Origin of the sequence: Rhodoplanes sp., from assembly GCF_013377085.1 — a bacterium.
In the GTDB taxonomy this organism is placed as follows: domain Bacteria; phylum Pseudomonadota; class Alphaproteobacteria; order Rhizobiales; family Xanthobacteraceae; genus Rhodoplanes.
The window spans coordinates 56385-97843 of the sequence record NZ_JACAAX010000021.1 but is presented as its reverse complement, the minus strand read 5'-3'; the positions used below and the strand labels follow the sequence as shown (position 1 = coordinate 97843).

The 41459-nt window shown below is 69.4% G+C and carries 36 protein-coding genes and 1 pseudogene (1 of these 37 only partly in view); 16 read left to right on the top strand and 21 right to left on the bottom strand.

Annotation, left to right across the window (positions count from 1 at the left end; translation table 11 throughout):
• A pseudogene (locus HXX10_RS16085) lies at positions 1–212 on the top strand (acetyl-CoA C-acetyltransferase); the annotation flags it as partial.
• 243 nt (positions 213–455) lie between these two features.
• On the opposite strand, the gene HXX10_RS16080 reads toward HXX10_RS16085, so the two are convergent.
• Both HXX10_RS16080 and HXX10_RS16075 read right to left on the bottom strand, forming a co-directional pair.
• The gene (locus HXX10_RS16080) at positions 456–2561 is read right to left on the bottom strand and encodes a hydantoinase/oxoprolinase family protein (RefSeq protein ID WP_296523769.1); all 2106 of its coding nucleotides are present in this window, start codon (positions 2559–2561) and stop codon (positions 456–458) included.
• Between the two features lie 5 nt (positions 2562–2566).
• Positions 2567–4267, bottom strand: coding sequence for a hydantoinase B/oxoprolinase family protein (locus tag HXX10_RS16075; protein WP_296523768.1), 1701 nt, complete (start codon positions 4265–4267; stop codon positions 2567–2569).
• A gap of 255 nt (positions 4268–4522) precedes the next feature.
• On the opposite strand from HXX10_RS16075, the gene HXX10_RS16070 reads away from it, so the two are divergent.
• On the top strand, positions 4523–5464 hold the full coding sequence (locus HXX10_RS16070) for a LysR family transcriptional regulator (RefSeq protein ID WP_296523767.1): 942 nt from the start codon (positions 4523–4525) through the stop codon (positions 5462–5464).
• Here the strand turns inward: HXX10_RS16070 and HXX10_RS16065 are convergent.
• The 6 genes from HXX10_RS16065 to HXX10_RS16040 form a co-directional block, all read right to left on the bottom strand.
• The gene (locus HXX10_RS16065) at positions 5451–6194 is read right to left on the bottom strand and encodes an amino acid ABC transporter ATP-binding protein (RefSeq protein WP_296523766.1); all 744 of its coding nucleotides are present in this window, start codon (positions 6192–6194) and stop codon (positions 5451–5453) included. The genes HXX10_RS16070 and HXX10_RS16065 overlap by 14 nt on opposite strands.
• A gap of 8 nt (positions 6195–6202) precedes the next feature.
• Positions 6203–6883 (bottom strand): amino acid ABC transporter permease, encoded by a 681-nt coding sequence (locus HXX10_RS16060; protein ID WP_296523765.1) that lies wholly within the window; start codon positions 6881–6883, stop codon positions 6203–6205.
• Complete coding sequence (locus HXX10_RS16055) at positions 6876–7553, bottom strand: amino acid ABC transporter permease (RefSeq protein ID WP_296523764.1); 678 nt, start codon at positions 7551–7553, stop codon at positions 6876–6878. Before HXX10_RS16055 ends, HXX10_RS16060 begins: the two co-directional genes overlap by 8 nt.
• A 202-nt stretch (positions 7554–7755) precedes the next feature.
• Positions 7756–8562 carry a transporter substrate-binding domain-containing protein gene (locus HXX10_RS16050; protein ID WP_296523763.1) on the bottom strand — a complete coding sequence of 269 codons (807 nt, stop codon included), beginning with the start codon at positions 8560–8562 and terminating at the stop codon, positions 7756–7758.
• Positions 8563–8589: 27 nt separating this feature from the next.
• A complete protein-coding gene (locus tag HXX10_RS16045; RefSeq protein WP_296523762.1) occupies positions 8590–9744 on the bottom strand; it encodes an aminotransferase class I/II-fold pyridoxal phosphate-dependent enzyme in 1155 nt (384 codons plus the stop codon).
• Complete coding sequence (locus tag HXX10_RS16040) at positions 9741–10412, bottom strand: TetR/AcrR family transcriptional regulator (protein ID WP_296523761.1); 672 nt, start codon at positions 10410–10412, stop codon at positions 9741–9743. The genes HXX10_RS16045 and HXX10_RS16040 overlap by 4 nt, the downstream gene beginning before the upstream one ends.
• Before the next feature lie 277 nt (positions 10413–10689).
• On the opposite strand from HXX10_RS16040, the gene HXX10_RS16035 reads away from it, so the two are divergent.
• Together HXX10_RS16035 and HXX10_RS16030 are read left to right on the top strand one after the other, a co-directional pair.
• Positions 10690–11679 carry a tripartite tricarboxylate transporter substrate binding protein gene (locus HXX10_RS16035; RefSeq protein ID WP_296523760.1) on the top strand — a complete coding sequence of 330 codons (990 nt, stop codon included), beginning with the start codon at positions 10690–10692 and terminating at the stop codon, positions 11677–11679.
• A 219-nt stretch (positions 11680–11898) separates the two neighbouring features.
• Positions 11899–12315, top strand: coding sequence for a hypothetical protein (locus HXX10_RS16030; protein ID WP_296523759.1), 417 nt, complete (start codon positions 11899–11901; stop codon positions 12313–12315).
• Positions 12316–12486: 171 nt separating this feature from the next.
• Here the strand turns inward: HXX10_RS16030 and cysN are convergent, their stop codons facing one another.
• The 10 genes from cysN to HXX10_RS15980 all read right to left on the bottom strand — a co-directional run bounded on the left by cysN (position 12487) and on the right by HXX10_RS15980 (position 22453).
• On the bottom strand, positions 12487–14445 hold the full coding sequence (gene cysN, locus HXX10_RS16025; RefSeq protein WP_296523758.1) for a sulfate adenylyltransferase subunit CysN: 1959 nt from the start codon (positions 14443–14445) through the stop codon (positions 12487–12489).
• Positions 14445–15449 (bottom strand): sulfate adenylyltransferase subunit CysD, encoded by a 1005-nt coding sequence (gene cysD, locus HXX10_RS16020; protein ID WP_296523757.1) that lies wholly within the window; start codon positions 15447–15449, stop codon positions 14445–14447. Before cysD ends, cysN begins: the two co-directional genes overlap by 1 nt.
• A gap of 8 nt (positions 15450–15457) precedes the next feature.
• The gene (locus HXX10_RS16015) at positions 15458–15976 is read right to left on the bottom strand and encodes a DUF934 domain-containing protein (RefSeq protein WP_296523756.1); all 519 of its coding nucleotides are present in this window, start codon (positions 15974–15976) and stop codon (positions 15458–15460) included.
• A 1-nt stretch (position 15977) separates the two neighbouring features.
• Entirely contained in the window at positions 15978–16682 is a 705-nt protein-coding gene (locus tag HXX10_RS16010) for a phosphoadenylyl-sulfate reductase (protein WP_296523755.1), read from the bottom strand.
• 148 nt (positions 16683–16830) lie between these two features.
• On the bottom strand, positions 16831–18492 hold the full coding sequence (locus HXX10_RS16005) for a nitrite/sulfite reductase (RefSeq protein WP_296523754.1): 1662 nt from the start codon (positions 18490–18492) through the stop codon (positions 16831–16833).
• Positions 18493–18506: 14 nt separating this feature from the next.
• Complete coding sequence (locus tag HXX10_RS16000) at positions 18507–18848, bottom strand: DUF2849 domain-containing protein (protein ID WP_296523753.1); 342 nt, start codon at positions 18846–18848, stop codon at positions 18507–18509.
• 8 nt (positions 18849–18856) lie between these two features.
• Entirely contained in the window at positions 18857–20287 is a 1431-nt protein-coding gene (cysG, locus tag HXX10_RS15995) for a siroheme synthase CysG (protein WP_296523752.1), read from the bottom strand.
• 28 nt (positions 20288–20315) lie between these two features.
• Complete coding sequence (locus tag HXX10_RS15990) at positions 20316–20474, bottom strand: hypothetical protein (RefSeq protein ID WP_296523751.1); 159 nt, start codon at positions 20472–20474, stop codon at positions 20316–20318.
• 256 nt (positions 20475–20730) lie between these two features.
• Positions 20731–21645 (bottom strand): glycine reductase, encoded by a 915-nt coding sequence (locus HXX10_RS15985; RefSeq protein ID WP_296523750.1) that lies wholly within the window; start codon positions 21643–21645, stop codon positions 20731–20733.
• A gap of 4 nt (positions 21646–21649) precedes the next feature.
• The gene (locus tag HXX10_RS15980) at positions 21650–22453 is read right to left on the bottom strand and encodes a helix-turn-helix transcriptional regulator (protein ID WP_296523749.1); all 804 of its coding nucleotides are present in this window, start codon (positions 22451–22453) and stop codon (positions 21650–21652) included.
• Between the two features lie 386 nt (positions 22454–22839).
• On the opposite strand from HXX10_RS15980, the gene HXX10_RS15975 reads away from it, so the two are divergent.
• From HXX10_RS15975 to HXX10_RS15960, 4 genes are all read left to right on the top strand, one after another.
• Complete coding sequence (locus HXX10_RS15975) at positions 22840–24204, top strand: MFS transporter (protein ID WP_296523748.1); 1365 nt, start codon at positions 22840–22842, stop codon at positions 24202–24204.
• 66 nt (positions 24205–24270) lie between these two features.
• Positions 24271–25488 (top strand): mandelate racemase/muconate lactonizing enzyme family protein, encoded by a 1218-nt coding sequence (locus HXX10_RS15970; protein ID WP_296523747.1) that lies wholly within the window; start codon positions 24271–24273, stop codon positions 25486–25488.
• Positions 25489–25608: 120 nt separating this feature from the next.
• Positions 25609–26904: an MFS transporter gene (locus tag HXX10_RS15965; protein ID WP_296523746.1), complete on the top strand. Its 1296-nt coding sequence runs from the start codon at positions 25609–25611 to the stop codon at positions 26902–26904.
• Positions 26905–27475: 571 nt separating this feature from the next.
• Complete coding sequence (locus HXX10_RS15960; RefSeq protein WP_296523745.1) at positions 27476–28426, top strand: catechol 2,3-dioxygenase; 951 nt, start codon at positions 27476–27478, stop codon at positions 28424–28426.
• A 32-nt stretch (positions 28427–28458) separates the two neighbouring features.
• On the opposite strand, the gene HXX10_RS15955 is transcribed toward HXX10_RS15960, so the two are convergent.
• Positions 28459–29118, bottom strand: coding sequence for a GntR family transcriptional regulator (locus HXX10_RS15955; RefSeq protein ID WP_296523744.1), 660 nt, complete (start codon positions 29116–29118; stop codon positions 28459–28461).
• 113 nt (positions 29119–29231) lie between these two features.
• Here HXX10_RS15955 and HXX10_RS15950 point away from each other — a divergent pair, with 113 nt between their 5' ends.
• The 7 genes from HXX10_RS15950 to HXX10_RS15920 all read left to right on the top strand — a co-directional run bounded on the left by HXX10_RS15950 (position 29232) and on the right by HXX10_RS15920 (position 38008).
• Entirely contained in the window at positions 29232–30587 is a 1356-nt protein-coding gene (locus HXX10_RS15950; protein ID WP_296523743.1) for an FAD-dependent oxidoreductase, read from the top strand.
• Positions 30584–31327, top strand: a complete 744-nt coding sequence (locus HXX10_RS15945; RefSeq protein ID WP_296523742.1) for an enoyl-CoA hydratase/isomerase family protein — start codon at positions 30584–30586, stop codon at positions 31325–31327. The genes HXX10_RS15950 and HXX10_RS15945 overlap by 4 nt, the downstream gene beginning before the upstream one ends.
• Entirely contained in the window at positions 31324–32919 is a 1596-nt protein-coding gene (locus tag HXX10_RS15940; RefSeq protein ID WP_296523741.1) for a CoA-transferase, read from the top strand. Before HXX10_RS15945 ends, HXX10_RS15940 begins: the two co-directional genes overlap by 4 nt.
• 11 nt (positions 32920–32930) lie before the next feature.
• On the top strand, positions 32931–34028 hold the full coding sequence (locus tag HXX10_RS15935; protein ID WP_296523740.1) for a dihydrodipicolinate synthase family protein: 1098 nt from the start codon (positions 32931–32933) through the stop codon (positions 34026–34028).
• A 25-nt stretch (positions 34029–34053) separates the two neighbouring features.
• Complete coding sequence (locus HXX10_RS15930) at positions 34054–35118, top strand: NAD(P)-dependent oxidoreductase (RefSeq protein WP_296523739.1); 1065 nt, start codon at positions 34054–34056, stop codon at positions 35116–35118.
• Between the two features lie 182 nt (positions 35119–35300).
• Positions 35301–36701 (top strand): MFS transporter, encoded by a 1401-nt coding sequence (locus HXX10_RS15925; protein ID WP_296523738.1) that lies wholly within the window; start codon positions 35301–35303, stop codon positions 36699–36701.
• On the top strand, positions 36698–38008 hold the full coding sequence (locus HXX10_RS15920) for a hypothetical protein (RefSeq protein WP_296523737.1): 1311 nt from the start codon (positions 36698–36700) through the stop codon (positions 38006–38008). Before HXX10_RS15925 ends, HXX10_RS15920 begins: the two co-directional genes overlap by 4 nt.
• Before the next feature lie 64 nt (positions 38009–38072).
• Here the strand turns inward: HXX10_RS15920 and ilvD are convergent, their stop codons facing one another.
• Both ilvD and HXX10_RS15910 read right to left on the bottom strand, forming a co-directional pair.
• Entirely contained in the window at positions 38073–39923 is a 1851-nt protein-coding gene (ilvD, locus tag HXX10_RS15915; protein ID WP_296523736.1) for a dihydroxy-acid dehydratase, read from the bottom strand.
• Positions 39924–40078: 155 nt separating this feature from the next.
• Positions 40079–40762, bottom strand: a complete 684-nt coding sequence (locus HXX10_RS15910; protein WP_296523735.1) for an isoprenylcysteine carboxylmethyltransferase family protein — start codon at positions 40760–40762, stop codon at positions 40079–40081.
• Positions 40763–40956: 194 nt separating this feature from the next.
• Between HXX10_RS15910 and HXX10_RS15905 the strand changes: the two genes are divergently transcribed.
• Positions 40957–41459: the 5' portion of an SPFH domain-containing protein gene (locus HXX10_RS15905; protein ID WP_296523734.1), read on the top strand. Its footprint extends 283 nt past the window's final position; the window shows 503 of its 786 coding nt (coding positions 1–503); it begins with the start codon at positions 40957–40959; the stop codon falls past the right edge of the window.

Genomic DNA, 41459 nt, shown 5'->3' with positions numbered 1-41459 from the left:
CCGTGGCGGTCGGCCGCGAGATGGGCTTCGACCCGGCCAAGCTCAACGTCAACGGCGGCGCCATCGCGCTCGGCCACCCGATCGGCGCCTCCGGGGCGCGCGTCCTCGTCACGCTGCTCTACGAGATGAAGCGCCGCAGCGCCCGGAGGGGCCTCGCCACGCTGTGCATCGGCGGCGGCATGGGCATCGCCATGTGCGTCGAGCGCGCCTAACGGCACGCCGGGCGGGCCTTTAGCATCCGCCCGACGCGGAGTTGCGCGCCAACCAGGTAACCGCGCCGCGACGGCGCTTCAGTGTGTGGAATTAGGGTGATCGTGTCGAAGAACTCGAAGCGATACTTACTCGAAATCAGGTGGTAGCAAGACTGCGCTGGTTCGAATCCGGCCAGGGCACCACGCCCGATCGATCTGTGGCGACGGCGGCGGCCCCGCCCCGCCCCGCCCCGTCCCGCTCGCTCACCCGAGCTCGATCACGAGGTTGAGGAAGTCGTCGACCCGCACCGTGCTGCCGGGGCCGATGCAGCAGGTCGATTCCCGCTCCTCCACCAGGGCCGGGCCGTCGAAGGTGGTGCCGGGCTGCAGGGCGTAGCGGTCGTAGACGGCGCAGGGCAGGGCGCCGATCCCCTCGAACACCACGTCCCGCGTCCCGCGTCGCGCCGCCGCGACGGTCTTCATGGTCGGCTTGCCCGCCGGCGCCGCCTTGCCCATGCGGATGTCCTGTCCGGGCGCGACGCAGGCGAGCCGCCAGCTCAGGCACTCGATCGGCGCCTCCTCGACGGCGCGGCCGAACCGCTCGCGATAGGCCGAGAAGAACGCCTCGCGGATCGCCGGCAGATCGTCGTCGCCGAGTTCGGTCGACGGCAGCGGCACCGGGATCTCGAAGCCCTGCCCGACATGGCGCATCTCGGCGGTCGGCCGCATCGTGATGGCGGCCGGGTCGGCGCCGGCATCACGCAGCAGGCGGGTGCCCTGCTCGGCCATGGTGGCGAACAGCGCGTTGACGTGCGCCCAGTCGAGCCGCTCGAGCCGGGCGACATAGCTGCGCACCATGTCGGTGGCCGGCGGCGCCACCAGGAAGCCCAGCGCCGAGGCGACGCCGGCGCCGAGCGGCACCACCAGGCGGCGCATCTTCAACAGGCGCGCCAGATTGAAGGCATGCACCGGCCCGGCGCCGCCGAAGGCGATCAGCGTGTAGCGGCGCGGATCGCGGCCCTTCTCGGCGAGGTGAATGCGGGTGGCCGACGCCATCGTCTCGTCGACGATGCGCTGCACCCCGAGCGCCGCGTCGAGGCCGGCGAGGCCGAGCTCGCGGGCGACGCCGGTCTCGAAGGCGTCGCGCACGCGCGCCACGTCGAGCGGCATCTCGCCGCCCAAAAAGTATTCGGGATCGAGACGGCCCAGCACCAGGTCGGCATCCGTCACGGTCGGCTCGGTGCCGCCGAGCCCGTAGCAGACCGGCCCGGGCTTGCTGCCCGCGCTGCGCGGCCCGACCTTCATCAGGCCCGACGCGTCGTCGGCGCGGGCGATCGAGCCGCCGCCGGCGCCGATCTCGATCATGTCCACGACCGACACCTTCAGGGGCAGGCCCGAGCCCTTGACGAAGCGGCGCACGCGGCCGGCCTCGAAATCGAACTTGTGGTCGGGTGCGCCGTCCTCGACCAGGCACATCTTGGCCGTGGTGCCGCCCATGTCGAAGGAGACGACCCGGTCGAGGCCGGCATGGCGGGCGATGAACGAGGCCGCCATGGCGCCCGCCGCCGGGCCGGACTCGATCAGCCGGATCGGGAACTCGCGCGCCTCCTTGACCGAGGCGATGCCGCCGCCCGACAGCATCACGTACAGCCGGCCGGTGAAGCCGATGGCCGCGAGCCGCGCCTCCAGCCGGTCGAGATAGCGGCGCATCAGCGGCTGCACATAGGCGTTGGCGCAGGCCGTGCTGGTGCGCTCGAATTCGCGGATCTCCGGCGCGACGCGCGACGAGAGGGTCAGCGGAAGATCGGGAAAGACGACCCGGATGATCTCGGCGGCGCGCTCCTCGTGCGCCGGATTGCGGTAGGCGTGCAGGAACGAGATCGCGATCGCCTCGGCGCCGTCCCGCTCGACGAGCTCGCGCGTCGTGTTGATGACGGCCAGCTCGTCGAGCGGCACCAGGACCTCGCCGTCGACGTCGATGCGCTCGCGGATCTCGCGGCGGCGATGGCGCGGCACCAGGGTCGGGGGCGCCTCGAGAAACAGGTCGTAGAGGTCGTAGCGAGTCTCCCGCCCGACCTCGATGACGTCGCGGAACCCTTCCGTCGTGATCAGGCCGACGACAGCGCCGGTCCGCTCGATCACGGTGTTGGTGACGAGCGTCGTGCCGTTGACGATGCTGTGCAGGTCGGCCGGCGTCAGGCCGGTCTCCGCCAGCATCCGCTTGATGCCGTTGATGATGGCGACGCTCGGATCGTCCGGCGTGGTGAGCAGCTTGCCGGTGTGGACGAGGTCGCGGCGGGCGTCGTGCAGCACGAGGTCCGTGAAGGTGCCGCCGACGTCGACGCCGATGCGGGTGGTGCGCTCGCTCATGGCTTTCACTCCGCCCCGTAGTCGGTGCGTGCGGCTTCGTCGGTGACGTAGCCGTCGCGCAGATCGCTCGCCAGCGCGGCCGGGTCGCGTGTCTTCGGATCGCCGTAGCCGCCGCCGCCCGCATAGATCATGTGCAGCCGCGTGCCCGGTGGAATCGTGGTGCGCGATTTCGGATGCGGCATCGTGCCGTCGGCGAACCGGATCACCGAGGGCGCACCGGGCGCGCCGCCCTGCACGCCGAGCGGGGGATGATCGCGGCGGTCCGACAGGAGCGACAGGCGCACCGGCGCCGACGAACGCACCTCGATCACGGCCTCCTGGCCGAGGCCGCCGCGGAACTTCCCGGCGCCGCCCGAATCCGGGCGGAGCTGCTTGCGCCACACGACCAGTGGCGACGCGCTCTCCAGCGCCTCTATGCTGCCGGCGCCGACATTGGTCGGGAACGACGTGGTGGTGAGGCCGTCGCAGTGCGGTGCCGCGCCCATGCCGCCGGTGGCGAACAGCACTTGGCTGAAGCGGTCGCCGTTGCGGTCGATGCCGCTGAAGATGGCGCGCATCGACGGTGCCGCGCCCGACTGTGCGATGACACGCTCCGGAACGACCTCGGCGAGCGCCGCATAGATGGCGTCGGCGAGCAGATGCCCGGTGAGCTGGCGGGCACCGACCGGCGCCGGGAAGCGCGGATTGAGGATCGAGCCCTCCGGCGCCGACACCGAGATGGGCCAGTACGACCCCTCGTTGCGCGGCGTGAAGGGGTCGAGCGCGCATTTCACCGGGTACACCGAATAGGCGTGCGTGTAGTTGAGCACGCAGTTGATGCCGCGGTCGATCTGCGGCGAGGTGCCGGCATAATCGATATGCATGGTCTCGCCCGCGACCGTGACGGCGCAGGCGATGCGGGTGATCTGGTCGTCGAAGCCGTCCGCCTCGAGCACCGAACGATAGGTGCCGTCCGGAACCGCAGCGATCGCCCGGCGCATGGCGGCCTCCGCCTTGGCGTGCACGGCGTCGGCGAGGCCGGTGAGGTCGTCGAGGCCGACATCGTCCAGAAACTCCTCGACCCGACGGACGCTGACGTCGTTGGCCGTCACCTGCGCCTCGAGGTCGCCGAGCACCTGGCGGGGTACCCGCACATTGGCGAGCAGCACCTCGAGCAGCTCCTCGTTGCGTCGGCCTTCGCGCAGATAGCGAGCCGGTGGGATGCGGATGCCCTCCTCGAACAGCTCGCGGCAATCGGCCGACCACAGCGCGCCGCCGACGTCCGGCGAGTGGGCGATGCAGCCGGCGAAGCCGACCAGCTTCTCGCGCTTGAAGATCGGGCTGACGAAGGTGAAGTCCGGCAGATGGCCGGTGGCGAGCCAGGGATCGTTGGTGAAGACGCAGTCGCCGGGCCGCCAGGTTTCGGCCGGAAAGCGCCGCAGGAAGGCCTTGGTGGTGCGCGGCAGGATGCAGGAGAACGAGGCGATGCCGCCGGTGTTCTCCGAGATCGAGTTGCCGGCCAGATCCATCAGCACGGTGCCGTAGTCGTTCGACTCCCGCACGATGGTCGAGAAGGCGGTGCGCACCAGGCCCGCGGCCGCCTCGTCGGCGATCGACACCAGGCGGCTCCAGTAGATCTCCAGCGAGATCGGATCGAAGGCGTCGCGGTTTTCGCGCGCCTTCGCGGCACGGGGCGGGGCTGGAGCCTGGGCCTTCTTGGGGGGCATGGCGCGGCGTCTCCGGAGGTCTCGATAAGATGGCGGCAAAACCGTAGGAGACAGATCCATCAGCGTCCAATATGATTTGCGACGGTATTGAGAGGATAGACGACTGATAGCACATTCGGAATCCCGACTCGTCATGGCCGCGCTCGTCGCGGCCATCCACGTGTTGAAAGCCTTTCCGAAGGAAATTCTTGGATGGCCGGGACAAGCCCGGCCATGACCAGGGGGTGAGTGGGCGAATATGAAGGTCGGTCCGATATGATGGAGCTCCGGCATCTGCGCTATTTCGTGGCCCTGGCCGAGGAGCTGCATTTCGGCCGCGCGGCGCGGCGCATCGGCATCTCGCAGCCGCCGCTCAGCCAGCAGATCCGGCTGCTCGAGGCGGATCTCGGCGTCCGGCTGTTCGAGCGCACCAACCGGCGCGTCGAGCTGACCGCGGCGGGCGGCGTGTTCCTGGTCGAGGCGCGGGCGACCTTGGCGCAGGCCGAGCGTGCGGCCGCGATGGCGGGGCGGGCCGAGCGCGGCGAGGTCGGCGAGCTCAGGATCGGCTTCGCCTCCTCGGGCGCCCTCAACGCGCCGTTCACCCGCACCATCCGGGCATTCCGCAAGGCGGTGCCGGGCGTCCGCCTGGTGCTGGAGGAGCAGGTGACGGCGAACCAGATCGAGGCGCTGATCGAGCGGCGGCTGCAGATCGGCTTCATCCGCAGTCCGGTCGCGCCCGATCTGCCGGAGGGGCTGGTCGCGGTCGAGCTGTGCCGCGAGCCGCTTCTCGCCTTCCTGCGCGCCGACCACCCGCTCGCGGTGGCCCATCGCGGCCGCGCCGTGCCGCTCGCCGCGCTCGCCGACGAGCCCTTCGTGTTCTTTCCGTCCGGAGCCGGAACCAGCCTCTACGACCAGGTGATGGCGCTGTGCCGCAAGGCGGGGTTCCGGCCGCGGGTCGAGCAGGAGGCGCGGGCGAACGCCACCATTCTGGGCCTGGTGGCGGCGGGCCTCGGCGTGTCGATCCTGCCGGCCTCGCTCGCCGGCTTCGCGGTCGCCTCGGTGGTCGGCCTGCGGCTGTCGCCGGCCGGGACGCCGACGGCGCTGTGGCTGGTGCACCGTCGAGACGATCCGGCGCCCGCGGCCGCGGCTTTCGTGGCGCTCGCCAGCGCCCAGCGGCCGTCGCCGCCGTCGCGGCGCAAGGCCGTCAGTGGGCGATGATCTTCGACAGGAAGACGCGGGCCCGCTCGGTCACGGGCGCGCCGAAGAAGGCCTCGCTCGGGCGGTCCTCGACGATCCGGCCCTCGTCCATGAAGACCACGCGGTTGGCCACCTTGCGGGCGAAGCCCATCTCGTGGGTGACGACCACCATGGTCATGCCGTCGCGGGCCAGGCCCGTCATCACGTCCAAGACCTCGTTGATCATCTCCGGATCGAGGGCCGAGGTCGGCTCGTCGAACAGCATGGCGATCGGATCCAGCGCCAGCGCGCGGGCGATGGCGACGCGCTGCTGCTGGCCACCGGAGAGATCGGCCGGATAGGCCTCGGCGCGGTCGGCGAGGCCTACACGCGCCAGAAGATCGAGGCTGCGGGCGCGCGCCTCGGCCCGCGGCCGCTTGAGCGCATGGACCTGCGCCAGCATCACGTTCCGCAGCGCCGTCATGTGCGGATAGAGCTCGAAGCTCTGGAACACCATGCCGATGCGCGAACGCAGCCGCGGCAGATCGGTGGTGCGCGCTCCGACCTCCTCGCCGTCGAAGCGCACCGAGCCCGACTGGTAGGGCTCGAGTCCGTTGATGCACTTGATCAGCGTGCTCTTGCCGGAGCCGGACGGGCCGCAGACGACGACGATCTCGCCGCGCGCGACCGTCAGGCTGCAGTCGCGCAGTACCGGCGTCGTGCCGTACTGCTTGCACACGCGGTCGAGCACGATCAGCGGGGTTTCGGACATGACATGACTCAGGTTCTGACCGACAGCCGCGCATAGAGCAGCCGGCCGACCAGCGACAGGGTGGAACAGAGGACCAGATAGGTGAGGGCGACGGTCGCCAGGATGACGACGGGCTGGAACTCGCGCGCATTGACGAGGAGCGCGCTGCCGGTCAGCTCGCGCACGCCGATCACCGAGGCGACCGAGGTGAACTTGAACAGCCGCACATACTGGCTGAACACCGGCGGGATGATCCGCCGCAGCGCCTGCGGCAGCACGATCAGGCGGAACACCTGGACGGTGGAGAGGCCGGTCGCCAGCCCGGCGCGGGCGAGGCCCGGCGGCACCGAGCGCAATCCGCTGCGGACGTCCTCGGCCAGGTAGGCGGCGATGAACAGCACGAAGCCGAGCGCGGCGGCGTTCACGGCCGAGGTCCGGTAGCCGAGCAGCGCGGGAATCGCGAAGTAGCAGATGAACAGCACCACCAGCAGCGGCGTGCCGCGGACGATCTCGACATAGAGGGCGGCGAGGGGAGAGAGCACCGGCACGCGGGCATACCGGATCACGCCGACCAGCAGGCCGAGCAGGGTTCCGCCGACGATGCCGATCGCGGCGAGGCGCACCGTCATGGCGAGGCCGGCGAGCAGGAAGGGCAGATTCTGCCGGATCACCTCGGGCAGAAGCGCTTCGGGGAGCAACGCTTCAAGCATCGGCGATCCTCCCGACCGAGGGGGCGTCGCGCAGTCCGGGGATGCGGTCGATGGCGAAGCTCACCAGGAGCACCAGCGCGAGATAGAGCACCGCGATGGTGATATAGACCTCGAAGGTGCGGAACGTCTGCCCCTCGATCGCGCCGGCCTGGTAGCTCAGCTCGGCGACGGCGATCACGGAGGCGAGTGAGGAATCCTTGATGAGCTGCGAGGCGAGGCTCGCCAGCGACGGCGCGATGATGCGCAGCGCCTGCGGATAGACGACCAGCAGCAGCGCCTGCCAGGGCCGCAGGCCCGAGGCGGCGGCCGCCCTGGCCTGGCCGCGCGGAACGGCGCCGATGCCGGAGCGCACCAGCTCGGCCACATAGGCGCTCGAGTAGAGCGTGAGGCCGAGCACCGCGCAGGCGAACGGCGGCAGCCTGAGGAAGGCCAGCGCCATGTACCACACATACATGTGGATCAGCAGCGGGACGTTGCGCATGCCCTCGACATAGAGGCCGGCGGCCGTGCGCGCCGCCCTGGAGCCGGAGGCCCCGAGCGTGCCGATCAGCATGCCGATGATCAACGTCGGCACCAGCGAGGCGACCGACAGCGCGACCGTGACCAGGAGCCCGTCGAAGATCAGATCCCGGTGCTGCCAGACCTGCGACCAGTCGAACTGATAATGCATGCGAAATCCGCTCCCCCGGTGCTGCGCCTAGAGCGTTGTTCGCGGCGCTCGACCCACCCTCCGTTCATTCCCGCGAAAGCGGGAATCCAGGCGCCACACGTCGAGCGGCTCCTGGGTCCCCGCCTTCGCGGGGACGAGCGGACATCGGGTTCGATTCATCGCCACTGAACCATGCTCCGGGACGTGTTCAGGGCTGGATCTTTCAGGGCCAGGTCTCGATCGCGATCCGCGGCTCCTCGCCGAACCATTTCAGATAAAGCGTGCGGTACTCGCCCGAGGTCCACAGGTCCTGCAGCGTCTCGTTGATCACGTCGCGCAGGCCCGAGTCGCCCTGGCGCACGCCGATGCCGAACGGCTCGACGCTGAACAGGTCGCCGACGATCTTGAAGGCCCGGTTGCTCTTGGCGAAGCCCTGGAGGATGTTGAGGCTTCCGGTCAGCGCATCGACGCGGCCCTGGGCGAGCGCCAGCCAGGCGCTGTTGTAGTCCTTGAAGCCGGAGATCTTCGCCTTGGGCGCCATCGCCGCGATGGTCTTCTCCAGCGTCGTGCCCTGCTGGACTGCGACGGCGCGGTCGCCGAGATCGCCGACCGAGGTCACGGGGCTCGCGGCCGGCACCAGCAGCGACTGGCCGCCGGTGTAATAGGTGATCGAGAAGTCGATGGTGCGGTCGCGCTCGCGCGTGTGCGTCATCGACGCCGCGACCAGGTCGACATTGCCGCTGACCAGCATCGGGATGCGGGTCGTCGAGGTGACGCTGACCAGCTCGATCGGCACGCCGATCTTCTCAGCGACCTTGGTGACGAGATCGATGTCGAAGCCGACCGGATTGTTGCTCTGGTCGAGAAAGCCGAACGGCGGCGTGTCGAATTTCACGCCGGCCAGGAGCTTGCCGCGGCTCTTGATCGCCGCGACGGTGTTGGGGGCCGGCTGGGCGGCGCCCGGATCGGGCATCAGGACGGCGAGCACCGCGGCGCAGAGGCAACCGAGGAGCAGCGAACGTTTGGTCATGGCGGTCCTCTCGTGCGTGTTCATGGGTCAGGCGGCCTTCGGCAGGCCGAGGCGCGCGATGCGGTCGAGCGCCTCGTCGAGGTCGGCATCCGAGCAGGTGACGGACAGGCGCAGATGGCCGGCCCCCATGCCGCCGAAGGACGAGCCCGGCATCGCCGCGACGTCGATCGTGTCGAGCCAGTGGCGTGCCACCTCGGTGTCGGGAGCATCGACCGCGGGGAACAGATAGAAGGCCGCATCCGGCACCGTGCAGGCGATGCCCGGAATGGCGTCGAGCCGCGCCGCGGCCCGCTCCAGGCGCGCCCGGAACAGCGCCCGATAGGTCGGCGCCAGCTCGTCGTACAGAGAAAGCGCCTCGACGCCGGCGGCCTGGACGAAGCCCGGCAGACAGTAGATCGAGTGCTGGATGAACTTCAGCACCGGCTTGGCGAGGCCGGGCGGCAGCGCCAGATAACCGAGCCGCCAGCCCGTCATGCCGAAGGTCTTGGACAGGCTGTCGACGACGAAGACGCGGTCGCGCACCGCCGCGATGCTCTGCATGCGGTGGAACGGTCCGTCATGGACGAGATCGCCATAGACCTGGTCGAAGACGATCCAGAAATCGTGGCGGCGGGCGAGGTCGGCGACCATCTCGAGCTCGGCTTGCGGGATCACCCGACCGGTCGGGTTGGCGGGCGAGTTGAGGATGATGGCTTTTGTGCGCGGCGTCACGGCGGCGGCGATCTTGTCGGGGTCGATGCGGTCGAGCATGTCGAGCCGCACCGGCGTGCCGCCACATAGGCGCACGCACGGCTCGTAGCTCACCCAGCCCGGCACCGGCACCAAGACCTCGTCGCCGGGCTCGACCTGCGCCATCAAGGAGGTGAGCAGCGCGAATTTTCCGCCCGGCGTGATGATGATGTCGGCCGGATCGTAGGTTGCGCCCGACAGCCGTGCCTCGCGCGCCGCCACGGCCTCGCGCAGCGCCGCGGTGCCGGCCGGCGGTCCGTAATGGGTGTCGCCGTCGCGCAGCGCGCGCTCGGCCGCGGCGACGATGCGGGCGTCCGTGGTGATGTTCGGATCGCCGCTCGACAGGCCGATCACTCGGCGTCCGGCGGCGCGCGCGGCGCGCACCTTCTCGGTCATCTCGACGGTGGCGGAGGGCTTCAGCCCGAGCACGCGGTCGGCCAGCTTCAGGGTCATGACAGGACGGTTCCGAGGATGAGAGCGTGGTGGTCGGCGGGAGGAGCGCGGAATCCGGCCGCCGTGAAGGCGACCAGCTCGGCCAGCGCCGCGTCCGCGTCGGCGGGATCGCAGGCCCCCTCCGACAGGATCTGGATGCGGCCGGGATCGGCGAGCGTGAAGTACTGGGCGCCGAGCAGGAAGTGGAACCGCCAGTAGACGCCGCGTGCCGGCAGGTGATCGAGCTCCTTCATCAGGGCGCCGATGAAGGTGCCGCTGACGTGATTGAAGTGCTTCGAGATGAGGCCCTTCGACAGGGTCGCGTGCTCGTGCGCCAGGATGGCCCGAAGCCGCATGAAGCGCCGCGCCCCCACGTCGCCGTTCGGCAGCACCAGCGAGGGGCGCAGATACGCCTCGAGGATCTGCTCGAGCATCGGCGGCCGTTCGGGGCCGGGGCGACAGGCCTCGAGCAGCCTGAACCGCGCGTTGTTGATGGCGGCCGAGCGCTTGGCGAAGATCTGCTTGAGCAGCGCCTCCTTCGATCCGAAATGATAGTGGATCGCGGCGATGTTGACGCCGCAGGCGCGCGTGATCGAGCGCACCGAGACGGCGCGGTATCCCGATTCCGCGAACATCGCCTCGGCGAGGTCGAGGATCTTGTCCGGGGTCGTGGGGGCGCGATCGCTCATCCGAAACGTTTCAAACACTCGTTTGAAAGATTGGTTAGCCAACTTCCGGCGCGAGGTCAATACGGCACGACAGATCGCTGGGAGCATAGAGAAAAGTCCTGTGCTGCAGGAATATTTTGCAGTTGCACACAGTATGTGCAGCGCAAAATCGCTGTCTAATATTGGCGCATAACCTCCGGCATGATATTAAACGACTGTTTGAAAGTGATGTGGTCGGCGCGTGGGCCACGGCCTGCTCGCGCTCGGTTCGGCTGCCTGCCCCCGAAGGAGAAGCCTCATGCATGCCCTGTCTCGCCGCTCTGTCCTGTCCTCGCTCGGGGCCGTCGCAGCCGTGGCGGCCGGGGGCCGGCCGGCGGCGGCGCAGCCCTATCCGTCGCGACCGATCAAGATGATCGTGCCGTGGCCGCCGGGTGGCGTGACGGACGTGACCGGGCGGATTCTGGCGCAGCGTCTCGGCGTCGAGCTGGGTCAGGCGGTGGTCGTCGAGAACCGGCCCGGCGCGGCCGGAACCATCGGGCACGCGGTGGCGGCCCAGGCGGAGCCGGACGGCTACACGCTGCTGCTGGCGACCAACAGCACCTATGCGATGGCGCCGCATCTGTTCGAGCGCCTCGCTTATGACAGTGCCAAGGCCTTCGATCCGATCGGCCTGGTGATCCGCAGCCCGCAGGTCTTCTGCGCGCATCCGGATGTACCGGCCAAGACGTTCGCGGATTTCCTGCCCTATGTGCGGGCGCGGCAGCCCGATGGCGTGCTGTTCGAGTCCTCGGGTCCGGGAAGCTCCAGCCATCTCGCCACCGAGCTGTTGATGGCGATGGCGAGCTTCCGGATGCTGCACGTCCCCTACAGGGGCGGCGGGCCGGCCGTGCAGGCGCTGGTCTCCGGCGAGGTCAGTGTCGGGTTCGTCGATGCCGTGGTGGCGTTGCCGATCGCCGAGGGCGGAAAGATCAGGATGCTCGGCGTCAGCACGGCCGAGCGGCTTCCCTTGGCACCGAATGTGCCGACCATCGCCGAGTCGGGGGTGCCGGGGTTCGAGTCGTCCACCGATGTCGCCCTGATGGTGCCGGCCGGCACCTCGGCCGCGGTCGTCCAACAGGTCAGTGCGGCGCTGCTGTCGACCCTGAAGGACTCTCATGTCCGCGATCTGCTGACCAAGCAGGGCGCGATCATCGCGGGCGGCTCGCCTGCGCAGTTCGCCACCTATGTGACGCGAGAGTCGGACAAGTGGGGCGGCATCATCCGGGCCCGCGGGATCAAGACGCAGTAATTTCCGCTTCGAGCTCCGCCGCCGCCGCCGTCTGTTCCGGCAAGCCGAGTGCTGCGCGTGCGTCAAGTCGGGCGCTGCGATCACGCGCGGCAGCCGACGAGCTCGTCGTGCTCCAGCATCGCGAACGCTCGGTCGACATCTTTCGGGGCACGTCCGGGCGCCGTCGAGCCGTCATCCGAGCCCTTGACGCTTGCATGAGGTGGATGTTCTCCGAACCCGATGCGGACGACCACCGTGTTCTCCTGCGGGGCCGAAAAGAACGACGTCCTTCGCCTTGAGCGTGCGGGTCTCGCGGCGCAGTCTCGCCGCATGGCGACGACACGGCTTTCCCCTGCGGTTCTTCCCGGTCTTGCGGCCCGCGTGGCGGCGACCGTGCGTGCGCTCTTGGCGCGCGATGCCGAGGAGGGCGTCTTTCTGGTGACGCTCGGTGGCCGCGTTCACGGCGTCCTGCGGCGCGGGCAGGGCGGCTGGCGGCTCGGTTGGCTCGACTGCGCCGACCCGCGCCTCGCCGCGATCGGCGACGTGGTCGCGGGCGATGTCGCGGAGGTGCCCGAGGCACTCGAAGCAGTGCTCCGCCGTCGTCTCGACGATGGCGACGAGACCAGCCTGCGCGTCACGCCCGTGCTGGCGTTCTGATCAGATCCGCGACGACGGCGATTCCTTCACCCGCTGCTGTTGACACCAGCCTCGTCATGCCCGCGCTCGTCGCGGGCATCCACGTCTTCCGAGCTCGGTCGAAACAAACACGTGGATGGCCGGGACACGCCCGGCCATGACGACGAAGAGCTCCTTGCCAGAGTCACGGTCTCACAACTGCGCGCTGTCGAGCGGGTCTGGCTCGACGTTGCGGATGCGCGCCAGGATCGCCTCGACGAGCCGCTCGGCCGCCTGCGCGGGGGCGAGCTCGTCGGTCGTCAGCACCAGCGACGGCGACAGCGGCGGTTCGTAGGGCTGGTCGCGGCCGGTGAAATTGACGATGCGGCCCTGCTCGGCCTTGGCATAGAGGCCCTTGGGGTCGCGGGTCCGGCAGGTCTCCGGGCTCGCATGGACCAGCACCTCCATGAAGCGGTCGGACGGGAACAGCGCCGCGGCCCGGTCGCGATCGGCCCGGAACGGCGACACCAGCGCCACCAGCACGATCAGGCCGGCGTCGGTCATCAGCCGCGCCACCTCGCCGACCCGGCGGACGTTCTCGGCCCGCGACGGCGCGTCGAAGCCGAGATCGGCATTGAGACCCTGCCGGACATTGTCGCCGTCGAGCAGCATGGTGTGATGGCCGAGCGCGACCAGGCGGCGCTCCGCCAGGCTCGCGATGGTCGACTTGCCGGAGCCCGGCATGCCGGTGAGCCACACGGCGAGCGGCCGCTGGCCCTTCAGCCAGGCCCGCACCGGCGGATCGACGTCGCTGGCTTGGGCATGCACGTCGCGCGCCGCGTCGAGTCCGGCGATCACCAGGCCGGCCGCGCTGGTCGCCTGCGTCGCCCGGTCGATCAGGATGAAGGCGCCGGTGGCGCGGTTCTGCGCATAGGGATCGAAGGCGACCGGCACGGCGGTCTCGACATGGACGCGGCCGATGGCGTTGAGGGCGAGCCGGTCGGCCGGCACGCGGTCGAGACTGGCGAGATCGAGCCGGTCGGCGATGCGCGTCACCGTGGCCGGCACCGTGGCGGTGCCGATCTTCAGGAGATAGCGGGAGCCGGCCTCGACCTCCTCGTCGGTCATCCACACGAGATCGGCCGAGAAGCGGCGCGACACGACGGCGCGCTCGCGCGGCGGCACCAGCACGTCGCCGCGGCCGGCGTCGATCTCGTCGGCGAAGGTCAGCGTCACGGCCTGGCCGGCGACGGCCTCGGGCAGGTCGCGGTCCATGGTGACGATGCGGGCGACCGTCGTCATGCGCCCGGAGGCGGCGGCGACGACGGTGTCGCCGACGGCGACGCGGCCGCTCGCCAGCGTGCCGGCGGCGCCGCGAAAATCGGCGTGCGGGCGGCTCACCCACTGCACCGGGAAGCGGAACGGGCTGTCGACCTCGTCGGCGACGTCGATCGTCTCCAGATGGTCGAGCAGGGTCGGCCCGCCGTACCACGGCGTGTTCGGGCTGGCGGCCGCGATGTTGTCGCCGCGGCGCGCTGACAGCGGGATCGCCATGACGGAGCGGAAGGCGAGCGGGGCGGAAAAGTCGCGGAACGCTGCCGTCACCTCGCCGAAGCGCTCGTGCGACCAGCCGACCAGATCCATCTTGTTGACGGCCAGCACGACGTGGCGGATGCCGAGCAGCGACACGATGGCGGCATGCCGGCGGGTCTGCTCCAGGAGGCCCTTGCGGGCGTCGACCAGCAGGATCGCCAGCTCGGAGGTCGAGGCGCCGGTCGCCATGTTGCGGGTGTACTGCTCGTGGCCGGGCGTGTCGGCGACGATGAAGGCGCGCTTCGGCGTCGAGAAGAACCGGTAGGCGACGTCGATGGTGATGCCCTGCTCGCGCTCGGCCTCCAGCCCGTCGAGCAGCAGCGCGAGGTCGACCTCCTCGCCGGTGGTGCCGAAGCGCCGGCTCTCGCGCGTCACCGCGGCGAGCTGGTCGTCGAGCACGCCCTGGGTCTCGTGCAGCAGGCGGCCGATCAGCGTCGACTTGCCGTCGTCGACCGAGCCGCAAGCGAGCAGGCGCAGCGCTCCGCGCGCCCGCACGGGCAGCAGGGAGACGGCGGCAGGCGGCGCGAGCAGGGCCGGGGCAGCGGCCGCCGGCGTGGCGGAGAGCAGAGCGGTCGGCATCAGAAATAGCCCTCGCGCTTCTTGGCTTCCATCGAGGCCTGGACGGCGCCGTCGACCAGGCGCCCGTTGCGCTCGGAGACGCGCGACGTGACGATCTCGGTGATGATGCCGTCGAGATCGGTCGCCTGCGACTCGACCGCGCCGGTGAGAGGCCAGCAGCCGAGGGTGCGGAACCGCACCATTCGGCGCTCCATCACCTCGGCCGGCCGCCAGCGCATCCGCTCGTCGTCGACCACCAGCAGATTGTCGTCACGCACCAGCACGCTGCGCTCGGCGGCGAGATAGAGCGGCACGATCGGGATGGCCTCGGCGCGGATGTAGTCCCACACGTCGAGCTCGGTCCAGTTGGACAGCGGGAACACGCGCATCGAGTCGCCGGGCGCGATGCGCGTATTGAACAGCCGCCACAGCTCGGGACGCTGGTTGCGCGGGTCCCAGACATGGCCGCGGCGGTGCGAGAAGATCCGTTCCTTGGCGCGCGCCTTCTCCTCGTCGCGCCGCGCGCCGCCGAAGGCGGCGTCGAAGCCGTGCTGTTCGAGTGCGCTCTTGAGCGCCTCGGTGAGCATCAGGCGGGAGTACTCGCCCGTCTCGGTGTCGAACGGGTTGACGCCGGCGCGCGCCGCCTCGGCGTTGGTGTGGACCAGGAGATCGAGTCCGTAGGTCGCCGCCATGCGGTCGCGATGCGTGATCACGTCGCGAAAATCCCAGCCGGTCGCGATGTGCAGGCAGGGGAAGGGCGGCCGGCCGGGGAAGAACGCCTTTCGGGCGATGTGGAGCATCACCGAAGAATCTTTGCCGACCGAGTAGAGCATCACCGGATTGCGGAACTCGGCCGCCACCTCGCGCATGATGAAGATCGCCTCGGCCTCCAGGCGGGCGAGATGCGGCGACAGGCGCGGCTCCGCAGCCTGCTCCGGCGCGGCGTCCGGGGCAGGCACTGCCGGCGCGACCGCCGCTGGCAGGCGTTCGACGGGCCGTTCGACGAGGCTTTCGGCGGCACGCATGGGCGACCTCAGGAGAGCGCGGCGGAGACCCGGCGCCAGGGGCGCGGTCCGGGCCGGGTTTCGGACGCCTCGGCGGAGGCGGGCTGGTAATGGTGACGCACCGCGACGATGTTGTTCTGGCGCAATGCCGCGATCGTCCCGGGGTGCGTCACCTCGAGCGCATCGAAACCGGCGCGCAGCATCAGCGCGACCTGGTCGCGCAGCACGTCGCCGGTGGCCCGCACCTCGCCGGCAAAGCCGTGGCGGTCGCGCAGCAGACGGGCGAGCGAGTAGGGCCGCCCGTCGGAGTATTTTGGAAACCTGATCGCGACGAGGGCGAGGTTGGGGAGATCGTCGACGAGGCCGTCGAGTGTGTCGCCTGCCACCAGCACCACGCCGACCGGGGCGGTGCGATCGCGCAACGCATCGCGCTCGGCGAGGAAACGCGCCTTGGTCAGGGCGACCGCGCCGGCGGCGGGCAGCGGCGCGTTGTCGGGCGGAAAGGACCAGGCGTCCGTCACGAAGGTGCCGTTGCGATAGAGCGCCATGTCACGATCCCTTCGGTACGGCGGCGGGCCGGTGGATGCCACATTCGGTCTTGGCGGAACCGCGCCAGCGGCCGGCGCGCGGGTTTTCGCTCGGGGCCACCGGGGAGGTGCAGGGCCAGCAGCCGATCGACGGAAAGCCGAGCGCGGCGAGCGGATGCTCGGGCAGGTCGTGGGCGCGCCGGTAGGTGGCGACGTGCTCGTCGGTCCACGCCGCGAGCGGATTGATCTTCACCCGCGTGCCGTCCCACTCGGCGGCCGGGAGGTCGGCGCGGGTCTCCGCCTGGGTCCGCCGCCGGCCGGTGATCCAGGCGTCGAAGGGCGACAGTGCGTCGTCGAGCGGCGTCACCTTGCGGAACGCGCAGCAGGCGTCCGGGTCGGTCTCGGCCAGCGTCGCGGCCGGATCGTGACGCGCCACCGCCTCGGCGCCCGGGCCGACGGTCTGTACGTTGGAGAGACGGAGATGCGTGATCAGCCGGTCGCGATAGGCCAGCGTCTCCGGAAACAGCCGCAGCGTGTCGACGAACAGTACCGGCGCCGCCTTGTCGACGGCCGCCACCATGTGCAGCAGCACGGCGGAGTCGGCCCCGAAGGACGACACCAACGCGATGTGTCCGGCGAAGCGTGCCAGGGATTCGCGCACGATGTCGGGCGCATCGGCATTGGCCCACGCAACCGCGCGTTCCTCGGCAGCGCTGCTGCCCCCCACCCCCGACCCCTCCCCGCCACGCGCTTCGCGCGCGGGAGGAGGGGAGTCGAGGCGCTGTGGCTCCCCTCCTCCCATTCGCGTCAGCGAATGGTGGGGAGGGGGCGGGGGTGGGGGGAAGAGCGCTTCCCCGACCTCGGGTCTCGGAGAGTCATCCCGCTGCGGCATAGAGCGCCTCCCGGAACGGCGCTTCGCCGACGCGGCGATAGGCGGCGAGAAAATTCTCCTGCGGCGAGGTGCGCAGGCCCAGATAGGTGTCGATCACGGTCTCGACCGCGTCGACGATCTCGCCCGACGAGAAGCCGCGGCCGACGATCTCGCCGATCGTGCAGATCTCGTCGCCCGAGCCGCCGAGCGTGATCTGATAGAACTCCTCGCCTCTTCGCTCGAGGCCCAGAATTCCAATATGGCCGACGTGATGATGGCCGCAGGCATTGATGCAGCCGGAGATCTTGATCTTCAGGTCGCCGATGTCGTGCTGGCGGTCGAGATCGGCGAAGCGCTCGGTGAGGCGCTCGGCGATCGGGATCGAGCGCGCGGTGGCGAGCGCGCAGTAGTCGAGCCCCGGGCAGGAGATAATGTCGGTGACGAGCCCGGCGTTCGGGGTCGCCAAGCCGGCGTTGCGCAGCGCCGCGAACACGGCCGGCACGTCGTCGAGCCGCACATGCGGCAGCACCAGGTTCTGCTCGTGGCTGACCCGGATCTCGTCGAACGAATAGTGCGCCGCGATGTCGGCGACCGCGTCCATCTGGGCGGCCGTAGCATCGCCCGGCGGCGTACCGACGGGCTTCAGCGACACCGTGACGATGCCGTAGCCCGTCGCCTTGTGCGGATGCAGGTTGCGCGACGCGAAGCGGGCGAAGTCCGGATCGTTCGCCACGGCGCGGTCGAGCACGTCGGAGCGCCCCGGCAGCGAGGCGAAGGCGGGCGAGGCGAAATAGGCCCCGATGCGGTCGACCTCGTCGGCCGGCAGGGTCAGCGTCTTGCCCTTCAGCGCGGCGAACTCCGCCTCGACGGCCTGCGCGAACGCCTGCTCGCCCGTCTCGTGCACCAGGATCTTGATGCGCGCCTTGTACTTGTTGTCGCGCCGGCCCTCGAGATTGTAGACGCGCAGCACCGCCTCGCAGTAGGCGAGCAGATCCTCCTCCGGCAGGAAATCGCGGATCTGCTTCGCCACCATCGGGGTGCGGCCCTGGCCGCCGCCGACAAAAACGGCGAAGCCGAGCGCGCCCGTCTCGTCGCGCTTCACCTGCAGGCCGATGTCGTGGGTTTGAATCGCGGCGCGGTCGTGCGCCGCGCCCGTCACGGCGAGCTTGAACTTGCGCGGCAGGAACGTGAACTCGGGATGCAGCGACGACCACTGCCGCAGGATCTCGGCATAGGGACGCGGGTCCGCCACCTCGTCGGCGGCGGCGCCGGCGAAATGATCGGCCGTGACGTTGCGGATGCAGTTGCCCGAGGTCTGGATCGCGTGCATCTCGACGCTCGCCAGCTTGTCGAGAATGTCCGGCACCTCCCTCAGCGCGATCCAGTTGAACTGCAGGTTCTGCCGCGTCGTGAAGTGGCCGTAGCCCTTGTCGTGGTCGCGGGCGATCGACGCCAGCAGGCGGAGCTGGCGCGACGACAGCGTGCCGTACGGAATGGCGATGCGCAGCATGTAGGCGTGGAGCTGCAGATAGACGCCGTTCATCAGCCGCAGCGGCTTGAACTGGTCCTCGGTCAGCTCGCCCGAGAGGCGCCGCGCCACCTGGTCGCGGAACTCGGCGACGCGCTCCTGCACGAAGGTTTGGTCGAACTCGTCGTAGCGATACATCAGGGGCCCGTCTGTCAGAGGCCGGACGCGGGCGGGGCGCCGCGCGGCGAGGAATCCTGCGGCAGCGCGATGGTCGGGCCGCTGGTGCGGATCAGCTCGCGCAACAGCAGAGGCCGCACGAAGGCGCCCTCGCGCACCACGTCGATGACGGCGACGTCGACCACCAGATTGCCGGGCCCCTGGTCGGCCTGCGCCCGCGCCAGCAGCGCGTCCGCCGCCTCCGGCGAGGTCGCGATCTCGGCGCGGGCGATGTCGCCCGACCAGCCTCCGTCGGCTCCGCGAAACACCACCGTGCCAGTCGCGAGATCGTTGGCGGTGGCGACCACCGGCTGGAACCTCTTCGGGCGCTTCGACATGACGGACCTCAGGCGGCGGCGGAAACGGCGTTGGGGGTAGCGGCACGGTACGGCGCGGCGCGGGACAAATCGCCATGCGCCACCGCCGGGCCGATCAGGATCAGCACCGGGCCGTCGACGTCGCTGCGTGCGGCGAGCGCCGGCAGTTCGGCGAGCGCCCCGGCGAAGACGCGCTGGTCGAGCCGTCCGGCATTTTCTATCGCGGCGGTGGGTGTCGCCGGTGCGAGGCCGGCCTCCATCAGTCGCGTCGCGACACGGTCGGCGACGCTGCGGCCCATATGGATTGCCACCGTGCCGCCGCCGGCGGCGATCGCGGCAAAACCTTCCGGCTCGGTGTCGCCGGCGGCGTGACCGGAGGCGAACACCAGATGCGAGGCGACGCCGCGCAGCGTCAGCGGGATCTTGGCGTCGGCCGCCGCGGCGAGCGTCGACGTCACGCCGGGCACCACCTCGTGCTCGATGCCCGCCTCGCGCAGCGCGATCATCTCCTCGCCGGCGCGGCCGAACACCAGCGGATCGCCGGCCTTCAGCCGCACCACCTGGCGCCCCTCGCGGCCGAGCCGCACCAAGAGCGCGTCGATCTCGCTCTGCGGCACCGAATGGCAGCCCTTGCGCTTGCCGACCGAAATGCGCTCGGCATCGCGCCGCCCCATGGCGACGACGGCGTCCGGCACCAGCGCGTCGTGGACGATCACGTCGGCGGCGAGCAGCAGGCGGTGCGCCCGCAATGTGAGCAGATCCTCGACGCCCGGCCCGGCCCCGACTAAAAAGACCTTTCCGGCCGGCGCCGTCGCGGCGCTTTCCTCGTTCAGTGTCTTGAGGGCGATCACCCGGGCCCGCTCGTCCTCGCCGGCGAGCGCCGCCGTGGCCGCCCGCCCGGCGAACAGCTTTGTCCAGAAGCGCCGGCGGGCGGCGTTGTCGGGCAGGTGCTCGAGCACGGTCTCGCGAAGGCTTTCGGCGAGCACGCCGAGCCGGCCAAAGCCGGGCGGCAGCAGCGCCTCGATTTTTGCGCGGACGATCTGCGCCAGCACGGGCGCCGCGCCGTCGGTGGCGATGGCGATCGAGATCGGCGCGCGATCGACGATCGCAGGCGTGGCGAAGTCGCACAGATGGGGGCGGTCGACGACGTTGACGGGCACGCCATGCGCCCGCACGACTGCCGCCAGCGTCGCGTCGCGCATCTCGTCCCCGGTGGCGACGAAGGCGAGGGCGGCGGCGTGCAGCAGGTCCGTGGTCGGCTCGCCGAGCCTGATGTCGATGCCGTGTTGTTCCGCGAAGCGCACCAGCGCCGCCTCCGGCGCGTCGGCGCACAGCACCGGCCGGGCCTGCGTGCGCGCCAGCAGGCGCAACTTCTGCAGCGCCGCCTCGCCATCGCCGATCACCAGCACGGTCTTGTCGGCGACGTCGTAGGAAACCGGGAAGTAACGCAGGCGCGGCATGGCGAGGCTTTCGTGCGGCGTTGTCAGGTCAGGTCGGGCCGAGCGCAAAGCTGTGCGCCGACCGGCGGGCGTCCTCGATTCGTGACGCATCGCTGCGCGCCAGCAGGGTTGTGCCGAGCACCACCGCGAAGGCGAGTGCCAGCGCGACGATGTCGCGAACGCGTCTGAGGCTCTCTCGGTCGGTCATGGCGGGCTCCGTCGCGGCAAACACTCGTCGCCCCCGGCCCAAAATCTCGTCTGGGCCAGGACCTTCGAGCTGATAAGGCGGGACTCGCCGGAGCGAACTCAAGACCTCGCCGGAAAAGACGACATTCGGGTCGTCGACCGTGCCGGGACAGGGATTTCCTTCTCCCGCGGCGCACAAGAGAGAACACTATTCCCGTTCCTTGCAAAGTGAGGATGGCCCGAAATCGGGCACTCCGGGTCCGGCGTCGCCAGGGCCGTCAGCGGCCGTCCAGCGTGACGGTCCGCAGATCTTTCGCCGTGATGCGCGCCGCCTCTGCCTCGGCGCGCAGCCGGGCGAGCTCTGCCGGGGCGAGGAGGTCCGGGTTGGCGTAGTCGGCTTTCCACGACGCGTCGTCGCTCCAGGAGAGTGGCGAGCGCACGGTGGTGCGGGGCGCCGTGGCGGTCGCCAGCAGGTCGAGGGCGAGGTCGAGCGTCAGGCGCTGCGACTCCGGATCGTGCGGGCGGCCGGCGGCATTGCCGAGCGGAAAGTCGCTGAACAGGAAGCGCGGCACGCCGCAGTATGTGACGATGTCGCGGGCGCAGCCCATCACCACGGTGGGGATGCCGTTCTCCTCCAGCAGGCGTGCGGCGAGCGACAGGCTCTGGTGGCAGACCGGACAGTTGGCGACCAGGACGGCGGCGTCGGTGCGATCGGCGAAACAGCGCTCGAACAGCTCGGCCGCGTCCACCTCGACGGTGTGGCGATGGCTGCGGTTGGTCGGAAAACCGTGGAAGCGCGGCGCCAGCTTCAGCCGCCCCTCGGCCGCAGCGCGGCGCAGCAGCGGCAGCGGGAACCAAGTGCCGGAATCCTCCATGCTGGTGTGCCGGCGGTCGATGCCGACATGGGCGATGCGGACGTCGTGGTCGATGGCGGTGTCGCCCGAATAGACCGTGTAGAACTTCGCCGCTGCGTTGTAGGGCGCGCCCGGCCCCTGCGGGCCCTTGTCGGGCTGGTAGGGCGCCGCCGTGGTCACCAGGGTGACGCGGGACTTCTCCAGCGGCTGCATCAGCGGCGTGAACGGAACGTCGTCGTGATGCGCCCAGACATAGGGCGTGTCGTAGCCGAGCGCCAAGTAGTAGGCGCGGGTCCGCGCCATGTAGGGGATCGGGGTATCGCCGTCGGCGTCGTTCATCTGCTCACTGCGTCGCCCGGATCGTGCGTCGCCATTCCCGTGGCGCGCAACCCATCCGTTGCCGGAACATGTAGGTGAAGGCGGACGGCGTGCTGTAGCCGAGCTCCAGCGCGATCTCGGTGATGTTGTCGCTGGCGCCGAGCAGATCGATGGCGCGGAAGAAGCGCAGCCGGTTGCGCCACTCGCGCAGGCCGATCCCCACCTCGCGCTCGAACCGCCGATGGATGGTGCGCGGCGAGGCGCCGAGCTCGCGGCCCCAGGCCTCGACGTCGCGGGTGTCGGACGGGTTGTCGAACAGCTCCTGACACATCTTCAGCAGCATCGGGCTGTGCGGCCAGGGCAGATGGAAGCTCTCTGTCGGCAGCCGGGCGAGCTGATCGACGATCAGTCCCTCGACCCGTTGGGCGTAGTCGCTCCGCTCGCCGCGCGCTTCCAGCTCCGTCAGCTCGATGATCAGCGACCGCATCAGCGGCGTGACGGAGAAGACGATGCCGTTGCGCGGCAGCCGCGCGGCGACGCTGTCGTCGAGATAGAGGCTGCGGAACTCGACATCCTGCAGCGCACCGGTCATGTGCACGACACCGGTCGGCACCCAGAACGCCTGCTCCGGAGAGATCACGTACCAGGAGTTCTCGATCGCGGCGAACAGCGTGCCGGAGATGGCGTAGACGAACTGATTCCAAGGATGCGAGTGCCGCGGGAACAGATGCCGCTTCGGCAGGTGTTGCGAGCGCAGGAGAATAGGACGCGGCAGGGACTGGATGTCTGGAACGTGTTCCGGAATCCAATCGTCGGTTCGGATGGACATGGGACCGTCCACGAGATTGGCGGGTCGTCGATAGTTTTCGTCCTGATATCGAAGGCGCGCCCAGCGTTCAACGCTATTGTATACGTATCGCACTTACACGTACCGGCGCCCGATGCCTTCGCCCGCGCCACACGAGTAGGGATGTCGAGATGTAGACCGCTCTCTTGCGGCCGCCCCGTCGGCCGTTTCACGTCGTATCCGTACGAATGCTTAGAACCTGATCAGGTGCGTGCCCGCAGGATCTCCGGCGGGTTCGAAGGCTGACGTGCGCCGCCCTCGCGACCGGCACGGGCCTCCTCGGCCGGTGCCGTTTCGGAAAGCAGCAGATCCGCATGACCGACGATCGAACCGCCACTGGGCGACAGCGCAGCTCCCGAGCGACCACGATGATCTCGGCGACGATCAGGCGACGACGCACGCTGATCTTCGTCGTCATCGCCCTCACTTATGTGATCTCCTATTTCCATCGGGCTGCGCCGGTGGTTGTCGGGCCGGTGATCGCCGGCGAGTTGGGGCTGAGCCCGTCGCAGCTCGGCCTGATGTCGTCGATGTATTTCTGGGCCTATGCGTTGGCGGTATTCCCCTCCGGCCTGCTTTCCGATGGCTGGGGCGCCCGCAAGACCATCGCGGCCTTCGTTCTGCTCGCGGCTGTCGCGGGTTTCGCCTTCGCGTTCGCCGAAAGCACCGCCACCCTCGCGGTCAGCCGGTTCGTCATCGGGCTCGGCGTCAGCGTCGTCTACGTCGCGGCATTGCGGATCTTTGCCGACTGGTACAGCCCCAACGAGCTCGCCACCTATTCGGGCCTGCTGCTCGCTTTCGGCAATATCGGCGCGCTCTTGTCGACGGCACCGCTCGCCGCCGCGATCGCCATGGTCGGTTGGCGCGACGTGTTCACGATCGTCGCGGTGCTCACCGCGGTCGCCGCCGTCGTCTCCTATGCCGTGGTCGTCGACACGCCGGCCGAGCTGGAGCGGCGCAGGACACTGTCGCCCGATCCGGCGCCGATCCGCACGGGGCCGTCCGGGCTGGCGATGCTGCGCGACACGATCGTCGCCGTGCTGTCGGAGCGCCGGATCTATCTGCTCGGCGTGCTGGTGTTCTCCTTCTACGGCACCTTCATGGGCGTCGGCTCGCTGTGGGCCGGTCCGTACCTGCACGCCGTCTACGGCCTGTCCAAGCAGGAGGCCAGCCACATCCTGATGCTGTTCCCGCTCGGCATGACGATCGGCTGCCCGCTGGCCGGGTATCTGTCCGACAAGGTGTTCGGCTCGCGCCGGCCGGTGCTGCTCTACGGCGGCATCCTGCATCTGCTCGTCTACATCCCACTGGTGTTCTTCACCGGCGACATGAACGAATGGCTGCTCGGCGCCGTCTTTCTCTGGTATGGCCTGTCCGGTGGCGCCTTCGTGGTCTGCTTCGCCGCCGCCAAGGAGCTTTACGACTCGCGCTACGCCGGCGCGGCGGTCGGTGCCGTCACGATGTTCCTGCAGTGCGGCGGCGCCTTCTACCAGTACGTCATCGGCGTCGTCGTCGGCCAGCCGGCGCTGGTGGGGGCCGGCTCCGACGTCGTCGCGCTCTACTCGCGTGCCTTCGCGGCGCCCATGGTCGGCCTCGCGCTCGGCCTCGTCCTCTTCTCCCGCTTCCGCGAGAGCGGCTCGCTCGCGACCGCCCGGGCCGCCCCGTCGGGGCGTCCCGACGCCGCTGCAGTGCCGAGTCTCGTTCCCGTCTCCGGATCCCGATCGGATCGTTAACCGCACCGGCCTGCGCATGCCGGCCGGACATCGTCTTCAGAATTTGATCAAGAAGGAGCAAGTACCATGAAGATCGTCAGTGTCGACGTGATGCAGATGCCCAGCGGCAACGCCGGATCGTCGCGCGGTGACTGGTCGCCCGTGATCGTGCGGGTGAACACCGACGACGGGATCAGCGGCTACGGCGAGGTCGGGCTGGCCTACGGCAAGGGCTGGCGCGCCGGCTACGGCATGGTGCAGGACTTCGCCGAGGTGATCATCGGCGAGGATCCGCTCAACATCGAGAAGATCTGGGAGACGATCTTCCGCAAGACCTTCTGGGGCATGGGCGGCGGCACCGTGGTCAACGCCGCGATCAGCGGCATCGACATCGCGCTGTGGGATCTCAAGGGCAAGGCCTTCAACATGCCGGTCTGGCAGCTCATGGGCGGCAAGACCAACGACGACCTGCGGACCTATGCCAGCCAGCTCCAGTTCAACTGGGGCTCGAATCTGACCAAGCAGATGCTGATCACGCCGGAGGAATACGCCGAGGTGACGCGCGTCGCCATGGCGGACGGCTACGACTGCATCAAGGTCGACCCGATCATCTTCAGCGACCGGCCGGACGGCAAAGGCCCCTGGAAGATCACCGGCCCGCTGGAGAACCGGGTGATCAGGACAGTCTACGACCGCGTCGCGGCGATGCGCGAGGCCGGCGGACCGGACCTCGACATCATCCTCGAGCACCACGCCAACACCGACACGATCTCGGCGATCCAGATCGGCCAGGCGCTCGAGGACCTGCGCATCTTCTACTACGAGGAGCCCTGCCACCCGCTGAACTCGAAATCGATGCTGGAGATCAAGAACGCCGTGAAGATGCCGATCGCCGCCGGCGAGCGCATCTACACGCGCTGGGGCTATCGGCCGTTCTTCGAGGATCGCTCGATCCACGTCATCCAGCCGGATCTGTGCCTGTGCGGCGGCCTCACCGAGGCGAAGAAGATCTGCGACATGGCCAACACCTACGACTGCGCCGTGCAGATCCACGTCTGCGGCAGCCCGATCTCCAAGGCGGCGGCGCTGCAGATCGAGGCCGTGATCCCGAACTTCATCATCCACGAGCACCATCAGCGGGCGCTCAATCCCGAGGGCCGGGCGACCTGCCTGTACGACTACCAGCCGGTGAACGGCAAGTACAAGGTGCCGGATCTGCCCGGCATCGGCCAGGAGCCGACGCCCGAGACGATCGCCAGGTGCAACACCGTCACGGTCACGCGGTCGAAGAAATACATGAGCTGACCCCGCCACACGGGCGAGGATGCCAACACACGTCGTCCGCCGGTGCAGCCCAGCGTCCGAACGTTTCGGACCCGGCGGCATCGCGCGGGCGCCACGAACCCGCAACGGAAAGGTGTCGTCATGTCGACTGCGGTTGCGATCGAACAGGCCGTCAAACCGACGCATCAGCGCCACATGCTCGCGGCGATTCTACTGATCGTCGTGTTCTTCTCCTATATCGACCGGGTGAACGTCTCGATCCTGGTCGTCGATCCGGAGTTCCTCGACTATTTCGGGATCACCGGTCAGTCGGTCCAGAAGGGCCTGCTGATGACGCTGTTCCTGGCGGCCTACGGGGTCGGCAACGTCGTGCTCTCCCCGATCGGCGATTTCCTCGGCCCGCGCAAGGCGATGGCGCTGTCCGTGTGCATGTGGGGCGTGTCGCTGATCATCGGCGGTCTCGCGCCGACCTTCATGCTGATGCTGTTCTCGCGGGTCATTCTCGGCCTCGGCGAGGGCCTGCACTTCCCGATGCAGAGCAAGTACATCAAGGAGTGGTTCCGGCCCGACGAGCGCGGCAAGGCGAACGCGGTGTGGCAGACCGGCATGGCGATCGCGCCGGCCGTGGCGATGCCGCTGTTCACCTGGATCATCCACCTGACGGGATGGCGATCGAGCTTCTTCATCCTGGCGACGGCCGGCCTGATCCCGCTCGCGGCGATCTGGTTCCTCACGGCCGACAAGCCGCGGCAGCACAAGCGGATCAACCAGCTCGAGATCGACCACATCGAGGCCGGCCTCGCCGCCGAGCGGGCCAAGGCGGCGGCCGTTCCGGCGGATGCGACCGACACGCTGCTGAGCAAGTTCAAGTCGTTTGCGACCGACTATCAGTTCTGGCTGCTGGTGATCTACTACGTGGTCCACACCTCGGTGCTGTGGGGCGCGATGACCTGGGTGCCGAGCTATCTGAAGGAGGCCCGCGGCTTCTCCTGGACCGCGATGGGCATGCTGGCCTCGCTGCCGTGGATTCTCGGTGTCCTCACCAAGATCCTGTCCGGCTATCTGTGCGACCGGATGGGTCGCCGCGCCCCCGTGATCCTGTTCGCCATGATCGGCGTCGGCATCGGCGTCTATTTCGGCGCCAACGCGACCGACAACATGACGGCGGCGATCTTCCTCGCCTTCGGCATCGGCTCGATCGGGCTCGGTGGCCCGGCCGCATGGACGCTGATGCAGGACATCGTGCCGAGCCGAGGCATCTCGACGGCGGCCGGTATCATGAACGGTGTCGGCAACGGGTTCTCGTCGTTGGCCCCGGTCGCGATCGGCTTCCTGATCTCGGTGACGGGATCCTACGTGGGCGGCCTCTACTATCTGGTCGGCTGCAGCATGGTAGGTGGCGTCGCCACCCTGATCCTGACCATCAAGGGACGGTGAACCCGGGCGGCATGCCGGCGATCGTCGGCATGCCGCCTGGCGGCGGCCGCGGCCCCGCGGCCACGGTCCGGCAAAAGGCAGCGGAAAAGCGCGATTCAATGATCCAGGTCAAAGTGGGGAACCGCCCCGGCTCATAGAGACGCGTCCAGGCGCTCCGTTCGTTTCGCGGGGGCGTGCGGCGTGATGCGCTACGGGCGGCCGATGGGATCAGTCTCACGGCCGCCCGTTTCGTTTCCGGGGAGCCGTACCGGCGGCTCGTAGAGGCAGCGGCACCCATGCGACGTCCCGAAACGAAACCGCCCCCGGTGGGCCGTTTCCGACCCGAACCGAGGGCAGATCATCGTACGCGTCGGCCATTGGTCGAGCGTATGGATCTATATGGTACGTCAACAAACGGCTCTGCCGACTCGCAAAAATGCGGATGCGGAGTGGTGTCTCCACGAATTGTCGCCAAAAGACAGCGGGTTGGATTGATCATGCCCGCTCGTGTTGCCTATGCTGGCGATCGGTCCGCCGTGCGCCGGCGCGCGGCGTCCGCGGACCCTCAGCTCGCACCGCGAGGATTCCCCGCATGGACGAACCGATCTTCGACGTCGCCCATCTCGGCCATGTCGAGCTGTTGACCGACAAGCCGGACGAGAGCCTCGACTTCTTCACCCGCATTCTCGGCCTCAGCGAAAGCGGCCGCGAGGGCGACAGTGTTTTCCTGCGCGCCTTCGACGACTACGAGTTCCACACCCTGAAGCTCACGGCGGCGCCGACCACCGGCATGCGGCATGTGGGCTATCGGGCCGCCAGCCCGCAGGCGCTGGCGCGCCGGGTCGCCGCCATCGAGGCGCTCGGCTGCGGGCTCGGCTGGAGCGACGGCGACCTCGGCCACGGGCCGGCCTACCGGTTTTCCGACCCCGACGGGCACGTGTTCGAGATCTATTTCGAGACCCGCCGCTACGTGCCGCCGCCGGGCGAGCAGCCGGCCCTGAAGAACCAGGCGCAGCGGGTGCCCAACCGTGCCATCGCGCCGCGCCGGCTCGATCACCTCAACCTGCTGGCGACCGATGTCGGCGCCATCCGCGACTTCATTCCGAAGGCGCTCGGCAGCCGCATCACCGAGCAGATCGTGCTCGACGACGGCACGGTCGGCGGCTGCTGGTTCACGGTCAACAACAAGACCTACGACGTCGCCTTTACGCGCGACGCCACCGGGACGCCTGGGCGCTTCCACCACGTCACCTATGCGGTCGACCAGCGCGAGCACATTCTCCAGGCCGCCGACGTGTTTCTCGAGAATGGCGTCCACATCGAGACGGGGCCGCACAAGCACGCCGTCCAGCAGACCTTCTTCCTCTATGTCTGGGAGCCGGCCGGCAACCGCATCGAGCTCGCCAATGCGGGCGCCCGCCTGATCCTGGCGCCCGACTGGCAGACCATCACCTGGACCCAGACCGAGCGCATGAAGGGCCAGGCCTGGGGCCTCAAGACCATCGAGAGCTTTCACACCCACGGCACGCCGCCGGTGCGGTGAGGGGGACGGGCGAGCCCGATCGACTGCCGCGCTCAGCCCTTCGGCTCGATCGCCTCGCGGGTCAGCCGCTCCAGAAAATCCAACAGCGCCTCGGCTGCCGCGACGGCGGCCTCGCCATCGCGGTCCGCGATGGCGATGAGGACGGCGGCATGCCGGTCGGCGGCCTCGCGGAACGCGTCGGTATCCTCGACATACGAGTACCAGAACCGCCGCGACAGCCCGTTGACGGCGGCGAGCATCGTTTCGATCACGCTGTTGCGGGTGGCCGCTGCCTTGATGCCGTGGATGGCGCGGTTGGCGGCGAGATAGCGGATCGTGTCGCGTTGGCGGGCGGCATCCTGGATCTCGGCGGCGAGGCGGCGCATCTCGGCCCGCTCCGCGTCGGTGGCGCGCGCCGCGGCGAGCGTCGCGACCCGCGTGTCGAGGGCGCGCCGCACCTCCAGCAATTCGAGCTGCCGGCGCACGTCGATCGGTGACACCAGCACGCCGCGCCGGGGATGGATCTCGACGAAGCCCTCGAGCCGAAGCCGCTGCAGCGCCTCGCGGATCGGCGTGCGGCCGCAGCCGAGCTCGTCGGCGAGCTGGTTCTCCGAAATCATCGCGCCGGGGGACAGCTCACGCCGGACGATCATGTCCTCGATGCGGCGATAGGCCGTCTCGGCGAGGCTGTCGGTGCTGTTCGGCTGCGCCATGCGGTGGGGTTGCCCCTGGTCCCTGCAAAACGACAGCATAGAGGTTGACCCCCTCATCGACAACTGATATGTCAGTTGTCGACAAGAAGGCCGCACCCCCCGGAAGCTGCCACGTGAAAACGCATCCGACCGACCGCAGGGAGCATGAGCAGCTCGCCACCGACGTGCTGGTGGTCGGCGGCGGTGCCGCTGGCGTCGCGGCGGCCGTCACGGCCGCCCGCCAGGGCCTCGCCGTGACGCTGGTCGAGCGCTACGGGTTTTGCGGGGGCGGAGCGGTCGCCGGGCTCTCCGGCACGGTGTGCGGCCTCTACGCGGCGACCGACCGCGTCGGTGCTGCGCCCGAGCAGGTGGTGCACGGCTTCGCCGACGAGTTCGTGAAAAGGCTCGACGCGGTCGGCGGTCTCACCGCCCCGGTCAAGTACGGCAAGACTTTCACCCGCGTGCATGACCCTCTCAAATGGCGCGAGACGGCTGACGCGCTGCTGCGCGAGGCCGGCGTCCAGGTCGTCTTCCATGCGGTCGCGATCGGTGTGCTCGGGGACGGCGGCGAGGCGGTCGAGGGCGTCGTGCTGTGGACCAAGCAGGGCCGCGTGACGGTGCGGGCCGCCGTCACCATCGACGCCTCGGGCGATGCGGATCTCGTCGCCATGGCCGGGCTGCCGAGCTTCGTCGGCGACCACGGCCGGGTGCAGAACCCGACCATGATCTTCCGGCTGCTCGGCGTCGACACGGCGGCGTTCCTGGCCGCCTACGGACACGACACCATCATGCCGCCGGCGGTCGCCCAGATGATCGAGGCAGCGCGCGCAACCGGGCGTTACGACCTGCCGCGCAGCAAGATCTGGCTGTTCACCACGCCGCGCCCGGGCGAGCTCCTGTGCAACTGCACCCGCGTGGTCGGCCGCGACGGCCGCGAGCTCAACCCGCTCTTCTGGCGCGACTTCACCGAGGCCGAGCAGGAGGGACGCCGGCAGGTGCGCGACTACGCGCGCTTCTTCCGCGACCATCTGGTCGGATGCGCGGCGTCGTTCGTCGACGACACCGGCGTGCAGGTCGGCGTCCGCCAGACCCGGCAGATGGAGGGCGTCGCGCGCCTCGCCAATGCCGACGTGGTGTCGGGCGCCAAGCATCCGGACGGGATCGCCCGCTCGCCCTGGCCGATCGAGCTGCATGCCGGCGAGAAGCCGAAGGTCGAGTGGCTGCTCGACGACTATTACGAGGTGCCCTACGGCTGCTTCGTGCCGGTGCGCGGCGAGAACCTGCTGGCGGCCGGACGCTGCCTCTCGGCCGAGCACGAGGCGGTCGCCTCCGCCCGCGTCACGGCGCAGTGCTTCGCCTATGGCCACGCGATCGGCCACGCCGCCGCCATCGCCGTGAAGGACAAGATCGCACCGCGGAACATCGCCGGCCGCGATCTGCGGATCGTGCTCGATCGCGACGGCGCCGGCCTCGATCGGAGCCCGTCATGATCAGCGTAATGCGCGACGGTGCCGTTCTGCGCCTGATGCTCGATCGTCCGCAGCGCCGCAATGCGCTCGGCACCGCCGGCATCCAGGCGCTCGACCACGCACTCGCGGCCGCCGACCAGGACGATGGCGTGCGGGCGATCGTGCTGACCGGCGCGCCGCCCGCTTTCTGTGCCGGCAGCGACCTGAAGGAGCTCGGCGGCCTCTCCATCGCGGACATGTGTGCGCACGAAGAGATCACGGCCGCGGTGGCGCGAAAGATCGCGCTCATGACGAAACCGGTCGTTTGCGCCGTCGAGGGCTATGCGCTCGGCGGCGGGTTCATCCTCGCAGTGTCGTGCGATGTCGTCGTCACGGCGACGGACGCCAAGTGGCGGCTGCCCGAGGTGGCGAACGGCTGGCTGCCGCCCTGGGGGCTGCAGGCGCTGCTCGCCCGGGTCGGTCCGGTGCGGGCCCGCATGCTGGTGTGGGGCGTCGAGGCGATCGACGGCGCCGAGGCGCACCGGCTCGGCGTCGCCGATCTGGTGACGCCGGCGGGCGGCGCACTGGACCGCGCCATGGCCTATGCAATTGCGCTCGCCGCGCTGCCGGCCGAGGCGGTGACGAGCACCAAGCGCTTCTTCGAGCTTTTCGCGGGGCGCGATGCCGAGCGGCTCGACGCAGTCGCATCCAGGGCGTTCGCCCATGACTGCCTGGGTCCGGCCGCCGCCGCGACCCTGGCGCGCTTCACGGTGACCTCATGAGCAAGATCGTCGACGCGGCCACGGCTGTCGCAGGCATTCCTGACGGAGCGACGGTGGCGTCGGTCGGCGTGATCGGCTGGATCACGCCGGATGCCGTGCTGGCCGCGCTCGGCAACCGGTTTCGCGCCACCGGTGCGCCCAGGAACCTGACCTTCTACTTCCCGTGCGGCACCGGCGATGCGCAGGGCATCAAGGGCATGGACCATGTCGCCCAGGAAGGCCTGATGAAGCGCATCGTCTCCGGGTCCTACGTCAACCCGGTCGATCCGGTCACGGGCAAGCGGCCGGAGCTGATGCGGCTGGTGCGCGAGAACAAGGTCGAGGCCTATTCGTGGCCGCTCGGCGCCTCGATGCAGTGGCTGCGCGAGGTCGCCCGCAAGAGCCCGGGCTATCTCACCCGCGTCGGCCTCGGCACCTATGTGGACCCGCTGCACGGCGGCGGCCGCTTCACGGCCTGTGCCGCCGCCGATCTGATCCGCCGCATCGCCATCGACGGCGAGGACTATCTGTTCTATCCGACCTGGCCGATCGACGTCGCCATCGTGCGGGCCTCCTCGGCGGACGACGACGGCAACCTGTCGTGGGAGGACGAGGCGCTGGTGTCGTCCAACATGGCGCTGGTGCTGGCCGCCAAGGCGTCGGGCGGCCGGGTGATCGCGCAGGTGCGTCGCCGCGTCGACAGCGACGCGCGCGCCGCCACCGCGGTGCGCATCCCCGGCGTGTTCGTCGATGCCGTCGTGGTGGTGCCCGACATGATGATGACCACCCGCACGCCGTTCGAGCCGGCCTATCTGTCGGCGCCGCGCATGCCGCTCGACCGGCTGCCGCGGCCCGTGATGGGACCCGACAAGGTGATCGCGCGCCGCGCCGCCCGCGAAGTGCGCCGCCGCGAGCTCTCCATCTTCGGCTTCGGTGCCGCCGCCGACATCCCGCTGGTGATGGCCGAGCAAGGCGCGTTCGAGAACGGCGGCCTCGCCGACTGGTGGTTCACGACCGAGCACGGCTCGTATGGCGGCGTCGTCATGTCGGACTGGCAGTTCTCCGCCAACGTCAATCCCGACGCCATCATGGATGGCGTCACCCAGTTCGACGCGATCGACGGCGGCCTCTGCCCGTTCGCCGCGCTCGCCTTCGCCCAGTTCGACGCGGCGGGCGTCGTCAACGTGTCGCGCTTCGGCGCCGCCAATCCGGGCGCCGGCGGCTTCATCGACATCGCCGAGAACGCCCGCCGCCTCGTCTTCACCGGCACCTTCACGACCGGCGGCTTCGATTGCGCCTGCGAGAACGGACGACTGCGCATCGTCCGCGACGGCAAGATCTCGAAATTCGTCGAAACCGCCGAGAGCATCACCTACCGTGTGATGGACGGCGTGCGCGACCGCGGCCAGACCGCCCTGGTGGTGACGGAACGGGCCGTGTTCGAGGTCACGGGCGCCGGCCTGGTGCTCACCGAGGTCGCGCCCGGCGTCGACGTGCGGGCCCATGTGCTCGACCGTATGGACTATGCGCCGGTGGCGATCGCCGATCCGCTGCCGACCATGAACCCGGCTCTGTTCGAGACGTCGGCCGCCGCGCTGGCGCTCGCCGGCTGAGGGAGACCATCATGCCGCTCCACTGGTCCGATCTTCCCCCCGCGCTGCTGGCGACGCTGCGCGCCGGCACCGTGCTGCCCGCCCATCCGCTCGCGCTCGACGAAGAGCGAACGCTCGATCCGCTGCGGCAGCGCGCCGTGACGCGCTACTATCTCGATGCCGGCGCCGGCGGCATCGCGGTCGGCGTCCACACCACCCAGTTCGCGATCCGCAGCGTCGGGCTCTACGAGCCGGTGCTGCGTCTGGCCGCCGAGGCGGTCGCCGACTGGGCTGACGGGCCGCGGCTCTTGATCGCCGGCGTCACCGGGCGGACCGAGCAGGCGGTGCGCGAGGCCGAGACAGCGCGTGCCCTCGGTTTTCACGCGGCGTTGCTGAATGTGGCGGCCTTCCGCGGCGCCGCCGAGGCCGAGATCCTCGAGCACTGCCGCCGCGTCGCCCGCGAGATGCCGCTGATCGGCTTCGCGCTGCTGCCCGGCGTCGGCGGCATGCATCTGAGCTACGCCTTCTGGCGCGCCTTCGCCGGCATCGAGAACGTGATCGCCGTCAAGATGGCGCCCTTCGACCGGTACCGCACCGTCGAGATCGTCCGCGCCGTGGTCGATGCCGGCGCATCCCGCCGGGTGACGCTCTACACCGGCAACGACGATCATGTGGTCCTCGATCTGGTGGCGCCGTTCGCGGTGCGCTCGGCGGACGGACATCACGAAACTCGTGTGCGCATAAAGGGCGGGCTGCTCGGCCATTGGAGCGTGTGGACCCGCAAGGCGGTCGATCTGCTCGCCCGCATCCAGGCGGTGCCGGACGGCGCGCCGGTGTCGGCCGATCTGCTCGCGCTCGACTCGATGGTGACCGACTGCAACGGCGCCATCTACGACGCCGCGCACGGGCTTTCCGGCTGCATTCCGGGCTGCCTCGCGGTGCTGCAGCGCCAGGGGCTTTTGCGCGGCACATGGTGCCTCGATCCGGCCGAGACCCTGAGCGAGGGGCAGGCGGCCGAGATCGAGCGCGTCTACGCACAGTATCCGGAGATGAACGACGACGGCTTCGTGCGGGCGAATCTCGACCGCTGGCTGTCGGATGCAGGCAAGGCCATCCCGCTCGCGGCGTGAGCGGATCAATCGGTGGGGTCGGGTGATGTTGAAGAGCAAGTCCAGCGACGTGCTGTCGGGGCCGGAGGTGTTTCCGGAGACCTTCCGCGACGTCGATCATCTCGAAGAGTTCATGTCGACGCCGACGCTCGCCGTCGTCGAGGATCTGGCGAGCCTGGAGGGCGACGTCGCCGTGCTCGGCGTCGCCGGCAAGGTCGGCGTCTGCCTCGCCCGCATGATCAAGCGGGCGGCGCCCGACAAGCGGGTGATCGGCGTCGCGCGCTTCTCCGAGGAGGGGCTGGAGGCGCATCTGCAAGGCTGGGGCGTCGAGACGATCCGTTGTGACCTGCTCGACGAGGCGGCCGTGAATGCGCTGCCGAAGGTCGCCAACGTCATCTACATGGCCGGCATGAAGTTCGACTACAAGGGCCGCGAGGACCTCCTGTGGGCGATGAACACTATCGCGCCGGGCATCGTGGCAAAAGCCTTCGCGGGCAGCCGCATCGTCGCCTTTTCGACCATCCACGTCTATCCGTGGTCGAACCCGCTGCACGGCGGCACCGGCGAGGACACGCCGCCCTTCGCACGGCCGGGCGAATATGCCAACTCGGTGGTCGGGCGCGAGCGCACCTTCCAGTACTATTCGCGCCGCTTCGGCACGCCGGGCCGCATCGCCCGCCTCGTCTACGCGATCGACATGCGCTACGGCGTGCTGCAGGAGATCGCCTCCTGGGTGATGTCGCGCACGCCGATCCCGCTCGACACCGGCCACGCCAACATCATCTGGCAGGGTGACGCGACGGCCCAGATCATCCGCCTGCTGCGTCATTGCGAGGTGCCGTCCTCGCCGCTGAACATCGGCGGACCCGAGACCGTCAGCGTGCGCAAGCTGGCGCTCGACTTCGGCGAGCTGCTCGGCATCGAGCCGGTGTTCACCGGCACCGAGCAGACCGACTGTCTCTTGGTGAACTGCGAAGCCGCCGCCGATCTGCTCGGCAACCCGGTCGTTCCGGTGCGCACCCAGGTGCGTTGGGTCGCCGACTGGGTGAAGAGCGGCAAGCCCGTCTACGACAAGCCGAGCAAGTTCCAGATCCGCTCCGGAGTCTTCTGAGTCCGGCCGGTCCCGGCCGCAGACGAGCCCCCGCGACATCGAGACGAGCCGCCGGTCCCCCGGCGGCCTGCGACGGCGCCGGTCTCCGGCGCCGAACGACGACGCACGACCGCGATCGACCGCCGGCGCGGAACGTGACAGCGGCGCATGACGCGCCCGGACGGCGGTCGTCGGAGGACGTCATGTCGTCGGATGTGTTGCCCAGTCATACGTTCGCGCCGGCCGCGGCGCAAAGCAGCAGTGCCACGGCTGCCGAGATCGCCAGCCGCATCGAGCGACTGCCGATCTGCTCCTGGCACGTCAAGGTGCGCCTGGTGATCGGCGTCGCCACCTTTTTCGACGCCTTCGATGCGCTCACCATCGCCCAGGTGCTGCCCGTGCTGGCGCCGATGTGGAAGCTCTCCGGCGCCCAGATCGGCTTACTCATCTCGGTCGGCTATCTCGGCCAGCTCCTCGGCGCGCTGTTCTTCGGCTGGCTCGCGGAGCGGATCGGCCGGGTGCGCGCCATCGCGCTGTGCATCGCCACCTTCGGCGGGATGAGCATCGCCTGCTCGCTCGCCTGGAACTACGAGTCGCTGCTGGTGTTCCGCACCATCCAGGGCTTCGGGCTGGGCGGCGAGGTGCCGATCGCGGCCGTCTATATCAGCGAGATCACCCGGGCCAAGGGTCGCGGCCGCTTCGTGCTGCTCTACGAGCTGATCTTCTCGGTCGGCGTCGTCGCGGCCGGCGTGCTCGGCTACTGGCTGGTGCCGACGCTCGGCTGGCAGGCCATGTTCCTGCTCGGCGCCAGCCCGCTGGTGCTGATCTGGTTCCTGCTGCGTCACGTGCCGGAATCGCCGCGCTGGCTGGCCAGCCACGGCCGCCTCGCCGAGGCGGACGTGACGCTCGCCGGGATCGAGGAGGCGACCCGCACCGCGACGGGCGCACCGCTGCCGCAGGTGGTCGTGACGGAGGCCAAGGCGCCGCAGGCGCCGTCGTGGCGCGATCTGTTCGGCCCGCTCTATCTGCGCCGCACCATCGTGGTGTGGTTCATCTGGTTCGGCAGCTACATCGTCTATTACGGGATCGGCACTTGGCTGCCGACCCTCTACCGCACCGTGTTCCACCTGCCGCTGGAGCAGTCGCTCCGCTACGGCCTGATCAGCAACGCGATCGGCTTTGTCGGCGCGACGCTGTGTGCTCTGACCATCGACTATGTGGGACGGCGGGCCTGGTTCGCGCTGGCGCTCGCCGGCTCGTCGGTGTTCCTCTTCATCCTGTGGCTCAACGGCGCGACCACCCCGCAGGACGTGCTGATCTACGGCAGCGGCGCCTACTTCTTCGCCACCTCGGCGGCGATCGGCGTCTATCTCTACACGCCCGAGCTCTACCCGACCCGGGTGCGGGCGATCGGCGTCAGCACCGCGACCGCGTGGCTGCGGCTCGCCTCGATGGCGGGTCCGACCATCGTCGGCACCATGATCGGCTACGGCCTCGGCTCGGTGTTCCTCACCTTCGGCCTGGTCGCGCTCCTCGCCGCCGTCGTGGTCGGCACGTTCGCGATCGAGACCAAGGGCCGCATCCTCGAGGAGGTGTCGCCATGATCGTCCAGCCCGTCTTCCTCGTCAGTCCGGTCTACTATCCGGCGGAGCTGTCCGCCTCGGTGGCGGCCTCGCTGCTCGACCACATCCGACGAATTCTGCCCGCCGGAGTAACGCTGTCGGAGCCCGTCCACCTGTCGGACCAGGGCGGCGTCGACGCCTACCTGTCCGCCGGGCACACGGGGGTGCCGCTGCTGATCGCGCTCTCCGGCGCCACCCAGCCGTGGCTCCTGTCGATCGCCAAGGCAGTGCCACGGTCATTCCTGTGGTGGCATTTTCCCGGCGGAGGACTCTTTGACGCGGCGGGCGAGACGCTCGTCCGCACCATTGTGTCCCGCAACGCGTTGCCGGCCGTGATGGATTGCTGGGCGCATCTGCGCAACCGCAAGGTCCAGGTCGAACGGGTCTTCGACAAAAGCTCCTTCGCGGAGAAATGCGGCCTGGCGAGCGTGATGGACCGGATCCGCGCCACCCGACTGTTGATCATCGGCTATACGCAGAGCTGGGTGGTCTCCGCGAGCGTGGACGAGCGCCGGATCGACGACCGCTTCGGCATCCGGTCCGTCCATATCGGCCTCGAGGAGCTGTTCTCCGAGTATGCGGCGGTGCCGCGCAGCCCCGAGGTCGTTGCCTTTGCCGCTGACTATCTGCAGGCGGCGGCGGCTTGCGTCGAGCCCCGGACCCAGCACGTCGAGGACGCGTACCGGCTCTATGTGGCGGTCAGGACCCTGATGGACCGCTACGCCTGCAATGCCGTGGCGATCTCCTGCTTCTCGCTGGTGAAGCAGCTCCACGTCACGTCATGCATCGCCCTCTCGCTGCTCAACGATCAGCCGAACACCATCGCGGCCTGCGAGGGCGACCTCGACGCGGCGGTCTCGATGATCGTCGGCAAGGCCGTGTCCGGTCTGCCGGTGTTCATGGGCAATCCGGTCTATTATCTCGACGACCGGCTGGATCTCGTCCATTGCACGGCGCCGAGACGGCTCACCAGCGAGGCGATGAACTATACGGTGCGGACGCATCACGAGACCGGGTTGAGCGTCGCCCAGCGCATCGAGGTCGGCGGTCCGCGCAAGGCCACGCTCTTCCGCATCGGCAACGAGTTCAGCGAAGCCACCTTGTTTCCGGCCGAGTTCGTCGACAATCCCGACGAGGACACCTGCCGCACCCAGTTCCGGTTCAGGATCGACTGCGCCCAGAAGCGGATCGACGAGTCGCTCGGCTGCCATCACATGGTGATCTTCTCGGACTGCGTGGACGAGCTCCGCACCGTCTTCGAAGGCCCGCTCGGGCTCCATGTGAGGTGACGGTGCCCGACAAAAAAACGGCGGAGCCGGGGGGCTCCGCCGCCGTGCTGCGTCCTGGTCCGGATTACCTTCGGACGGGCCGGATCTCGCGCACGGCGCCGCGGGCCGCGCTGGTGGTGAAGGCGGCGTAGGCCTGCAGGGCCGGCGACACCTTGCGGTCGCGGTTTTCCGGCTGCCAGGCCTTGTCGCCCTTGGCGACCATCGCCTCGCGCCGGCGCGCCAGCTCGGCGTCCGGGATGGCGAGGCTGATCCTGCGGTTGGGGATATCGATCTCGATCGTGTCGCCGTCCGCGACGAGCCCGATGGCGCCGCCCTCGGCAGCCTCGGGCGAGACATGGCCGATGGAGAGGCCCGAGGTGCCCCCCGAAAAGCGTCCGTCGGTGATCAGCGCGCAGGCTTTTCCCAGGCCCTTCGACTTCAGATAGCTGGTCGGATACAGCATCTCCTGCATGCCGGGGCCGCCGCGCGGGCCTTCGTAGCGGATCACCACCACGTCGCCGGCCACGATCTTGCCGCCCAGGATGCCGTCGACCGCTGCGTCCTGGCTCTCGAACACCTTCGCCTTGCCGGTGAACGTCAGGACCGAGGCGTCGACGCCCGCCGTCTTCACGATGCAGCCGTCCTGGGCGATGTTGCCGTAGAGGACCGCGAGGCCGCCGTCGGTCGAGAAGGCGGCGTCGGCGCTGCGGATGACGCCTTTCTGGCGGTCGAGGTCGAGGTCGTCCCAGCGGCTCTCCTGGCTGAACGCCGCGATCGAGGGCACGCCGCCGGGCGCCGCCTTGAACAGCGTCTGCACGGCCTCGCTGTTGGTGCGGGCAATGTCCCAGCGGTCGAGCGCATCGCCGAGCGTCGCCGCATGCACCGTGCCGGCGGTGCGGTCGATCAGGCCGGCGCGGTCGAGCTCGCCCAGGATCGCCATCACGCCGCCGGCGCGATGCACGTCCTCGACATGCACGTCGGCGACCGAGGGCGCCACCTTGCACAGGCACGGCACCCGGCGCGACAGCTTGTCGATGTCCTGCATGGTGAAATCGACCTGGCCCTCCTGCGCGGCGGCGAGCAGATGCAGCACCGTGTTGGTCGAGCCGCCCATGGCGATGTCGAGCGCCATGGCGTTGGAGAAGGCCTGGACCGTCGCGATCGAGCGCGGCAGCACCGAGGCGTCGTCCTGCTCGTAATAACGATGGCAGAGGTCGACGATCAGGTGGCCGGCCTCGACGAACAGCCGCTTGCGGTCGGCGTGGGTCGCCAGCAGCGTGCCGTTGCCGGGCAGCGCCAGGCCGAGCGCCTCGGTGAGGCAGTTCATCGAGTTCGCCGTGAACATGCCGGAGCACGAGCCGCAGGTCGGGCAGGCGGAGCGCTCGATCGCGGCGATGTCGTCGTCGCTCTGGCGGTCGTCGGCGGCCATCACCATGGCGTCGACGAGATCGACGGCGCGGGTCTTGCCGCCGAGCACGACCTTGCCGGCCTCCATCGGCCCGCCGGAGACGAACACGGCCGGGATGTTCAGCCGCAGCGCCGCCATCATCATGCCGGGCGTGATCTTGTCGCAGTTGGAAATGCACACCATGGCGTCGGCGCAGTGGCCATTGACCATGTACTCGACCGAGTCGGCGATGATCTCGCGCGACGGCAGGCTGTAGAGCATGCCGTCGTGGCCCATGGCGATGCCGTCGTCGATCGCGATGGTGTTGAACTCCTTGGCGACCCCGCCGGCCTTCTCGATCTCGCGGGCGACCAGTTGGCCGAGGTCCTTGAGATGCACGTGGCCGGGCACGAACTGGGTGAACGAGTTGACCACCGCGATGATCGGCTTGCCGAAGTCGGCGTCGGTCATGCCGGTCGCTCGCCACAGGCCGCGGGCGCCCGCCATGTTGCGGCCGTGCGTCGTCGTGCGGGAGCGATACTGCGGCATGGTCGACTCCTCGAGGGTCGAAGGGAGGGGCTTGTTCCGGGGTGGCCGGCCGGGCCGGCGGGTGATGCGTTCTAGCGCGTCGGAGGCCGGGTGAAAACCCGCCGGCGACAGGCGGGGGCCGGAACGGTCGGGAGCGATGCCGGGGGACCAGCCGCCTACCAGACCCCCGGCACCAGCCGCCAGCGCACCTCGGCCTGGTAGGCCGGGTAGCCCGGCAGGTGGGTGGCGAGATAGCGCTCCTCGGCCAGCAGCCTTGCCGCGATGGCGGCGATCAGGGCGGCGGCGGGCACGAAGCCCCACCACGAGCCGAGCGCCAGCGGGCCGAACACCGCCAGGGCGCCGGCGCTCGCATACATCGGGTGGCGGACCACCGCATAGGGACCGGTCGAGACCACGGGCTGGCTGTCCTCGACCGCCACGGTGCCGGCCGCATAGGAGTTCTCGCGGAACACCAGGAAGCACAGCGCATAGCCGGCCAGCACGCCGAGATTGCCGACGATCACCAGCTCGCCCGGCATCGGCATGTCCGACCAGTGGAAGCGGTAGTCGAGGCCGGGCACCACCATCAGGGCGATGCCGCACAACCCGGCGACGATCTGGATGCGGCGCTGCGCCGGGTCCGGCTCGGCGGCCGGGCCGACGGTCAGGCGGCGTTCCAGCAGGGCGCGGTCGTGCGCGAGCAGCCACACCGAGATCGCCGCCGTGGCGGCGAGCGTGGCGGCGAGAAACAGCCAGCCCGGCCAGTAATGCAGCGACCCCGCCGGCCCGATCACCAGCAGGGTCATGTACGCCGTGAGCCTGAGGAAGCCGAGGACGGTCCGGCGGGCGAGATCGGTCATGCGGCGCCATCATACGCTGCCGCCGCTTCCTCGGGAACCGCGACACGGTGCCGGCTCAATCGCGTGGCATGATCCGGGCGTTCGGTCGTCGGGCGGCCGAGCGGCCGAACCGTGCCCGCACGAACCCCTGCTGTCGCGGCGTCCGCGCATGTCCCTGAAGACGTCCGACGTTCCGACAGTCGAATGGAAACACGATGATGATCTATGTCCTCGGCATTCTCTGCCTCGTGGTCGTGCTGTATCTCCTCGGCTCGCTGCGGGTGCTGCGGCAATACGAGCGCGGCGTCGTCTTCCTGCTCGGACGATTCGAAGGCGTGCGCGGACCGGGCCTCACAGTCGTGTTCGTCCCGATCCAGCAGATGGTGCGCGTCTCGTTGCGGACCGTCACCATGCAGATCCCGTCACAGAAGATCATCACCAAGGACAATGTCTCGATCGACATCGCCGCGGTCGCCTACTACCACATCTCCGATCCGGAACGCTCCGTCATCGTGATCGAGAACGTCTACAACGCGATCAATCAGATCAGCCAGACCACGGTGCGCAACGTGGTCGGACGCTTCAGCCTCGATCAGCTTCTCTCGGACACGGCCGGCATCAATCTGCAGATCAAGAATGTCATCGACGGGCACACCGAGCCCTGGGGCACCGTGGTCACGGCGGTCGAGATCAAGGACATCGTGCTTCCCGACAACAT

Bases quoted from the DNA above. Each gene is read 5' to 3' on its own strand.
- HXX10_RS16080 (WP_296523769.1), bottom strand. From the start codon at position 2,561: ATGAGCGAGCGCACCACCCGCATCGGCGTCGACGTCGGCGGCACCTTC.
- HXX10_RS16075 (WP_296523768.1), bottom strand. From the start codon at position 4,267: ATGCCCCCCAAGAAGGCCCAGGCTCCAGCCCCGCCCCGTGCCGCGAAG.
- HXX10_RS16070 (WP_296523767.1), top strand. From the start codon at position 4,523: ATGATGGAGCTCCGGCATCTGCGCTATTTCGTGGCCCTGGCCGAGGAG.
- HXX10_RS16065 (WP_296523766.1), bottom strand. From the start codon at position 6,194: ATGTCCGAAACCCCGCTGATCGTGCTCGACCGCGTGTGCAAGCAGTAC.
- HXX10_RS16060 (WP_296523765.1), bottom strand. From the start codon at position 6,883: ATGCTTGAAGCGTTGCTCCCCGAAGCGCTTCTGCCCGAGGTGATCCGG.
- HXX10_RS16055 (WP_296523764.1), bottom strand. From the start codon at position 7,553: ATGCATTATCAGTTCGACTGGTCGCAGGTCTGGCAGCACCGGGATCTG.
- HXX10_RS16050 (WP_296523763.1), bottom strand. From the start codon at position 8,562: ATGACCAAACGTTCGCTGCTCCTCGGTTGCCTCTGCGCCGCGGTGCTC.
- HXX10_RS16045 (WP_296523762.1), bottom strand. From the start codon at position 9,744: ATGACCCTGAAGCTGGCCGACCGCGTGCTCGGGCTGAAGCCCTCCGCC.
- HXX10_RS16040 (WP_296523761.1), bottom strand. From the start codon at position 10,412: ATGAGCGATCGCGCCCCCACGACCCCGGACAAGATCCTCGACCTCGCC.
- HXX10_RS16035 (WP_296523760.1), top strand. From the start codon at position 10,690: ATGCATGCCCTGTCTCGCCGCTCTGTCCTGTCCTCGCTCGGGGCCGTC.
- HXX10_RS16030 (WP_296523759.1), top strand. From the start codon at position 11,899: ATGCGGACGACCACCGTGTTCTCCTGCGGGGCCGAAAAGAACGACGTC.
- cysN (WP_296523758.1), bottom strand. From the start codon at position 14,445: ATGCCGACCGCTCTGCTCTCCGCCACGCCGGCGGCCGCTGCCCCGGCC.
- cysD (WP_296523757.1), bottom strand. From the start codon at position 15,449: ATGCGTGCCGCCGAAAGCCTCGTCGAACGGCCCGTCGAACGCCTGCCA.
- HXX10_RS16015 (WP_296523756.1), bottom strand. From the start codon at position 15,976: ATGGCGCTCTATCGCAACGGCACCTTCGTGACGGACGCCTGGTCCTTT.
- HXX10_RS16005 (WP_296523754.1), bottom strand. From the start codon at position 18,492: ATGTATCGCTACGACGAGTTCGACCAAACCTTCGTGCAGGAGCGCGTC.
- HXX10_RS16000 (WP_296523753.1), bottom strand. From the start codon at position 18,848: ATGTCGAAGCGCCCGAAGAGGTTCCAGCCGGTGGTCGCCACCGCCAAC.
- cysG (WP_296523752.1), bottom strand. From the start codon at position 20,287: ATGCCGCGCCTGCGTTACTTCCCGGTTTCCTACGACGTCGCCGACAAG.
- HXX10_RS15990 (WP_296523751.1), bottom strand. From the start codon at position 20,474: ATGACCGACCGAGAGAGCCTCAGACGCGTTCGCGACATCGTCGCGCTG.
- HXX10_RS15985 (WP_296523750.1), bottom strand. From the start codon at position 21,645: ATGAACGACGCCGACGGCGATACCCCGATCCCCTACATGGCGCGGACC.
- HXX10_RS15980 (WP_296523749.1), bottom strand. From the start codon at position 22,453: ATGTCCATCCGAACCGACGATTGGATTCCGGAACACGTTCCAGACATC.
- HXX10_RS15975 (WP_296523748.1), top strand. From the start codon at position 22,840: ATGATCTCGGCGACGATCAGGCGACGACGCACGCTGATCTTCGTCGTC.
- HXX10_RS15970 (WP_296523747.1), top strand. From the start codon at position 24,271: ATGAAGATCGTCAGTGTCGACGTGATGCAGATGCCCAGCGGCAACGCC.
- HXX10_RS15965 (WP_296523746.1), top strand. From the start codon at position 25,609: ATGTCGACTGCGGTTGCGATCGAACAGGCCGTCAAACCGACGCATCAG.
- HXX10_RS15960 (WP_296523745.1), top strand. From the start codon at position 27,476: ATGGACGAACCGATCTTCGACGTCGCCCATCTCGGCCATGTCGAGCTG.
- HXX10_RS15955 (WP_296523744.1), bottom strand. From the start codon at position 29,118: ATGGCGCAGCCGAACAGCACCGACAGCCTCGCCGAGACGGCCTATCGC.
- HXX10_RS15945 (WP_296523742.1), top strand. From the start codon at position 30,584: ATGATCAGCGTAATGCGCGACGGTGCCGTTCTGCGCCTGATGCTCGAT.
- HXX10_RS15940 (WP_296523741.1), top strand. From the start codon at position 31,324: ATGAGCAAGATCGTCGACGCGGCCACGGCTGTCGCAGGCATTCCTGAC.
- HXX10_RS15935 (WP_296523740.1), top strand. From the start codon at position 32,931: ATGCCGCTCCACTGGTCCGATCTTCCCCCCGCGCTGCTGGCGACGCTG.
- HXX10_RS15930 (WP_296523739.1), top strand. From the start codon at position 34,054: ATGTTGAAGAGCAAGTCCAGCGACGTGCTGTCGGGGCCGGAGGTGTTT.
- HXX10_RS15925 (WP_296523738.1), top strand. From the start codon at position 35,301: ATGTCGTCGGATGTGTTGCCCAGTCATACGTTCGCGCCGGCCGCGGCG.
- HXX10_RS15920 (WP_296523737.1), top strand. From the start codon at position 36,698: ATGATCGTCCAGCCCGTCTTCCTCGTCAGTCCGGTCTACTATCCGGCG.
- ilvD (WP_296523736.1), bottom strand. From the start codon at position 39,923: ATGCCGCAGTATCGCTCCCGCACGACGACGCACGGCCGCAACATGGCG.
- HXX10_RS15910 (WP_296523735.1), bottom strand. From the start codon at position 40,762: ATGACCGATCTCGCCCGCCGGACCGTCCTCGGCTTCCTCAGGCTCACG.